Consider the following 52,770-nt stretch of genomic DNA (forward strand, 5'->3'; position numbering starts at 1 on the left):
GAATCTCCGATGATCGATAAGTTGCATTGCTGGATTGGCTGAGCCGGCAGATCCCGCATGCTCATCAGCTCATCCAGAGCATCCTCACCGACGCGACCGCAACCGACACAGCCGCAGCCGCAGCCGTGGAAGAGACTCCGTGACCAAGGACGTCATCGCCCTCACCCCGAAGATGCCCGATCTGCCCACGCTGCTGGCCGGTCTGTACGCGGGTGGCCCTGGCCTCGGGGTCGACAGCCTGGCCGACGGAGCGGTCGTCCGGCTCTGCGCCCCCGACGGGCGACCCCTCGTCTCCGTCGAGGCGCCGATCCTGGTCCAGGTCCCCGGTGAGACGGCCCGTCTGCTCGGCGCCGGCGCGGGCCACGACGGGCCGGTGTGGTGGACCGAGGCACGGGCCTCCACGGCGGTCGCGGAGGCGGGGCGGCTCGCCGGCTCCTTCGCGGGACGGCTGGCCACCGTGCTCGACGGCACGGTGTGGCCGCCGGAGGCAGGGACCACCGAGGTCGTGCCGCTGACCACGGACGTCTCCGCCGTCCCGGCCCCCGCCACCGCGACGCCCGCTGTCGACGTCCTCACCCCGAGCACCGCCGTGGTGATCCAGGACCGCCCCCTGGTCGCCATGACCAGCTGGCTCTCCGACGCCCTGCGCGCGGCGGCCGACGGCGAGAGGGCCCTGCAGATCGTGACGCCGCCCGCCGCCCGCCTCACCCTGGCCACCCGCAGCGTGCTGCGCGGCCTGCCCAACCGCTGGGTCGTCCAGGACCCCGAACACGGCTACTACGACGGTCTGTCCGGTGCCGTCCTCCAGTGGAGGGGCGGCACCTTCACACCGGTGCGCGACGAGCAGGGCGGGGCCCGGCTCGCGGAAGCCTTCGCGGCCCCCAACGGCACCGGTGACCGCCAGCTGCTGCTCACCCTGCGCACCCACCACGCCCCCGACGAGGACCTCGTCCTGGGCCGGGCCCTGGAAGCGGCTTTCCGACGGCTGACCGGTGCCCCTCCGGCCGGCTGGAGCACGGCCGAACCGGTCAACCTGCCCTGGTCGACTCGGCAACTGACCGACCTGGCGCGCGCCCGCGCGCCCCGGCCCACCTGGCTGATCGCCGTCGGACGTCCCGCCCGTCCCGCACTCGCCACGGTCCGAGTGCTGCGCACCCCGGCGGGTGTCGAGGAGGACATCACCCTGTCCCTCGGATACGGCGAGGGCGAGGCGCCGCCCCTGGATGCCGTCGAGGGGCTGGCCACCGAACTGGACGCCGAGCACGGCCTGGTCACCCTGTTCACGGCGCTCCGGTCCGCACGCCGGGATCTCACCGTCCCCGCCCACGTGGAACCCCCGCCGGTACCGGTGGCGTTCACCCTCGGCCGACGGGAGGCCGAGCGCGTCGGCCGGGCACGCGCGGAGCGTCCGCCCACCGGGCCCCCGCCGATGCTGCTCGGCCGCACCGCAGAGTCCGCACTGCACTACCGGCTGGGCGACGGGACAGACGCCGAAGCGTGGGGTCTGTTCCGCGCACTCTTGCGGCATCTGAGCCCGGTGGAGGGGGAGGAAGGCCTCGCGAAGCCGTGACCGCCCGGCCCGCAGCCCCGCCCCGTCACGGCATCTCGGGCGGTGGGGTGGGGGCCCCCGGGAGGCGGATCGTGGCGGTGGTGCCGCCGCCGGCCGCGCGGGTCAGGGTGACCTCGCCGCCCGCCTGCTGGACCGTGCGGGCCACGATGGACAGGCCGAGGCCCGAGCCGGGGAGGGCGCGGGCGGTGGGGGAGCGCCAGAAGCGGTCGAAGACGTGGGGGAGTTCGTCGGCGGCGATGCCGGGACCGTGGTCGCGGACGGTGAGGACGCCGTCGGCCAGGCGGACGTCGACGGTGGCGCCCTCCGGGCTGAACTTCACCGCGTTGTCCAGGACGTTGACCATGGCCCGCTCCAGCGCGGAGGGCTCCGCGCGCACGTACCAGGGCCGGACGTCCGCCGCGATGGTCAGCTCCGGGCCGCGCAGCCGGGCCCGGCGCAGCGCCGACTCCACGACCTCCTGCCAGGCGACGATCTGCGCACGGCCCTCGTGCTGGCCGGTGTCCGGCCGGGACAGCTCCTGAAGGTCGCCGATGAGCGCCGCCAGTTCCGTCATCTGTGCCTTGACCGAGGTGAGCAGGGCCTTGCGGTCCTCGGCGGGCAGGGGACGTCCGGTCTCCTCGCTGCGGGTGAGGAGTTCGATGTTGGTGCGCAGCGAGGTGAGCGGGGTGCGCAGCTCGTGGCCGGCGTCCGCGATGAGCTGCTGCTGCAGGTCGCGGGAGCTGGCCAGGGCGGAGGTCATCGAGTTGAAGGAGCGGGAGAGGCGGGCGACCTCGTCCTCGGAGTCGTGCTCCACGGGGATGCGGACGCCCAGGTCCTCGGTGCGGGCCACGTGCTCCACGGCCTCGGTGAGCTTGTCGACGGGACGCAGACCGGCGCGGGCGACCGCGAGACCGGCGGCGGCCGCGCCGAGCACTCCGACGCCGGAGACGAGGAGCAGGATCAGCGCGAGGTCGCCCAGCGTCGACTCGGTGCCCTTGAGGGGCACGGCGACGAGGACGGCGGCCTTCGAACTGGTCAGCGTGCTCGGGTTGTTGATCACCAGCGGCAGCGTCAGGACGCGCACCTCGGCGCCGTCCTGGTCGGTGCCGTCGCGGTAGAGGCCCGTCGAGCCGTCCCCCGCGCTCGCGATGACGTCCCGGTCGGACCCGGTGACCTTGATCCTGCCCGCCGAGCTGGGGAACAGGCACACGGTCCCGTCCTCCCTGACCACCTGGGAGAAGGTCTGTCCGAAGCCTCCGTCCATGCTGTCCCGGGGGGTGTCCGTGCAGTTGTTGAGGGCGCTGCGGATCTCGCCCCGCTGCTGCGGGTCCTGCAGCACCGTCGCCTTCTTCAGGTCGTTGTCGACCTGCTCGTACAGCTTCCCCTGCACGATGAACCAGCACGTGACCGACACCGCCGCGACCGCGAACGCCACCGCCGCCGCCACCAGCAGCGACAGCCGCGCCCGGATGGGCAGCGCGCGGAACCGGCGGACCAGTGCCGTCACTCCGTGCCGTCCTGCCGCAGGGCGTAGCCGACGCCCCGCACCGTGTGCACCAGGCGCGGCTCGCCGCCCGCCTCGGTCTTGCGGCGCAGATACATGACGTACACGTCGAGGGAGTTCGACGACGGCTCGAAGTCGAAGCCCCAGACCGCCTTCAGGATCTGCTCCCGCGTGAGCACCTGGCGCGGGTGCGCCAGGAACATCTCCAGCAGGGTGAACTCCGTACGGGTCAGCTCCACCCGCCGCGCGCCCCGGGTCACCTCGCGGGTCGCCAGGTCCATGCGCAGGTCGGCGAAGGCCAGGACGTCGTTCTCCTCCGCGGCGCCGGCCACGGCCGCCGCGTACGAGCTGCGGCGCAGCAGCGCGCGGATCCGGGCGAACAGCTCGTCCAGCTCGAACGGCTTGACCAGGTAGTCGTCCGCCCCGGCGTCCAGCCCGGTCACCCGGTCGCCGACCGTGTCCCGGGCGGTCAGCATCAGGATGGGTGTGGTGTCGCCGGCGGCCCGGATGCGGCGGGCGGCGGTCAGGCCGTCCATCCGGGGCATCTGGATGTCGAGGACGACCAGGTCGGGCCGGTGGGCCGCCGCCTTCTCCAGGGCGTCCGCGCCGTCGACGGCGACCTCGGTGCCGTATCCCTCGAAGGCCAGGCTGCGCTGGAGCGCTTCGCGCACCGCCGGCTCGTCGTCGACGATCAGGATGCGCTGGGGGTCGCGGTCACGGTCGCCGTCTGCGGGGCTCATGGGGTCGGGAATCCTCTGGTCTGCTGGTCCGGGAGGGGAGCGTGCGGCCGGGAGCGGCCGGGGCTCTCGGGGTCCCAGGCTCGCACGAGCCCGGGTCCGGCGTACCGGCGCGTACCGCGCGGGGCGGCGGTTCACGACGGCGCCGGTGCGCGGCGCCTCAGTTCATGGTGCCGGACCGCAGGGCCGGGAGGTCCGCCTTGACCGTGTCGATCGGGATGGCGAAGCCCAGGCCCACGCTGCCGGCGTCGGACGAGGAGGAGCCGCTGCCGCTCGACGAGTACATCGCGGAGTTGATGCCGATGATGTCGCCGTTCATGTCGATCAGCGCGCCGCCGGAGTTGCCGGGGTTCAGGGAGGCGTCGGTCTGGATCGCCTTGTACGTCGTCGTGGACCCGCCGGTGTCGCCGTTGAACTGCTGCCCGCCGAACCCGAAGGGCCAGGCGCCGCCCGGCTGCCCCTGCTGGCGCTGCCCCTGGCTCTCGTCCGTGGAGACGGTCACGTCGCGGTCGAGCGCCGAGACGATGCCGCTGGTGACGGTGCCGGTCAGGCCCTCGGGGGAGCCGATCGCCACGACCTGGTCGCCGACCTGCACGCCGTCGGAGTCGCCGAGGGTGGCCGGAGTCAGGCCCGAGGCGTCGTTCAGCTTGATCAGCGCGAGGTCCTTCGAGCTCTCCGTGCCGAGGACGTCCGCGGTGTACGTCGTGCCGTCGCTGGTCCGCACCTCGACCGAGGAGGCGCCGGCGATGACGTGGTTGTTGGTGATGATCTCGCCGTCCTCGGTGATGATCACACCGGAGCCGGTGGACGATCCGGCGCTGGAGGTGGCGCTGATCTCGACGATGCTCGGGCTGACCGCCTTGGCGACGCCGGACACCGTGCCCTTCTGGCCGGTCGGCACCACAGGGGTGCTGTTCGCGCTCGACGAGGCGACGGTGCCGTTGCCGGTCAGCTCCTGGATGCCGTAGGCGGTGCCGCCGCCCACGGCCGCCGCCACGATCGCCACGGCGGCGAGCAGGGCGGCCGGGCCCCGGCTCCGCTTCCGGCGCGGGCCGGCGGTGGCGGCGGCGCCGGTGGTCTCGGCGGCTTCGGCGGTGACCGGATGCCCCGGCGCGAACGCCGGAGGGGGCGGCCACTCGGGGTTCACCGGGGAGGAGGGGTGCTGCGGGCCGCCCGCGCGGGGGCTCTCGTGCTCGTCGCTGCGGTGAAAGGATGCGGTCATGTGGACGAGCCTCCCGCCCGACCATGAGAACACCCTGAGTGCCCGCTGAGAAGCCCGGCAGAACCTCGTATGCCCGATATAAAGGCACCCCTCGGCGGCCCGGCCGGCGGTCCGACCGCTACGGGCAGCCGCAGGAGCGGCGGATCACGAGTTCGGACGGGAAGACCTTCAGCCGCTCGCGCTGCGAGCCGGCCACCCGCACCCCGTCGTCGAGGACGAGGTCGACCGCCGCGCGGGCCATCGCCGAACGGTCGGAGGCGACCGTGGTCATCGGCGGATCGGTGAGCGCCGCCTCCTTGATGTCGTCGAACCCGACGACCGCGAGCTCGCCCGGCACGTCGATGCGCAGCTCGCGCGCCGCGCGCAGCACGCCGACCGCCTGGTCGTCGGTGGAGCAGAAGATCGCGGGCGGGCGGTCCGGCCCGGAGAGGATGTCGAGCCCGACGCGATAGGCGTCGTAGCGGTTGTACGGGGCTTCGAAGAGGCGGCCCTCGGTCGGGATGCCGGCCTCCTTCATCGCCTGCCGCCAGCCCTCGACGTGGTCGGAGACCGGGTCGCCGACGGAGGGGGTCTCCGCGGTGCCGCCGACACAGGCCACGTACGCGTTGCCGTGCTCCAGCAGGTGGCGGACGGCGAGCTGGGCGCCACCGAGGTCGTCGGTGACGACGGCGACGTCGTCCATGGCCTCGGGACGCTCGTGCAGCAGGACAACCCTGGCGTCCCAGGCGTCGATCTCCGCGGCGGCCAGGTCGTTGAGCGCGTGGCTGACCAGGATCAGCCCGGAGACGCGCATCCCCAGGAACGCCCGCAGATAGTGGACCTCGCGCTCGCCGATGTAGTCGGAGTTCCCGACGAGCACCATCTTCCCGCGCTCGGCCGCGGCCTGCTCGACCGCGTGCGCCATCTCCCCGAAGAAGGGCTGGCGCGCGTCCGGGACGATCAGGCCTATCAGGTCCGTGCGCCGCGACGCCATCGCCTGGGCGACCCGGTCGGGCCGGTACCCCAGCTCCTTGATCGCGGCGAGTACGCGTTCGCGCGTGGCCGGGGCGACCGGCCGGGGTCCGTTGTTGATGACATAGCTGACGACGGCGGTGGAGGTACCCGCCAGTCGCGCCACATCATCCCTTGTCACCTTGGCCACGCGCGGAGTCTACGCGGATATAACCGGTACCGGCAGAGTGAGAAGGATCCTGCGACCGGAGGGAAGCATCGAGAAGCAGAGGGAAACAGAGGGAAACCGAGGGAGGCAGAGGGAAACCGAGGGAGGCAGAGGGAAACCGAGGGAGGCAGAGGGAAAAGGACGCGCGTCCGCGAACGCGCGCGAAATCTCACGCCTGCGTCCGTGTCTCCGTGGCCCCCCGGGCGGCCTTCTCGTCCGTGTCCGACGCCTTTTGCCGGTCGGCGGCCTCGCCCTTCTCCGGCGTAACGAATCGATAACCCACGTTCCGGACGGTGCCGATCAGCGACTCGTGCTCGGGTCCGAGCTTGGCCCGCAGTCTCCGTACGTGGACGTCGACCGTGCGGGTGCCGCCGAAGTAGTCGTAGCCCCAGACCTCCTGCAGCAGCTGGGCACGGGTGAACACCCGGCCGGGATGCTGGGCGAGGTACTTCAGCAGCTCGAACTCCTTGAAGGTGAGATCGAGGACGCGCCCCTTCAGCTTGGCGCTGTAGGTCGCCTCGTCGACCGACAGATCGCCGCTGCGGATCTCCATGGGGGAGTCGTCGCCGGCGATCTGCAGCCGGCCCATGGCGAGCCGCAGCCGGGCCTCCACCTCCGCCGGTCCGGCGGTGTCGAGGAGGACGTCGTCGATGCCCCAGTCCGCGGTGACGGCGGCGAGTCCGCCCTCGGTCACCACGAGGACGAGGGGGCAGCCGGGGCCGGTGGAGCGCAGCAGCTGGCAGAGGCTGCGGACCTGCGGGAGGTCACGCCGGCCGTCGACGAGGATGACGTCGGCGCCGGGGGTGTCCACCAGGGCGGGGCCCTGTGCCGGGGCCACCCGCACGGTGTGGAGCAGCAGGCCGAGGGCGGGGAGCACCTCCGCCGACGGCTGGAGGGCGTTGGTCAGCAGGAGCAGTGAACTCATCGCACCCCTCCCTCGAGATCTCGGCGCCGGGAGCCGAGCTCGCGGAACCGGCTGTCGGGTTCCCGGTCCGGCGCGGGCGCTGCCCACTTCCGGATCGTCGTACGGTCGTGCACGGTTCGCTCGCCCATGACGTCTGGTTCCTCCTCGGTCCCTGCGACGGGGTACCTCCCACGCCATCGGGGCGGTGGGGGAGTCCGCGGCTTGCCTCGTGCGTTCGACGGCCCGTACACCGGCGGTTTCCCGCGTCGTATACAACGCTTCCGAAAGCACAAAAGGACCCGGGGGCTTCGCTGCCCGAGTCCTCTCCCCCGCAGAATAGCCGACATGGGTACCGGTCCGGCAGGTCATGCGGCACGTTCCGCCATTCGTCCGAATTCCGAGACGCATGGCGCGACGGGTGGTGGTACGTCTTTGCGGACGTTTCTGCGTACCTCGGACGGCGTACGGATCGATTCCGTGTACGAGCCGGCGGCCGTGTCGGCGGCGGCCGGGAACGACGGATTCCGGCCGCCTTCCGGCGATCCGGTGTTCGTGATCGCGCACGGGTTCACGGGGCACGCGGACCGGCCGCACGTCCGCAGGGTGGCGCGGGCTTTCGCACGGCACGGGGCGGTCGTGACGTTCTCCTTCCGCGGGCACGGCGCCTCGGGCGGGCGGTCCACGGTGGGGGACCGCGAGGTGCTGGACCTGGCGGCGGCGGTGTCGTGGGCGCGTGAACTGGGGCACGCGCGGGTGGCGACGGTCGGGTTCTCGATGGGCGGCTCGGTGGTGCTGCGGCACGCGGCGCTCGGCGCGGGGGGCGTGGAGGGCGGGGAGGGCGCCGGTGGTCCGGATGCCGTGGTGTCCGTCAGCGGGCCCGCCCGGTGGTTCTACCGGGGGACGGCTCCCATGCGACGGCTGCACTGGCTGGTGACCCGGCCCTCGGGACGGGTGGTGAGCCGGTACGGGCTGCGGACGCGGATCCACCGCAAAAACTGGGACCCCGTCCCGCTGTCCCCCGTCGAGGCGGTGCCGCGCATCGCGCCGACGCCGCTGCTGGTCGTGCACGGCGACCGGGACGGCTACTTCCCGCTCGACCATCCGCGCATGCTGGCGGCCGCGGCCGGCGAGCACGGGGAACTGTGGGTGGAGCAGGGCATGGGGCACGCGGAGAACGCGGCGTCCGAGGCGCTGTTGCACCGGATCGGGGACTGGGTGGTGGCCCGGTCGGGCTAGCCTGACCGTGTTCACCGTCAACCCGATTGAGGAACCAGCAGATGGCAAAGGTCACGGTGCGGTACTGGGCCGCCGCAAAGGCCGCGGCCGGGGTGGCCGAGGAGGCGTTCGAGGCGGTCACGCTCGCCGAGGCTCTCGACGCGGCACGCGAGCGGCACCCCGGCGAACTCACGCGCGTCCTGCAGCGGTGCTCCTTCCTCGTCGACGGTGATCCCGTGGGCACCCGCGAACATGAGACGGTACGGCTGGCCGACGGCGGCACGGTCGAGGTGCTCCCGCCGTTCGCAGGAGGGTGAGCGATGACCAACCAGCCGTATCAGGGTTACGACGGGCACGAGGGACAGCGGGGCCACGACCCCCGCGGGCGGTCCCAGCCCCAGCAGAACCAGCAGTATCAGCAGGACCAGCAGTATCAGCACCCCGGGCCGCAGGCGTGGCCCGGGGGACAGCCGGGGCACGAGGATCCGCGCGCCGCCATGCAGTACACGCAGCAGTGGCAGGGGCAGACGTGGGAGACGCAGATGCAGCCGCCGGTCCCGGCGGCCGCCTCGGCGGAGGAGACCTCGTACCTGCCGCAGACCCCCCCGCCCCCGCAGGGACACGGCGGTCCCGCGGCGTACGCCGGGTACGGCGCGGCCCCGGCGGGCGCCGCACCCACGCCCACGCCCCCGCCCGCACCCTCCGCACCCTCCGCACCCGCTGACGGTCCCGGGTACGGGCCCGCCACCCTCGCCGGGAACACCCGGGTCACGGACGCGCAGCGGGCCCGTGCGGAGGGGCGTTCGCCGATCATCGAGCCCGGCATGCAGCCGGCGGTGCTCACCGCGCTGCTGGGGCTGCTGCTCGCCGGCGGGGCCGCGCTGGGCACGTACGCCCTGCTCGTACCGCTGGTGGTCCTCCAGGGGCTCACCGCCGCGGGCTGGTTCCGGCTGAACGGGATGTGGCCCGCGCGGCAGGGCATCGCGCTGGGCTTCCTCGGGGCGCTGGTCGCCGACGTGGCGCTGCTGGCGTCCGACCGCTCACCGGCGGCCGTCCTCGGCACGCTGGGGGTGTGGGTGGTGCTGTCGCTGGTGCTGCAGCTGCGCTCGCACGCCGACCCCGACGAGCGGATGTACGGCCTGACGGCGACGGTCGCCGCGTCGGCGCTGGCGATCGTGGCGAGCGGATACCTGGCGGCCGACGCCGACGCGGTGACGGTCGGCGGGGTCGCGCTGGCGGCGGCGGTCGTGGCGCGTGCGCTGCCGTTGCCGACGCCGGCGTCCGTCGTGGTCGCGCTGCTCGTGGCGGCGGGTGTGGGCGCGGCGGTCGGCGGGATGACGGGGTTCGGTGCCTCGGGTGCGCTAATCGGTGCGGGCGCGGCGGTGTGCGCCCTGATCGGGCACCGGGTCGCGAGCTACGACTACCCGTCCCGGTTCGTCCACTTCACGGCCGGGGTGGCCCTGCCGCTGGCCGCGGCGGCACCGGCGCTGTACGTCCTGGGGCGCTTCGTCGGCTGACGGCACGGGCAGCACGGGCAGCACAGGCAGCACGGACGGCCTGGGTGACCGGCGGGCATGCGGCCCCTGTCACAGGTGATCGACAATCTCGGGGTTTCCCCGGTCGTGCGGGTTACCCTCGCGCAGGACGGCTGCCGGCCGTCCGTGGGGGACTGCCGTCGAAAGCACCTAGGTGGGGGAACCAACCGCATGCGCGCACTGCGAATACTGCTGGTCATCGTCGTGATTCTGGGCGGCATCTTCGCGATCGTGGACCGGGTCGCGGTCAACTTCGCGGAGGGCGAGGTGGCCGACCGGCTCAAGTCGGCGGAGAACCTCGCCACCACTCCCGACGTGTCCATCAACGGTTTCCCCTTCCTCACCCAGGTCGTCGGCGGCACCCTCGACGAGGTGCAGATCGGCATCGAGGGCTACGAGGCCGCCACCGGCGACGGCGGGAAGAGCATCCGCATCGCCGATCTGCGTGCCGACATGGAGGACGTCGAGTTCTCCAGCGACTTCAGCTCCGCCACCGCCGCCGCCGCGACGGGCACCGCGACCATCGCCTACGACGATCTGCTCAAGGCCGCCAAGTCCGATTCCACGCAGGTGGCCCCCGGTGTCACCGCCGCCGTCGTCGCCCTCTCCGACGGCGGCAACGGGAAGATCAAGATGACGGTGGAGGCCACCGTTCTCGGCACCAAGCTGCCCGAGCCGGTCTCCGTGCTCAGCTCCGTGACGGTCGTGGACGGCAACACCGTGCGGGTGCGGGCGGACGGGCTGCCGAAGTTCGGCGGCGTCGAGCTCGCCGAGACGCGGGTGCGGGCGATCACCGACTTCGAGCAGAAGATCAACGGTCTGCCCGGCGGCATCGAGCTGGACAAGGTCGAGGCGGCGGGAAGCGGCGTCCACATCACCGTCAAGGGTTCCGACGTCCGCCTGGCCGGGTAGACAGCGAACGGCGGGCCCCGGGGCGACCCCGGGGCTCCCCGAGGAACCCCTGACGGACCCCCGACGGACCCCCGACGGACCTCAGGCGTCCGACAGGCGAGACGAGGGCGTCCGCAGAGCAGATGCGGCGGCGCGCACGGTTCTGCCCGGGGTGCGCGGGGGTGGGCCCGGCAGTACAGTCATCTCGTACACCGGACAATCCTGTATCAGCATGTGAAACATCGGTGACACGCCCGCCCTGCTCTCCCTACGATCGACGGCATGCAGTGTCAGACGAGCGTCCTCCGAGCGCGAGGACAAGCGGATCTCACGAAGCGGCGGGCAGTCGACCTGTGCCGCGTCGCCGCCATGCTCTGTCGGCCTTTCTGAGCGGCCGCACCGCCGTCCGCGTTCCCCGGTTCCCCGGTTCCTCGGTTTCAGCTTTCCCGCCCCCACGAGGGGCGACCATGCGCCGGCCCCGCAGGGGCGCGCATCCTCTCTACTCACACGCCCCGCCGTAACTGCCCCGGAGGAGACAGAACATGAGCCGCAACGACGTACTGGTCGACGCCGACTGGGTCCAGGAGCACCTGGACGACCCGACGATCGCCATCGTCGAGGTGGACGAGGACACCACCGCCTACGAGAAGAACCACATCAAGAACGCCATCCGGATCGACTGGACCAAGGACCTCCAGGACCCGGTCCGCCGTGACTTCGTCGACCAGGCGGGCTTCGAGAAGCTCCTGTCGGAGAAGGGCATCTCCAACGACCACACGGTCGTCCTCTACGGCGGCAACAACAACTGGTTCGCCGCGTACGCCTACTGGTACTTCAAGCTGTACGGCCACGAGAACGTCAAGCTCCTCGACGGCGGCCGCAAGAAGTGGGAGCTGGACGCCCGCGAGCTGGTCCCCGGCGACGAGGTGCCGGAGCGGGCGAAGACCGAGTACCGGGCCAAGCCGCAGGACCTGTCCATCCGCGCCTTCCGCGACGAGGTCGTGGACGCCATCGGTGTGCAGAACATCGTCGACGTGCGCTCGCCCGACGAGTTCAGCGGCAAGCTGCTCGCGCCGGCCCACCTGCCGCAGGAGCAGTCGCAGCGCCCCGGCCACGTGCCGAGCTCCCGCAACATCCCGTGGTCCAAGAACGCCAACGACGACGGCACCTTCAAGTCCGACGAGGAGCTCAAGAAGCTCTACGAGGACGAGCAGATCGACCTGTCGAAGGACACCATCGCCCTGTGCCGCATCGGTGAGCGCTCCGCGCTGTCCTGGTTCGTGCTGCACGAGCTGCTGGGCGTGGAGAACGTCAAGAACTACGACGGCTCCTGGACCGAGTACGGCTCCCTCGTCGGCGTGCCGATCGAGCTCGGCGACGGCAAGTAGACCCGGCCGCCCCTTCCAGACCACTAGACCACTTCAGGAGTACGCCATGTGCGGTGCGAAGGCCGGTGGCCCGGACGCTTCGACGATCAAGCCCGGTGAGACCACCATCCAGGGTCAGGTGACCCGTGACGGCGAGCCGGTGACGGGCTACGTCCGTCTGCTGGACTCGACCGGCGAGTTCACGGCCGAGGTCCCGACCTCCGCCACCGGACAGTTCCGCTTCTACGCGGCCGAGGGCACCTGGACCGTCCGGGCCCTGGTGCCCGGCGGCAGCGCCGACCGCACGGTCGTCGCCCAGCAGGGCGGGCTGGCCGAGGTCGCCATCGCGGTGTGAGGGCCCCGGTCCCGCGGATCCGTCCGCGGGACCGGCGACGGCCGAAGGGCCGCGTCCCCGGATCGGACGTCGGGACGCGGCCCTTCGCGCTGTTCGGTTCTACGCTGGAGACATGTACGCGCGCAGGCGTCATGTCTACTTCGCCATGATGGGGACGTGCATCGTGCTGTTCGTCCTGGCCTGGGGCGTCGTGCGGCTGTGGTCGATGCCGGTGGCCGTGGGCATGTGCGTGGTGGCCATGGTCATCCCGCCGGTGGCCGCGATGATCGCCAACCGGCGCGGCCCCGAGGACCGCTGGTGGGACGACCCCTCCGGCGACCCCCAGTCCGACGAATGGTGGGACGAACTGGACGGCAAGAAGGGCCCGCGCCCGCCCCGGTGAGAGGCGGGCGGCGGATCCTCAGTACACGAGTGCCTGGGTGTCGTCCGCCAGCGCCTCCTGCACGAACACCTGCGCGCCCGCGATCCGCACGCCCTCGATGACGTCCTTCTCCGTGATGTCCCGGCGGGCCGCGCACTGCGTGCACAGGGTGAGACGCCCACCCGCGACGATCGAGTCCAGCAGGTCGGGCAGCGGGGCCGCGTGCGGCAGCTCGAACTCCGCGGCACGGCCCGGCAGCGCGAACCACGCGGACTCGCCGGTGAGCCACAGGGAGACGTCGACCCCGCTCGCCACGGCCACCGCCGCCACCGTGAACGCCTGCGAGCAGCGTTCGGGCGCGTCGGCCCCCGCGGTCACCTTGATCACAAGCTTCTTCGCCATGCCTGAATCGTAATCCTGTTGCTTACAACTACTCATGTGACCCGTGGGTCCCCTGGGAGAGCGCGAAACGGAACGCGCTCTTCTTCGTTCCGATTCGTTCCGATTCGTTCCGAGGGGACATCGTGGAAGATCCAGAAAGACCGGAGAGCCCCAAGGCTGCCGAGGAGGTCGGGACACCGGAACCTGATGTGGCGGGTGCGGGCGGAGGGCCTGCCGGGACCGACGCGGCGGCCCGTCCCCGCCCTCGTCCCCGCGGCCGTACGACGCTGCTGATCGCCGCCGCCGCCGTACTGGGCGTCGTCGCCGGCACCTGTACCGGTTATCTCGTCCAGGCCGACCGCGAGCCCACCGCACTGCCGTCGCTGTCGCAGCCGGTGCTGACCCAGAAGACCCAGCAGACCCAGCAGAAGGGGCAGGAGCCCGCGCCGTTGTCGGCGGCGCGGGACCGCCGGGTGAAGACCGACGGCGACCTCCGCAAGCTGTTGCTGAAGAAGCCGCGCGGCGCCAAGGACAACGAGTTCCTCCTGGGCGACGACGGCTGGATGAGGCTGGCCGACTACGCGTCCGTGTTCGAGGATTCCGACGAGGTCTTCGGCGGGCTGGTCGCCGACGAGTTCCGACGCGTGGCCGTGACCGGCTGGCGCAAGGGGGACGCCTTCGTGGAGATCCGGCTGGTGCAGTACCGCCAGGAAGAGGCCGCCGTCGCCGCCGACTACGCCGCGGGCGCCCAGCAGTGGAGCGAGTCTGAGGACGACGTGGACAGCTGGGACATACCCGGTACCGGTGACGGGATGGCGTACGTCCGCACCCGGCCCGACTCCGAACCCGGCTATCTGCCCGTGTACACCGCGGACGCCCATGCCTGGCGCGGTGACATCCACATGGAGATATGGATCACGGACACCAAGCGGATCTCCAAGAAGGAGATCCTCGACCTGGCCGAGCGTCAGATGGAGCGGCTGTGAGCGACGACCCCACCCCGGCGGACGCCTCCTCGGACGAACCGAGCCCGACGGACGGGGGCGCGGCAGACCCGGCCCCCGCCCCCGCACCCGCCCCCGCCCCCGCCCCCGCCCCCGAGACCGTGCCCGAACCGGACGCCGTGCCCGGCCCCGCAGCCGAACCCGCAACCGAACCCGCGCCGACGAAGAAGCGCCTGCGGCGCGGTCGGATCGCCGCCGTGGCCGGGAGCGTGCTGCTGGCCGCCGCCGTCCTCGGTGGGGCCGGTCACACCGTCGTCACCGTCGAGAACGCCGACCGTGACCCGGGCGCCCCCACCTGGGACATCGACGAGGCCGAGGCGGCGGAGGAGAAGAAGGCCGCTCCGACCGGTCTCGCCGCCATGCTCGTGCCCTACGGGGCCAAGGGGTACGAGCGCGGCCCCGACCTCGGGACGTTCGGCGCCGATGCCGTGCTCAGCGGGGAACAGGCCACGGCCCTGCGCAAGGAGCGGCTGCAGGGAATACCGCGTACCCAGCGCAAGCAGCTGGAGAAGGCGATCGACCGGCAGCGCATCGCGGGCCTGGCGATGCGCAGTTACGTCCCCGGTGACACCGTGCGCTGGGGGCTTCCGGAAGACGTCTTCACCATGAGCGTCGAGCTCGCACAGATGGAGAACCGCTCTGCCGTCCGGGAGGCGGCACGGTTCCAGAGCGAGTTCCTGGACGCCGTGGACGTCTTCCGCGACGGCCCGAAGATCAAGGGCCACAAGAACGCCCACTGCTTCCTGCCGCCGAAGGACGACGAGGTGGCGCTGGACACCATGTACTGCGTCGCCCACGTCGGCAATGTGCTGGTCACCGCGATCGCCGACGGCGCCGCCCCACTCAAGACCAAGGAGGCCGCGATGCTGCTCCGCGAGCAGCTCGACCGGATCACCGAGCCGGGGGAGTCGGTATGACCGAACAGAACCTCTCCGCACCTCGTGCCCCGGAGCCCCCGGTCCCTCCGGTTCCCCCGGTCCCTCCGGGTCCTTCGGCTCCCGAAGAACCCCAGGCCGGGCCCGCCGCGAAGGACCGCCGCGTGCTGCGCGCCGTGCTGCGCTGGACCGCCGCCGTCGCCGTCTTCGCCGCCGTCGGCACGTCCACCGCGTACGGCATCACGCACATGGAGCGCACCGACGTACCGGGGCTCGCGACCGAGTCGGACGGGCGCTGGGACTACCCCACGCTCACCCGGCCGCCGCTGCCCTCCGGCAGCCCCGGACCGCTCGCCGGGTCGAACAGGGCGGGCACCCACCACATCGACCTGCGCGAACTCGTGCTCCCCGCGCCCGACGGCGCGAAGGACGACGCGAAGCTGCGGGGCGAGGGCGGCTGGCTGGACACCGAGGTCTTCCTGTCGGAGTACGCGGTCGAGGAGGACCGGGACGAGTTCCGGCAGGAGCTCGTCGACCGCGGTCTGCGGCACATCGCGGCCCGCGGCTGGACCATGGAGGACGGCACCAGGACCCGGATCTACCTGCTGCGATTCGACACCGCTACCGTCGTCGACGGGTTGTTCCAGGACGGTCTGGCCCCGAACAGCAGCCCCAAGTACCGGTTGCGCGGTACCGAGGAGTCCCGGTTCGACGAGGACTACCCGAAGCAGGCACGGGTCGACGGGGTCCACCGGCTCGCCTACGTCGAGACGGATCCCTCCGGCGCCGAACAGGTCCGGCACGCCTACCTCGGCTCCGGTGACACCGTGGCTCTCGTCGTCCAGTCCCGCAAGGGCGGCGCCCGGGCCGTGCCCTTCCAGCAGACGGTGGTCCTGCAGAGCCGGCTGCTGAGCTGACCTGGCAAGGGGCGTGAAGGCGCACCTCACACGGAGGGCCGGGCCCCGGCCGCGTAAGCTGGGGGCCGGCCCTGTGTACACGAAACGCACCGCACCCGCTCAAGGAGCACCCCGTGGAGATCTTCTTCTCATTGCTGCTGGTCCTGGTCGCCGTCGGCGTCCTCGCCTTCGCCGGGCTGGCCGTGAAGAAGCTGTACCAGGGTCAGCGCTGACCGCCCACGTCCAGGAACTGCCACTGATGATCGAGATTCCGTCCGACCTCCACAAGGACCTTGTGCCGCTCGCCTTCCTGCTCGGCGACTGGGCGGGCGCCGGGGTGCACGACTTCCCCGGCGCCGAGAAGTGCAACTTCGGGCAGGAGGTCTCCTTCACCCACGACGGCCGGGACTTCCTGGAGTACAGCTCCCGCACCTGGGTGCTCGACGGGGACGGCAAGAAGGTCCGGCCCCTGGAGTCCGAGCACGGCTTCTGGAGGATCGACGCCGCCCGCAAGGTCGAGGTGACGATGACCCGCGACGACGGCGTCATCGAGATCTGGTACGGCGAGCTGGCCGACCAGAAGCCGCAGATCGACCTGGTGACGGACGCGGTGGCGCGCACCGCCACTGCTGATCCCTACAGCGGCGGCAAGCGGCTGTACGGCTACGTCAAGAGCGATCTGATGTGGGTCGGCGAGAAGCAGACCCCCGAGGTCGAGCTGCGCCCCTACATGTCGGCGCACCTGAAGAAGGTCGTCACCCCGGAGGACGTCGAGCGCTGGGCCAAGGCCCTCCCCGACGACCTGCCGGACGACGGGATCGCCTTCTTCAAGTGAGCCCCCGGCTCCTCCACATGAGCTCCCGGGCCGCCGCACGGCCCCGGGTTCCGGGCTCCACGTCCTAGACTCGAGGTGTGGTGAGCACCGACTGGAAGAGCGACCTCAGGCAGCGCGGCTACCGGCTGACGCCGCAGCGCCAACTCGTGCTCGAAGCCGTCGACGCGCTGGAGCACGCGACCCCCGACGACATTCTCGTGGAAGTGCGCAAGACGGCGTCGGGGGTCAACATCTCCACCGTCTACCGCACGCTGGAGCTCCTGGAGGAGCTGGGGCTGGTCAGCCACGCCCACCTCGGGCACGGCGCCCCCACCTACCACCTCGCCGACCGGCACCACCACATCCACCTCGTCTGCCGTGACTGCTCCGACGTCATCGAGGCGGACGTGGAGGTGGCCGCCGAGTTCACGGCGAAGCTGCGCGACATGTTCGGTTTCGACACGGACATGAAGCACTTCGCGATCTTCGGCCGCTGCGAGGACTGCTCCCTGAAGCGTTCAACTACCGAGTCGTAGGCTAGGGGTATGAAGAGCCCTCTGCTGACCCTGTCCGGCGCCGTCCCCGCCGAGGGCGTGGACGAAGGCGTGGCCGCGCACTACGGCGACCTGTTCCGCGAGCAGCGGGCCCTCGCCGACGGCACCGGCTTCGTCGACCTGTCCCACCGCGGGATCGTCACCGTCTCCGGGGCGGAACGGCTGAGCTGGCTGCACCTGCTGCTCACCCAGCACGTCAGCGACCTCCCGCCGCACCAGGCCACCGAGGCGCTGATCCTCTCCGCGAACGGCCACATCGAGCACGCGCTCTACCTGGTCGACGACGGTGAGACGGTCTGGGCCCATGTCGAGCCCGGCACCCAGGACGCGCTGATCGCCTACCTGGAGTCGATGAAGTTCTTCTACCGGGTCGAGGTCGCCGACCGCACCGCCGACTTCGCGGTGGTGCACCTGCCGGCCGGTTCCATAGCGGAGGTGCCCGAGGGCGTCGTCGTCCGGGAGACGCCGTACGGCCGTGACCTGTTCCTGCCCCGCGCCGACCTGGAGTCGTTCGCGGCGAAGGCGGGGCCGCCCGCCGGCATCCTCGCCCACGAGGCGCTGCGGGTCGAGCAGCACCGCCCGCGGCTCGGCTTCGAGACCGACCACCGCACCATCCCGCACGAGCTGGGCTGGATCGGCGGCGCGGTGCACCTGCAGAAGGGCTGCTACCGGGGCCAGGAGACGGTCGCCCGGGTCCAGAACCTGGGCAAGCCGCCGCGCAGGCTGGTCTTCCTGCACCTGGACGGCAGCGAGGTCCACCTGCCGCCGGCCGGGACCGACATCCGGCTCGCCGACGCGGGCCCGGACGGGCGCAAGATCGGCTTCGTCACCACGTCCGTACGCCACCACGAGCTGGGCCCGGTCGCCCTCGCGCTGATCAAGCGGAACGTCCCCGTCGACGCCCGCCTGATGGCCGGGGACACGGCGGCGGCGCAGGAGACCGTGGTCGAGCCCTGAGGACCCGCGGGCCCGCGGGTCCTCGGACCTCGAGGATCAGACCTCCAGCAGGACGGTGAACGGGCCGTCGTTGGTCAGCGACACCCGCATCTGCGCGCCGAAGCGGCCCGTCGCCACCGTCGCACCCAGGGACCGCAGCTGAGCCACCACCTCGTCGACGAGCGGTTCGGCGACGTCCCCGGGTGCCGCGGCGCTCCAGGTGGGGCGACGGCCCTTGCGCGCGTCGCCGTAAAGAGTGAACTGGCTGATCACCAGGAGCGGCGCGTCGATGTCGCTGCACGACTTCTCGTCCTGGAGGATCCGGACCGACCAGAGCTTGCGGGCCAGCTGGGCCGCCTTCTCCTTGGTGTCCTCATGGGTGACGCCGACGAGGACACACAGCCCCTCGCCCTCGATCGCCCCCACCGTCTCGCCGTCCACGACGACGCTCGCGCCGTCCACCCTCTGCACCACCGCACGCATACGTCCATCATGCCGGTCGGCGAACGGATGACTGACGGCGGTCCGGGGCAGGACCCCGGTCGGGCTATTTTTACTCCTTACCCCCCATCTGGGGCTGATCAGGGGCACTCGGTCACATAGCGGCCACCAGGGGTGGCACGATGCTGGCACACACCGGTCGAGGGGACGGTTGAGGCACATGAGCACACCAGGAACCGGGCAGCCGCCCGGCCCTGTCCGGTCGGCGGCCTTGTCGGCGCCGGCCGGAGTGGGGGTCGGGGAACAGGAGTTCCACCGTCCGCCCGCCCAGCGCACGGACAGTCCGGCGCTGGAGCACGATCCGCCACCGGAGCCCGGGCTGAGCGCACGCAGCCTGCCCGACCTGCGCGCGCTGCGCCGCGACGCGCAGCGCGACGAGGCCGACCTCAGCTATGTGCGGCGGCTGCTCCAGGGGCGCATCGACATCCTGCGGGCGGAGCTGGCCCGGCGTACGCCGGTGGACGGGGCGGCGGGTGTCGGCGCGGGCGCGTCCGGCACGGGTACGTCCGGCGGGGGCACGGTCCCGGTCGTCGCACCGGTGGAGGCTTCCGTGGTGGAGGCGTCCGTGGTGGAGCGGCTTCCGGAGATCCTGCGGGACACCCCGGCCCGCCACCGTTCCTCCGCCCGCCACGTCACCCTGGGCACCCCGCGCAGCGAGGAGTCCCGGCGGCTGGCGGCAGAGATGCTCGCCGAGGTCGAGCTCTCGGACCTGGGAGCGCGTACGGACGGTGAACTGCGCGCCGCGATGGGCCGGCTCGTGCGGTACGAGGAGCAGGTCTCCCGGCGGCGGCAGGGCCTGCAGCGCACCGCGGACGACTGCGGCGCGGAGATCGCGCGCCGGTACCGCGAGGGGGAGGCTCAGGTCGACGACCTGCTCGAGTGAGGCGGGGACGCCGGAACAGGCGGACGGAACAGGCGGTCGGACTGTCGGAAAAGTGCGCGACACCCTGCCCGGGCGCGACCTACCGTGAACGCATGACCTCCAGCGCCGCCACCCCCCGTACCGCCACCCCCCGTACCGACATCGACGTACGCCCGATCACCGAGGCCGAGTTCGAGGACTGGAGCCGGGCGTTGAACGTCGGGTTCCTGCGCGAGCCCACCCCCGCCCGGGAGGAGCTCGACGTGCGGCGCGCGGAGTTCCGGCCGGGCCGGTCGCTGGGGGCCTTCGACGGCGGCCGGTGCGTCGCGACGCTCCGCTCCTTCGCCCAGGAGCTCACCGCCGTCGGCGGCGCCACCGTGCCCGCCGACGCCATATCGAACGTCACCGTCAGCCCCACCCACCGCCGGCGCGGCCTGCTGAGCCGCATGATGACCCAGGACCTCGCCGCCGCGAGGGAGCGCGGGGACGTCGTGGCCACGCTCATCGCCGCCGAGTACCCGATCTACGGCCGGTACGGCTTCGGCCCCGCCACCTGGATGACCGAGTGGACCGTCGACGTCCCGCGCAGCGGCCTCGACCCGCGCTGGGCGGGCCCCGAGGACGGTGGGCGCGTCGACCTCGTGGACGCCGAGGACGTACGCAAGCTCGGCCCGGAGCTGCACGAGCGGCTGCGCGCGGCCCAGCCGGGTGCCGTCAGCCGTACCGAGCAGTGGTGGAAGTTCGCCACCGGCGCCCTGAGCCACCGCCCGGCCTGGACCGAGCCCTACTTCGCCGTGTACCGCTCGGCGGACGGCGAGGTCGAGGGCATGGTCTCCTACAAGGCGGACGACAACTGGGACGACTCCATGCAGCCGCAGAACACGGCGAGTGTGAACTGGCTGCTCGCGGTGAGCCCGGCCGCGGAGCGCGCGCTGTGGCACTACCTGTGCTCGATCGACTGGATCGTGAAGGTGAGGAGCGGCTGGCGGGCCCCCGACGACCTGCTCCCGTCCTTCCTGCCGGACCCGCGCGCGGCGACCGTGAAGATCCAGACGGACTGGCTGTGGGTGCGTGTCCTGGACGTCGTACGGGCGCTGGAGGCCCGGACGTACGGCGCGGCGGGGACGCTGGTGCTGGAGGTGGTGGACGGCTCGGGGCCGGCCGGTGGCCGCTACCGGCTGGAGGCGTCGGCGGACGGGGCCGGAACCTGCGCGGCGACCACGGAGAACGCCGATCTCACGCTGGACGTCGCCGAGTTGGCGTCGCTGTGGCTGGGCGACGGGTCGGCGGTGCGGCTGGCGGCGCTGGGCCGGGTGCGGGAAGAACGAGCGGGCGCCGCCCGTCAGGCCGACGCCCTGCTGCGTACGTCCAGGCGCCCGTGGTGCCCGGACCTCTTCTGAGCACTTCTGCTGCCGCTCCCTTCTCTTCCCTTCTCTTCTCTTCCTCCTCCTTCTGCGGCGGGTGTCCGACCGTCATCCGTAGCTGTGTGCTGTTCGGGCAGCTCGATCCGCCGGCCGGGGGGAGCGGGGCTTCCACCGCCGGCTGAAGGACCGACGGGTCGCCCCGGTGGCCGAACTGCCCGGTGAATCACAGTTGCTGACACGGCATCCGGGGCTGCCGGACGCCGACCGCCTTCGGCAGATCCTCTCCCGGCACGAGGTGAGCCACCGCAGGCCGTCCCTGCTGCACGGCGATCTCGACCCGTGGACCCCGGTCCGCAGGGGCGACGCCTTCGCACTGACCTTCATCCACCGGGAGGCGGCCCTGGTCGGTGACCCGCTCCACGGCCTGGTGCGGCACATGCACCTGACGCCCACCCATCCGGAGGTCCGCGAGCGGGTGTTCCGCCGCTGGGGACGCGGGCTGCCGTCCGAGTGCACCCGTGACGGGCGGAAGGGCCGGCAGGTGCACCGCCGGCTGGAGCTCGTGCGCTCCGCCCGGGTCGACCCCGACCGCATCGTGACCGGCCTGAGCCTGGACGCACCCGACGTCCGGCGCGCCCTGGTGCAGTCGGGTGCGGTGCGGTGCGGGGCTGTGCGTCCCGGGCCGGGAGCGGGAGCCGAGGCTGATTGTCAGTGGTGGGTGAGACGGTAGGAGCATCGAGTCGGAAGGCCGTAAAGCCGGAAAGAGGGGGATCTGTCGTGTCCGGAACCCAGAACTACATCAACCACGTCGCCCTTGTCCTGGACGCCAGTTCGTCGATGTCGCACCTGAGCGGCAAGGTCGTCGAAGTCGCCGACCAGCAGATCGCGTACCTCGCCCGCCGGTCCAGGGAACTGGACCAGGAGACCCGCGTCACGGTGTACGTCTTCGCCGACGAGGTGGAGTGCGTCATCTACGACAAGGACGTGCTGCGGATGCCGTCGCTGAAGCAGATGTACCGGGTCGGGGGGATGACGGCTCTGCTGGCGGCCGCACTGAAGTCCCAGCGGGAGCTGGCGCAGACGGCTCAACTGTACGGCGACCACAGCTTCCTGACGTTCGTCCTCACCGACGGACAGGAGAACGCGAGCCACCGCTGCCCGGACGCCCCCGCCAGGAGCCAGCGTGAACTCATAGGGGCGGTGGCCGAGATGTTCCAGACGCAGGAGGACAACTGGACGCTGGCCGTCCTGGTGCCGGACCAGATGGGCAAGCGCGAGGCCATGCAGTGCGGTTTCCCGAAGGACAACATCGCCATCTGGGACGCCACGAGCACACAGGGGCTGGAGGAGGCCGGGCAGGTCATCCAGCAGGCCACCGAGAAGTTCATGGTGGGCCGCTCCCAGGGCATCCGGGGCTCGCGGGCGGTGTTCTCCACGGGCGCGGACGCGGTCAACAAGGACACCATCAAGGCGGCCGGCCTCACCCCGGTGGATCCGTCGAAGTACCAGCTGATCCCGGTGGCCCGGGACGCGGGGATCCGGGAGTGGGTCCTCGAATGCGGGCACGCCTACCGTACCGGTGGCGCGTTCTACCAGCTGAGCAAGTCGGAGAAGGTCCAGGCGCAGAAGCAGATAGCGGTGCTGGAGAAGAAGACGGACCGGGTGTACACGGGGCCCGAGGCCCGCGCTCTGCTCGGCCTGCCGGACGTGGAGGTCCGCGTCAAGCCGGACCACAACGACGACTTCACGATCTTCGTGCAGAGCACCAGCGTGAACCGGAAGCTCGTGGCGCACACCCGGCTGCTGCTCATGCTCTGAGAAGGCGGGAAAGGTCGCGCCGCCGGGACGGGAAAGCAAAAGGCAGGGAGGCTCGCCCACTTCCTGCCACTCTCAACCTATAGCGCACCGGGGGGCTTGCGGCAAGGCCCGGGTCGTGGCGCAGAATCGTCGCCCGAGGCCGGGACCTGGGGAGATCGGGTGTTCGCGTGGCTCGTGCGCTTTTGTCGCCGTGCGGGGCTCGCGGCGCGACGTGGAGAGCCGGCCGGTAATCGACATCGTGCATGGGGGTTTCCGTGGTGAACGCCAGTGACGTCATCGACGTGATCGTGGTCGGCGGTGGGCCGACCGGCCTGATGCTGGCGGGGGAGTTGCGGCTGCACGGCGTGCGGGTGGTCGTACTGGAGCGGCTGACCGAGCCGACCGAGCAGTCACGCGGTCGAGGCCTGCACGCGCGCAGCGTCGAGATGCTGGACCAGCGCGGCCTGCTGGACCGCTTTCTCGAGGTCAGCGAGAAGTTCCAGGTCGGCGGTCTCTTCGGCGGCATCGTGAAGCCGTGGCCGGACCTTCTGGACACGGCCCACCCGTACGGCCTCTCCACCCTGCAACCGGTCACCGAGCGGCTGCTGGGCGAGCGTGCCCTCGAGCTCGGTGCCGAGATCCGGCGCGGCTGCGAAGTGGTCGGCCTGAGCCAGGACGAGGACGGGGTGTCCGTCGAGCTGGCCGACGGGGGCGTGGCCGCCGGGGGAGGGGGAGGAGCACGGCTGCGCGCCCGCTACCTCGTCGGCTGCGACGGGGGCCGCAGCGTGGTGCGCAAGCGGCTCGGCGTCGGTTTCCCCGGCGAGCCCGCCACGGTCGAGACGCTGCTGGGCGACATGGAGATGACCGAGGACCCGGAGACGGTCGCCGCCGTCGTCGCGGAGGTCCGCAAGACCCAGCTGCGGTTCGGCGTCATCCCCAACGACGACGGGAAGGAGGGCGTCTTCCGCGTCATCGTGCCCGCCGACGGTGTGGCCGAGGACGGTGCGACCGCGCCGACCCTCGAGGAGTTCAGACAGCAGCTGAGGGCCTGCGCGGGCACCGACTTCGGCGTGCACTCCCCGCGTTGGCTGTCCCGGTTCGGCGACGCCACCCGGCAGGCCGAGCGCTACCGGGTCGGCCGGGTGCTGCTGGCCGGCGACGCGGCGCACATCCACCCGCCGACCGGTGGGCAGGGGCTCAACCTCGGCATCCAGGACGCCTTCAACCTCGGCTGGAAGCTGGCCGCCGCGGTGGCCGGCTGGGCACCGGAAGGACTGCTGGACAGCTACCACGCCGAACGGCATCCGGTCGGCGCGGCCGTACTGGACAACACCCGCGCGCAGATCGCGCTGCTGGGCACCGATCCGGGCGCGACCGCGCTGCGGGAACTGCTCTCGAAGCTGATGGACTTCGAGGAGGTGAACCGGTACGTCACCGAGATGATCACCGCGACCGGAGTCCGCTACGACTTCGGCGAGGGACACGAACTGCTCGGCCGCCGGATGCGGGACGTCCGGCTGAAGCGAGGCCGCCTCTACGAGCTGATGCGCGGCGGCCGCGGACTGCTGCTCGACCGGACCGGCCGGCTCTCGGCGGCGGGCTGGGCCGACCGCGTCGACCACGTCGTCGACACCACCGACACCACCGACACCACCGACACCGGCGAGGAACCGGACGTCCCCGCGGTGCTGCTCCGGCCGGACGGTCACGTGGCCTGGGTCGGCGACGACCAGCAGGACCTCCTCACCCACCTGCCCCGGTGGTTCGGCGCCCCCACCACCTGAACCACCGGACCTTCCCGGCGTGTTGCGCGAGCCGGTACGAGTCGGCTTCACGGATGAGTTCCCGGGAGCGGATCCGGTACAACTCGAGGTGCACGCCGCTCGCCGCTCACTGCTGGAGCGCCACGACATCGGCGACCAGGCAACTGACGTTGTCGGGGCCGCCGGAGTCGTTGGCCAGGGCGATGAGTTCGCGGACCGCCCGCTCGGGCTCCCCGGTCCCGGAGAGCACCCGGTGGATCTCCTCGGCCGGCACGACGGCCGGCAGACCGTCGGAGCAGAGCAGGTACCGGTCTCCCCGCCGGGCATCGTGCAGGCGCATGTCGGGGGTGGCGTCGGCTCCCCGGCCCAGGGCTCGTACCAGCAGCGACCGCTGGGGGTGGGAGGCGGCCTCTTCCGGGCTGAGGCGTCCTTCGTCGACCATCGACTGCACCACGGTGTGGTCGTGGGTGATCCGGGACAGCTCCCCGTCGCGCAGGAGGTACGCCCGGGAGTCGCCGATGTGGACGAGGGCCAGCCGGGAGCCGGTCCAGAGCATCGCGGTGAGTGTGGTGCCGGTCGCTTCGGGCGAGGGGCCGTCCCCGGCGGCGCCGTGCACCGCGTGCTCGGCCCGGTCGATCGCGTCCTCGAGGACGTTGAGGAGATGGCCCGCCGGGATGCCGTCGGTCTCGAGAGGCTTGAGCGCGTCGACGGCGGCCGCGCTCGCCACGGCTCCCCGGCTGCCGTAGCCGTCGGCGACGGCGAGCAGACGGGAACCGGCGTAGGCGGTGTCCTGGTTGCTCTCGCGGACCAGACCCGTGTCGGACAGTGCGGCGTAACGGATTCCCAGGGGCTCGGCGGTCGGGGGCATGGCGGGGTCCTTTCCGGACAGGTGGTCGACGAGGAAGGCGGCCAGGTCCAGCCGGGCGGCGGTGTCGGCTTCGAGCCGGGCCCGGAACACGCGTATCTCCCGGGCCGCCCGGCCCGCTTCCAGCGTGCAGACGTGCCGGATGCGGGCGAGGGGCATCCCCAGGCGCCGGAGCCAGGCGACCAGCCGGGCCCGGTCCAGTTGTTCCGGCGCGTAGTAGCGGTAGCCGGTCACCGGGTCGACCCGGGCGGGGGTCAGCAGACCGAGTTCGTCGTACAGGCGCAGTGCCTTCGGCGACAGCCGGGACACCTTCGCGAACGCCCCGATGGTCAGCAGCCCCATGCTCGCTCCTCCTCGTACCGGGCGCCTCGCCCGGCCCCACCGATGCTGTGGCCTCCCCCAGGGTGAAGGTCAACCAAGGCTGTTCGCTTCGCCTTCGGCGGCGTTCCGTGAGGGCGGGGCCATCGAACGGTGCGGGGTGTGCGGGAAGGGGGAGCCCCGGCAGGAGAGATCGCTCGTTGACGCAGTGACGCACCGGCGGCGTATCGCACCGCGGCCACAGACCCACGGGGTGGGGGCTCTCGGCCCGCACGGGCCGAGAGCCCCCACCCCGTCCGCGCTGCGCGTGCCGTCAGTGGATGGTGTACTCGCACAGGTGCTTGCCGTCGACGCCGCCCGGTTCCTCGACGACCTTCTTCCCGTCGACGGTGATCGAGCAGGGAGCCGCGCCGAGCCGGCCGTCGGACAGCTTCACCGGCCCCGGCACGACGGACACGATGGTCCCGACCTTGCGTTGGGTGCTGTTCAAGGTGAGTTTGTCTGACTTCTTCCACGGCAGCGTGACCTGCTCGGAGCGATTCGTGTCGAGGTTGTAGTAGACGCTGGACTCGCCCTCGCCGCCGACTTCGAGGGTGACCTCGTACGTCTTGGCCTGGCTCTCGGAGGCCGGCTCGGACGACGAGGTGGCCGTGCTCTTGCCCGCGTTCTCCTTCTCGGCTCCGCCGCCGCCGTTACCGCTGCCGCTGCCGCACGCGGTCATCAGCCCGACTGCCGCGATGAGCGCCGTCATGGTCATGGCCCTGCGCATGTGTGTTCCCCCGTGGTGTGGATGTGACCCGGTGTGAGGAATGGGTTGCACGAAGCATCGTAGGTGTGCGGCCCCTGACGTCGGCGGGCGGGCCGATCGTCCGTTCCCCGTCGACCCGAACGGGGACGAGCCTGTTCGCGCACGAGCTGCGGCAAGCGGTTCCCCGGGCCGTCGAACGGGTCATTTCGCCGAGCAGAGCCGACGGGAAGCCCTCACGGGTACGGGGCACGGAGCGGCGCCACTCCTGTGGCGCACTATTGCAAGCAGGTGCTTGCAATAGTTAGCGAGCTGGGGCAGGGTGGGGGTATGGCGTCACTCAATGTCGGCAATCTCGGTGAGTACCTCCGTGAGCAGCGGCGCAACGCGCAGTTGTCGCTGCGGCAGCTCGCCGATGCCGCCGGGGTGTCCAATCCGTATCTGAGCCAGATCGAGCGCGGGCTGCGCAAGCCGAGCGCGGAGGTGTTGCAGCAGGTCGCCAAGGCGCTGCGGATCTCCGCCGAGACGCTGTACGTGCGCGCCGGCATCCTCGACGCCGAGCGGGACCGGGAGGAAGTGGAGACGCGGGCCGTCATCCTCGCCGATCCCACGCTGAGTGAGCGTCAGAAGCAGGTGCTGCTCCAGATCTACGAGTCCTTCCGCAAGGAGAACGGGTTTGGGGGCGCCGAGGACGGTGAGGCGACCGGGACCGCCGGTGTCGCTGACGCTGTCGAGGCGGCTCGGGGGGCGGGGACCTCGGAGGTGGCCGGAGGCGCCGACGGGAGCGACGGCTCCGATGGTGGTTCCGCGATACGTCGGGGCGGCCGCAAGGCCGGTGGCGGTGGTACGGATGCCGGGCGCCGGGGCCTCTCCGACGACACCAGCAGCACCAGCAGCACCAGCAGTACCAGCAGCACCGGCAGTGACAACAGCACCAGCAGTGGTATCGATCCGCAGCGGACGGACGGCTGAAGCCGGACCAGGGCGCCGGCCGCCGCCGCGGATCACACAGACCCTCAGCCGAAAACGAATCCGGGAGGACCATCACCATGGCCATCACCGAGGACCTGCGCAAGACCTTCCGCAACCCGACCCCGCTCTACTTCGCCGCCGGCACCGCCGACCTCGCCCTGCAGCAGGCCAGGAAGGTTCCGGGCCTGGTCGAGCAGATCCGCGCCGAGGCGCCCTCGCGCATCGAGGCCGTCCGCAACACCGACCCCAAGGCCGTCCAGGAGAAGGCGACCATCCGGGTCCGGGAGACGCAGGAGACCGTCCAGAACAAGGTCAGCGAGTTCTTCGGCTCGCTCGACACCGACCTGAAGAAGTTCGGTGAGACCGCCCAGGACCTGGCCCTGCGCGGGGTCGGCGTCGCCGCCGAGTACGCGGTCAAGGCCCGCGAGACCTACGAGAAGGTCGCCGAGCACGGCGAGCAGGCCGTGAAGACCTGGCGCGGCGAGGCCGCCGAGAGCATCGAGGACGTGGCCGTCGCCGTCGAGGACGTCGCCGTGGCCGTCGAGCCGAAGCCCGAGGCCGAGCCCGTGACCAGGCCGAAGCTCGAGTCGGTCGAGACCAAGGAGGGTGACCTCGGCGAGGCGGCCAAGCCCGCGGCCAGGAAGGCCTCGACGCGCAAGCCCACGACGGCCAAGAAGCCGACGCCGCCCGCCAAGTAGGACCGAGCGGCAGCGGTACCGGCGGGTGACAGCGGTACGGGCCGGGCACTCTCGCGGTGTCCGGCCCGTTCTACCGGGTAGCCGGCCGGCGGTTGCGGGTACGGTGACCGCGTAAGGACGAGCCGAGTCGGGTGGTGGACGTTGTGCTGATGCAGGGCTTCGGCGGATTCATGTGGCTGCTGGAAACGGCCTTGACCGTTTTCACTGGATTCGCGTTGATCGACGCAGCCATCCGCCGCGAGGACGCCTACCGCGCGGCGGACAAGAAGACCAAGCCGTTCTGGCTGATCATCCTCGGGCTCGCTTTTGTTGTGAGCCTGATCTTCAGGATCCTGTCGTTCCTGCCGATCATCGGACTGATCGCGACCATCGTGTACATGGTCGACGTCCGTCCCGCCCTGCGCGGCCTCCCCGGCGGCGGGCGCAGCCACCGGGGCTCCAGCAGCGACGGCCCCTACGGCCCGTACAACGGCGGACGGTAGGGAGGGCGGAGTCCCCTCACCATCACGGCCGCTGCGGTGGCACCCGGTCCAGGAGCAGTACCGCCACGTCGTCCGTCAGCTCCCCGCCGTTGAGGTCGCGGACCTCGTTGACGGCCGCCCGCAGCAGTTCCTCGCCCCGCAGGCCGTCCGTGAGCTGGCGGTGGACCATGCCGACCATGCCGTCCTGGCCGAGCCGTTCCCCGCTGTCGCCGACCCGGCCCTCGATCAGGCCGTCCGTGTAGAGCATCAGGCTCCACTCCGTGCCCAGCTCCACCTCCGTACGCGGCCAGCGGGCGCCGGGCAGCAGCCCGAGCGCCGGGCCGTTGTTGTCGTACGGCAGCAGCTGCGCCGGCCGGCCCGGCCGGGCGAGGAGCGGTGAGGGGTGGCCGGCCAGGCACAGGCCCGCTCGGCGGCCGTCGGGGGAGATGTCCACCGCGCAGAGGGTCGCGAAGATCTCGTCGTCCGCGCGCTCGTGCTCCAGCACCTGCTGCAGCGTGCCCAGGAGCTCGTCCCCGCACAGGCCCGCCAGGGTCAGCGCGCGCCAGGCGATGCGCAGCTCCACGCCGAGGGCGGCCTCGTCCGGGCCGTGGCCGCAGACGTCGCCGATCATGGCGTGCACCGTGCCGTCCGGGGTGCGGACGACGTCGTAGAAGTCACCGCCGAGCAGGGCGCGGGAACGGCCCGGACGGTAGCGGGCGGCGAAGTGGAGCGGGGAGCCGTCCAGGAGCGGGGTCGGCAGCAGGCCGCGTTCCAGGCGGGCGTTCTCCTGGGCGCGCAGCCTGCCCTCGGCGAGCCGCCGCTCGGCGGTGTCGGAACGCTTCCGTTCCACCGCGTACCGGATCGCCCTGCTCAGCAGCCGGCCGTCCAGCTCGTCGCGGAAGAGGTAGTCCTGGGCGCCCACGCGCACCGCCTCCGCGCCGCGCTCGGCGTCGCCCGACGCGGTCAGCGCGAGGACGGCGTGCCGGGGCGCGAGCTCCAGCACGTGCTTGAGCGCGGCGAGCTCGTCGTCACCGGCGCCGCCGTTGTCGCTGTTGTCGTTGTTGCCGCCACCGCTGCCCGTCCGGCTGCCGGGTGCGGGCAGCGCGAGGTCCAGCAGGATGCAGTGGACGTCGTCGGTGAGCAGCCGCTCGGCCTCGGTGAGGTTGCGGGCGGTGCGCACGCGGATCGGCTTGCCGGTCTGGTCGAGCAGGTCCGGCACGATCGGCAGGCCCGCCGGGTCGTCCTCGATCAGCAGCAGGGTGAGGTGGGTGGGGGCGGTCGAGGTCGTCTCGTTCCTGGTGTCGTCGTCCTCGGTGTGCCCCGCCGTGCGCGGGACCGTCGCTCCGGCCTCCGAGGTGTCCTCGGCGGAGCCACCGTTGGGTGGTGCGGCGTGCGCCTGACCGCTTTCCGCGGCCGGGAGCGTTCTCTGCCGCGGTACGGGTGCGGTCATTCTTCCGGGTTCCTTCCCTCCCCCCGAGGGCGTGGCGGGGGCGCGGGCTCTCGGCCCGTGCACCCCGTGCTCTCCGCTTCGGACGAGCCGGGGGCGCCCCTTCCAGCGGGGACGATAGCGGGTGTCGGCGCCGCAGCGGAATGGCGTGGAGCACGCCGCTCGGCCATCAGCCGGTGTCATATGCCTCGTTATGGGCAGCAGTTGGACACCTCGGCGATGCGGCCGGGATGACGAACGTCACGCGTGCGGGGGGTGCGATCGCGCCCCCGGCGTGGACCGGGTCACATGGCGCAGGTCACGGGGCGCTCAGTTCGCGCCCGCCTTCCGGCCGCGCTCGCCGGTTATGTCGCTTTTGTCGCCCTTCTTTCCGTTGCCGGCCTCATCGGCCGCGTCGGCGTCCGGGTCCGGGCGGACCACTCCGAGGATCGGCATCGAGCCGGCTCCCGCGATCGTGATCGTCCGTCCCGGGCGCGGGGCGTGGACGATGGCTCCGTCTCCGACGTACATGCCGACATGGCTGGCGTCCTCGAAGTAGATGACGAGGTCGCCGGGCCGCATCTCCGCCACGGCGACGCGTGTCAGCCGCTTCCACTGTTCCTGCGAGGTGCGCGGGATGCCCTGCCCGCCCGCTCTCCACGCCTCGGAGGTCAGGCCCGAGCAGTCGTACGTCTTCGGGCCCTCGGCGCCCCACTCGTACGGCTTGCCGATCTGCGCGGTGGCGTACGCGACGGCCTTCCTGCCCTGCTCGCTCGCCTCCGCCCCGACGCCCTCGAGGGCGCCGGAGTCCAGCCAGGCGGACTGGGCCTTCTCGGCGGCCCGCCGCTCCAGCTCGGCCAGCCGCTCCTTCTCCTCCTGCTCCAGCTCGGACTCGATCTTCTCGGCCGCCGCGATCTGCTTCTCGATCTTCTTCTGCGCCCTGGCCTTGGCCCGGCGGCCCGCTTCCAGCTTCCGCCACTGGGCGTCGGCGTCCTGCGCGTACTGCTCCAAGTCCTCCTGGGCGCGCCTCATCTCGCCGAGCAGGCCCCTGGTCGCGTGCTGGCCCTGGCGGATCCGGCCCGCGCCGACGAGGAACTCCTGCGGATCGTCGCTCAGCATCAGATGGGCCTCGGGCGGGAGCCCGCCACCGCGGTACTGGGAGGCGGCCGCGGCGCCCGCGCGGTCCTTCAGCCCGTCCAGCCTCTCCCTGCCCTCGGCGATCTTCTTGGCCAGCCGGGCGATCTCGGTGGACTGCTGCTCCGCCTTCTCCTCGGCGGCGTTGTACTCCTCGGTGGCCACCGCCGCGGCGCGGTAGAGCCCGTCGAGCTTCTCGCGTACGGCTTCGAGGTCCTCGGACGGCACGACGTCGGCACTCACGCTCGCACTCGCACTCGCGCTCGGGGCGGGGGCAGGGGGCGGCGGGGGAGCGGGGGCCGCGAACGCCGTGCCCGGCGCCGCCAGCACGGTGATAGCGCAGACCACGGCCACTGCCGTCGTGGTCAGCATGCGCCTGCCCGTCTTCATGCCCCGCCTCCGAACTGATCGGCCGTCAGCACCATTCCTCACCAGGGGATGTTGTCATGCCGATGCCCGAAGTGACAGAGGTGACAGCGCGGACGGCGGCGACAGAAGCGACAGAGACGACAGAGGCGACGCTCCCCGGCTCCCCCGCCCCCGTCATGACCCTCGCCCCGTCGATGTGACGAACGGCTCACGCGGATCGTTCCCGGAGTTCACCCCCGCGGCGCCAAGGCCTCCCACCGCACCGTGACTTCGCCCTGCCGCCACCGGGCCGGCCCGTCCGTCACCGGCCAGTCGGCGGTCAGGTCCCGCACCGTGCGGATCCAGCGCTGGCGGGCGCCGTAGGAGGCGTAGGGCGCGGCGGCGGCCCAGGCGCGGTCGAAGTCGCGCAGGAAGGCGTGCACCGGTTCGCCGGGGACGTTGCGGTGGATGAGCGCCTTCGGCAGGCGTTCCGCCAGGTCCGAGGGGCGTTCCAGGGAGCCGAGCCGGGTCGCGAAGGTGACCGTGCGCGGCCCCTCCGGGCCGAGGGCGACCCAGACGTGCCGCCGCCCGATCTCGTCGCAGGTCCCCTCGACCAGCAGCCCGCCGCGCGAGCCGCTCGCCGGTTCGGCCGGGGCGAGCCGTGCGCACAGCCGCTGCCAGGCGGCGGCGACCTCGGCCTCGTCGTACTGGCGCAGGACGTTCGCCGCGCGGATCAGCGTCGGCCGTCCGGGGAGCGGGACCTCGAAGCCGCCGTGCCGGAAGGCCAGCCCCTCACGCTCGTACGGGCGGGCCGCCGCGACCCGGGCCGGTTCGATCTCGACGCCGACCACATGCGTGCGGGGGGCCACGGTGCGCAGGCGGTGCAGCAGCTCGACCGCCGTCCAGGGGGCGGCGCCGTAGCCCAGGTCGACGGCGACGGGGTGGTCGGCGCGGCGGAGCGCGGTGCCGTGCGTGGCCGCGATCCAGCGGTCCATGCGGCGCAGGCGGTTGGGGTTGGTGGTGCCGCGCGTCACCGCGCCCACGACGGGGGGCCTCCGGGAGCGGGGGAGGGCGGCGGCGCGGGCGGTCATGCGTACGAGGGTATGCGGGCGGCCGGGTGAGGATCCCCGGACCCACGCACCCGGCACTCGAACGGTTGAGCGACGATCGGTAATGATTCGGCAAAGACCCGATCCGGGGAGGCCGCCCGGAAATGGGAGCGGGCCCCTCCGGTGTTGGGGAGCTGGAGGGCCCGCACGCCCCCGAGAGCCATGTCCGAAAGCACGCCGGAAAAGTCAGGCCCGCAACGAGGAGGAACGCCACGTGAGCCAGTACATCGCCAGGCTCGGGCGGCGCTCCCCCGCCGCACCCCCGAGGCTGCGGCTGCACCGCAGGCCCCGCCGCGTGGCGATGCTCTCCGTGCACACGTCCCCGCTGCACCAGCCGGGGACCGGTGACGCCGGCGGCATGAACGTCTACATCGTGGAGCTCGCGCAGCGCCTCGCCGCGATCAACATCGAGGTCGAGATCTTCACGCGCGCGACCACCGCCGCCCTCCCGCCCTCCGTCGAACTCGCGCCCGGCGTCCTCGTCCGGCACGTCGACGCCGGCCCCTACGAGGGCCTGGCCAAGGAGGAGCTGCCCGCCCAGCTGTGCGCCTTCACCCACGGTGTGATGCAGGCGTGGGCCGGCCACCGCCCCGGGTACTACGACCTGGTCCACTCCCACTACTGGCTCTCCGGCCACGTCGGCTGGCTCGCCGCGCAGCGTTGGGGCGTCCCCCTGGTGCACGCCATGCACACCATGGCCAAGGTCAAGAACGCCAACCTCGCCGCCGGCGATACCCCCGAGCCGGCCGCCCGGGTCATCGGCGAGACCCAGATAGTGGCCGCCGCGGACCGGCTGATCGCCAACACCGCCGGAGAGGCCGAGGAACTCGTACAGCACTACGCGGCCGACCCGGACAAGGTCGCCGTCGTCCACCCCGGCGTCAATCTGTCCCGCTTCCGCCCGTCCGACGGACGGGCCGCCGCCCGCGCCCGCCTCGGCCTGCCCCAGGACGCCCTGATCCCGCTCTTCGCGGGCCGCATACAGCCGCTCAAAGCCCCCGACGTGCTGCTCCGCGCGGTCGCCGCGCTGCTCGCCGAACGCCCCGAACTGCGCTCCCGGCTCTGCGTCCCCGTGGTCGGCGGCCCCAGCGGCAGCGGCCTCGCCAAACCCGAGGGACTGCAGAAACTCGCCGCCCGCCTGGGCATCACCGACGTCGTGCGGTTCTGCCCGCCGGTCGGGCAGGAACAGCTCGCGGACTGGTTCCGGGCCGCGTCCGTCCTCGTCATGCCCTCCTACAGCGAGTCCTTCGGCCTGGTCGCCATAGAGGCGCAGGCCGCCGGCACCCCGGTGCTCGCCGCCTCGGTCGGCGGACTGCCGGTGGCCGTACGGGACGGACACACCGGCTTCCTCGTTCAGGGGCACGACCCCGAGGCCTACGCGCGCGTCCTGCTCGAGTTCGCCGACCGGCCCGACCTCGCCGACCGGATGGGCGAGGCCGCCGCCCGGCACGCGCAGGCCTTCGGCTGGGACAGGTCGGCCGCCGCCACGGCCGACGTCTACACGGCCGCGACGCAGGCCCACCGCCGTCACGTACGCTCCCAGCATGGCTGAAGCGGAACAGCAGCAGGCGGTGGCACAGGTCGTCGAGGGCGTCCTCGAGGACGCCGGACTCGACTGGGAGAGCCCCACGGCCGGCACCTACGTGGTGAAGCTCCCCGGCACCCGCAAACTCTCCACCACGGTCTCCCTCATCGTCGGCCGGCACTCGCTCTCCCTCAACGCCTTCGTCATCCGGCACCCCGACGAGAACGAGGCAGCCGTCCACCGCTGGCTCCTGGAGCGCAACCTCAAGCTGTACGGCGTGGGTTACGCCGTGGACCCGCTCGGCGACATCTACGTCACCGGCCGCTTCCCGCTGCCCGCCGTGACCCCGGACGAGGTCGACCGGCTGCTCGGCCAGGTCCTGGAGGCCGCCGACGGCAGCTTCAACACCCTGCTGGAGCTGGGTTTCGCCACCGCGATCCGCAAGGAGCACGCCTGGCGGGTGTCGCGCGGGGAGTCGACGCGCAACCTGGACGCGTTCACCCGGCTCATCGAGCGCCCCTCGGACGGAATCGAGCGCCCCTCGGACGGGTAGGAACCGCGCAGCTCGCCGTGGGGGTTACCGGTTTCCCGCCCGGTAACGGCCCGGTGTGACCCCGACCAGCTTCCGGAAGTGCCGGGTGAGATGGGCCTGGTCGTAGAAACCGGCGGCCACCGCGACCTCGCTCGGCGGCTCTCCGTCGAGCAGCAGCCGACGGGCCCGGCCCACCCGGCGGGACATCAGGTACTGGTGCGGCGCGATGCCGTAGGCGCCGCTGAACGCCCGTACCAGGTGCGCGGGATGAACGGACAGCAGCCCCGCGGCCTCCGCCAGGCCGAGCCCCTCCACGACCCGCGCGTCGAGCAACTCCCGCAGCCGGCGCGCGAGTGCGGGATCCCGCCGGGGCGCCCGCGCCGCATCGTCCCGGGACCGCAGATGGGCCCGCAGCCGCTCCCCTACGAGCGTCAGCCTGCTCTCCGCCTCCAGCTCCTCGCCGGGCCCCACGAGCGCCGCGTGCACCTGCCCGACCCGCCGCCGCAGCAGGGGATCACGCAGGTCGGGCCGGTCGACGGCGGCCCCGATCAGATCGTCCCCGAGGTGGGTGCCGTCGAGGTAGAGCACCCGCTTGCGGAAGCCGTCCGGGGTGGCGGCGGCGCCGTTGTGCGGGACGTGCGGCGGCAGCAGGGACACGGTGTCGTGCGGGGTGCCGTGCTCGTGCCGGTCCAGGTCGTACCGCACGGCGCCGTCGTCGACGATCAGCAGCGTCCAGGCGTCGTGGACGTGCATCGGGTAGGCGTACTCGGTGAAACGTGCGTGGAAGACCTCCACGACACCAGGGACACCGGGCCGCCAGGCGGAGACGGTCCGCTCGGGACGCCCGGCGTGCTCTGCGGCCATGCAAACAACGTACAAGACACCGCCATGCCTTGATCGGCAGTCTCGAGGCATGAGCACACGCTTCGACACGAAGATCGCCGTCCTGCTGCGCGAGGACCTGGAGACCTGGCAACGCCTGAACGTCACCGCCTTCCTGGTCAGCGGCCTGGGCACCCGGGTACCCGACCTGATCGGCGAGCCCTACGAGGACGCGGACGGCGTGCCCTACCTGCCGATGTTCCGCCAGCCGGTGCTGGTCTTCGAGGGCACCAAGGAGACCCTGAAGGCGGCGCACACCCGCGCCCTCTCCCGCGCCCTGCCGTGCGCGCTGTTCACCTCGGACCTCTTCTCCACGGGCCACGACGAGGCCAACCGCGCGGCGGTCCGCGCCGTCGGTACTTCCGACCTGGACCTGGTCGGCCTGGCGGTCCACGGCCCGAGGAACGCGGTGGACAAGGCCCTGAAGGGCGCCCGGATGCACCCGTGAGCGGTGCGGACGGGTCACACCTTCTTGACGACGACCGTGTCCGGGACCAGCTTCTCCACGTCGTCCACGTCCGATGTGAAGACCGTGACCTGCCCCTTCTGTTGACGCGCGACCACCGCGAGTACCGCGTCGATCGCGTACTTGTGGCCGTGCAGCCGCGCGTCGGCCAGGAGCCGACGGGCCTGTCGTGCCTCGTCCCTGCCGATCTCCACGACCTCGAGCCGCGAGAGCACCCAGTCCCAGCGCTGCTCGGTCGTTCTGCCGTCGTACGCCTCGATCAGCGTCATCGGGGAGGTCACCACCTCCGCTTCGCCTTGGGCCGCGAGGTCGAGCCGGGCGATCATCCCCCGATCGCCCCGTACGGCCAGGGACAGGGCCTCGCAGTCGAGCACGAAGACCCGGAGCGGCCGCCCGCGCCCACTGCTCCCCTTCCTCACGCGGCCTCTCCCGCGTGAGAGCTGTGGACCCTGCGACGCCGCTCGTGCTCGGCGTCGAGGTCCTCCAGTTCCGCGAGCGCGGCCGCGTGCTCCTCGTCCGTGACCGGGCCGTGCTCCTCCTGGAGCCAGTCGGCCAGTTCCCGGAGCCGGTCACGGTCCTGCTTGAGGCGCAGCGCATCGGCGATGTACGCGGACAGTCCGCGCTCGGCGGCTTCCCCGCGGATCTCCTCCAGGAGGTCCTCGGGGATCGTCACGGTCACTTTCTTGGTAGCCATACAGGAGACCATACTCGTGGTGTCGGTGTGCTTACCAGGCTGTGGCGGCCGGACGCGGGTCGCCCTGGAAGACCTGGGTGAGGTGCCAGGCGCGGTGCGGTGCCGCGACGGGGGCGGTCCCCGGCTGCGGGCCGACGAGGGGCCGTCCGGAGAGTTCGGTGACCTGCGCGCGGGCCGCGCCGCCGTGCCCGACGAAACGCTGCGAGACCAGGATGCGGTGGCCCTCGCCGACCCCGAGGACACCCTTGTCGAAGAGCTTGTGGTGCAGCGCGCACAGGCACAGCCCGTTGTCGACGTCGTCCGGACCGTCGAACGCCCACCAGCGGACATGCGCCGCCTCCAGCCCCACGGGCACGCTCCCGATCCGGCCGTCGTAACCGCAGAAGGCGCACCTGTGCTCGTACGCGGTCAGCACCAGCTCCCGCATCCGGCGGTCCCGCTGCCGCCGGGCGGCCGTGAGGCGGGTCGCCTCCGCGGGCTCCAGCTCCAGGCCGACGGCCTCGCACAGTTCGCCGTGCAGCGAGGGCGGGAAGTTCGCGTCGAGCAGCACCCGTGCCATCCGGCCGAGCAGCGACGGCTCCCGCCGCAACGCCACCCGCAACTCCGGCACGAGCCGCCCGGCGGCATGCGTCGCCCGCAACTCCCGAACCCCGGTACCGGGACTACCGGCCCCGCGATCGCTCCGCACCTCCCACACCCCGTCACCGACCAGGTGGTGGAACGGGTAGGCGGGCGTGGTCGGACGGGGCGGCCCGTACTCGGCCAGCAGCCGCTTCAGGTCCTCCTCGACCGCGCTGTAGGCCAACTCGCCGTCGGCGTCCTCCTGGAACCGGCCGAGGGCGTACAGCAGGAGCAACGGCTTGTGCGGGGCCCGGACCCCGCCCCTGCTCCACTGCCTCAACTCCGCTGCACGCTCTGCCCAGTCCATGGGCCGTGATCGTAACGGCGGTCCGGCGGTCCGGCGGTCCGGCGGCCCGGCATACGGTCGGACCGTATGCCGAGCACGTCCGGCGCCCAGGTGCTCCGGCCGGCCACGCGGGCGAACGGAACGTCCTCGCCCGGCCGGGCTCAGTGGTTTCGGTCGCCGGTCCGTGTGCGGATGCGGCACGTCAGGGTGAAGACGACCAGGGCCGCCGTCGCGCCGAGTCCGGTCGCCAGTGCGTCACCGACGTACCGGCCCCAGTCCGGGCGCAGGAGGTCGACGGCCCCGAACAGGACGACGAACCCGGTGAGGCCCGCCGCGACCGCGGCCGGCCAGACACGGTGACGCGCCCAGAACCACTGGACCAGGAACAGGACCAGGAAGGGCGCGACCGTGAGGCCCGGCTCGTCCAGGGCGGCGAACACGGCGTACCCCAGGCCGCTGACCACCCAGCAGACCAGGGCCACGAGCAGGGCCTCGCCCCAGGAGACGCGCCGGTTCACACCCGCCGCCCCTCGCTCGCCACCCGGCCGACGCGGCGCTCCCGCCACCGCCGGACCGCCCCGGCCACCAGGGAGAAGACCAGCAGCGGACCGGTGATCCACCGGATCAGGATCAACGACCAGAACGGGTCCTCGCCGCCTGCCCGGCTCGCCTCTTGCGTGAAGAGACCCACCCCCAGCACCAGATAGCCGAGGCCCCAGGTGCGGACGAGCCACCCGGGCCCCTGCACGCTCACCGGAGCCTCCCGGGGCCGACGCAGGTACGTCCATCCCAGATGTATGCAACCCGTCGCCACGACCAGCATCAACACGCTCACGGCCGTCTCCGCCGGCTCTGCCATGGGTTCGATCATCTGCTCCACCGCCTCACGCGCACCCGGTCAGGGCCGTGACCGACGTGACCGACAGCCCGGTCGGAATGATCATCCGTCATGATGACCGCTCGCTCGGGCCCACGTACCTGTCCGGTACGGCAAAGAGACCACGCCGTGGCCTTCCGGCCCCGGCAGCGCCGACCACCCCTCGCCTCCGGCGGATGACCACCTGCTCAAGAGCCGTCCCACATCCCCAGACGCCTGAGCCGACGCTGCCGGAGCCCTTCGAGGAAGGCGAAGAGACCGAACAAGGACCCCATGAACAGGCCGCCGACCACGGCGAACAGACCGCCGGACTCCTCTTCGGGTCCGATCATCGTGAAGAAGAGCGCGAAGGGAACGCTCATGCAGAGACCGAACATGACCGGGTGACGGGCCACCCATTGATGCACCCGGGTCGGCCGCTGATGCCCGCCCAGGGCCCGGTCCAGAGCCCAGAAAGCATTCCCCAGTGATCTCCATATTTTCTTCACGCCGAAAGAATAGGGCAACTGATCGACGGCGTTCCCGGATGCCGGTCCGGAACTGTCTTGGCTTTTCTGGCTGTCCTGATCCCTTCGGCCGGACAGCACCGCACTGCACCGGACTGACATGATCCGGCGAATGAAGCCTTCGGTCACCGAGTCCTGGATACGTATCGAGACGTGGCTCGCCGGGCACGCACCGAGTACGTTCGCCGCGCTCGCACCCCCCGCGGAGCGCTCGGCCGTCGCCGCGACCGGGCGGGCCATCGGCCGGTCCCTTCCCGAGCCGTTGGCGGAGTCCCTGCTGCGGCACGACGGAACGGGTTACCGCGATCTGCTGCCGCCGTTCTGGAATCTGCTCGACGCGAAAGGCATCGCCGAAGCCTGGAGCCTGCGCATGAGGATCTACGGCGACGGGCTCGACGATGCGGAAGAGGGTGCCCCGGACGGGGAGTACGGACCGTGGTGGCACCCCCTGTGGGTTCCCTTCGCCGCAGACGGTGCCGGTGACTACCTCGTCATCGACCAACGGGAGTACCGCCGCAGCGGACGGATCGGCGACGCCGACCACGAAACGGGGTGTCTGTTCAGTCCGCACCCCATGTGGTCCTTGCTCCCGACCCTTCTGGACGCGACGGCCATCGCCCTGGAAACCGGCGAGGTCGTGGACCATTACCGTCGTGTGGTGGTCGACGAGACCGAACTGGACTGGGAGATCGTCTGAGCCCCCGGCGACGCGCTCTCCACGAACACGCGACCCGCGACGAGCAGGCAACTCGTGCTCGGCAGCGCCCTCACGCCGGTGATTCGGAGCATTTGTCCAGAGGCCCCCGGCGATGACCGGGCATCTTCCGCACCACCGGTGGACATCCGCTCCCGTCAGGGGGAAGCCTTCCCTGGAACACGGCGGTACGACCGACGGAAGCGGGGTCTCCTGGAGGCGGTGATTACGCCAGACCCAGGATCACGCGCACGCACTCCTCCACACGCCGCATCTCGCTCGGGGCCAGCAGGCCCAGGCGCCGCCGCAGCCTCGGCTTGTCCACGGTGTGCAGATCGGTGCAGTTCACGTACGACTCGTCGTACTTGGTCACCCCGCAGTCGGAACCGACCGGGACGTGGGTGGAGGCGGGGCCGGGCGTTCCGGTGATCACGGCGACGGTCAGCGCCGACAACGGTTCGGCGATCCGGTTCACCGTGAGGACGACCACGGGGTGCGGGCCGATGGGACCGGGGAGGGCGCACCCCCATACTTCGCCCCGCAGGGCGGAGCCGGTGTTCACCACTCGGTCTCGTCCGCTGCCGCCAGTTCGTCCGGCGTGGCGGGCGCGACGCCCTCGGGGATCGGGGCCTGGGTGCCGTGGTAGAAGTCGCGGATCTCCTGAGCGGCGGCGACCTCGGTCGCCTCGCGGGAGAGCAGCCGAAGCCCTTCGCGCAGGGCGTCGGAGAGCGAGTGCAGCTGGAGGGTCTGCATCACCTGCTGCAGGTCCGCCATCTCGTCCGGGCGCAGCCGCACCTGGGCCACGCTGGTCGCGCCGCTGTCGCCCTGCTTCCGGCGCGTCTGGGGGGCCCGTGCCGCGGTCGAGGTGCGCTTTTTGGCCGTGGCGCCCGCGGTGTGGCTCTGCTGCCCGGTCTTCGAGGTCATTCCTGCCTCCCTCCGTGTATGACAAATGTAGTACACCCAGTCTCCTCCTCGTGTCCGAGCTGGTCAAGCGCCCCTGAGCCGTCGGCTCAGGCTGCGTCGGGGAGAGCCTTCGCGCGTCGTCGGCAGTCCCGGCAGTGTCCGGGCTGTGCTGCGCGGAAGGCGCGTTCGCAGCCGTCGCAGGTCTGGAAGGGCAGGACGGCCGGGCGGTCGGGGATCGGTGGGAGCGGGGCCGGGGGCGGTGCGGGCAGGGGGGTTTCGCGGAGGCGGAAGGCGAGGATGCCCGCCGGGCGGGTCAGGAAGTGGTCGGGGAGCCGTGTCGTGAGGTGTGCGGTGATCTGGGAGGGGGCGACCCCGGCCGCCAGCCACGCGGTGACGGCCGGCGCCAGGCGTACGGCCTCCCGTTCGGACAGGACCAGGCGCGGATCGACGCGGCGGAGGGAGGCGAGGACGGCGACCGCCTTCGGGTCGGCGTCGGCGAGTGCGGGGGCCGGGCTCTCGGTCGCCTCGCGGCTGGGGGCGGACGCCCCCTCTTGCGGGACCGGGACCGGGGCCGGTGCAAGGGGCGTGGCCTGTGGGACGGCAGGCTGCTTGCGAGGCCGGGGCGGCTCGGGTGGGCTGTCCGGGTCCGGCTGCGGTGTGCCGCCGGGGACGTCGTGGAAGTAGGTGCGGGTGCGGATCTGGCCGGTGGGCAGGCGTTCGCGGCGGCGTTCCAGGTACCCGGCGGCTTCCAGCTCGCGGAGGGCGCGCGAGATGAGGATCTCGCCCTCGGTGAAGTGCGCGCACAGGGCGGCGATGCTGACGGGGGTGCCGGTGGGCAGGGAGAGGATGTAGACCGCGACGCCGACGGTGACGGCGCTGCCGCGCCGTTGGGCGAGGGCGTTGGAGATCACGGTGAAGTCGGCGGTGAGCCGGGTGCGTACGTGGATCACGCCGGAGGTCGGAGCTCCGGCATCGGCGCGCAGGCGCGCATTAGACTGCGGGTCAGCCATCGGGAAGTCGCTTCTTCCTGATCGGTCAGGCCCTCGTTCCGGGATGCCACTCCCGGCCGGGGGCCGTTCTGTTTGCGGTTGGTAGCGCGAACGTAACCGCCCGTGACCTGCGCCTGCAAGCCGGTCACCCGGACGGGTGACGCGGGCTTTCCGCCGGGGAGGGTGGGTGGGCGGGGAGTTCTTTCCCCCGGTTCTTTCAGGAGGTCAGTGGCCCACCGGACCCTCGCGGACGAGGAACCGGCGGGCCGGGAAGAGGCGATGTGACCGGTACCCGACCGCCTCAGATCCGGTGCCGGTCGGCCTTCAACTCCCCTATGAACGCCGCCCAGGAGGCGTCTGCGAAGCGGAGAGCGGGACCGTGAGGGGCCTTGCTGTCACGGACGGGGACGGCGCCGGGGAATCCGTCCGCCACCTCCACGCAGTCGCCGCCTTCCTGATTGCTGTAGCTGCTCTTGCGCCAGACGGCGCCGTTCTGATCGGGACGGGACCTTCGCTTCACGGTGGTTGTCCTCCATCACGGATCGGATCATGCCGAGCGACATGAGCGGGGGCAGGGCTGCCGCCCGCAGCCGATCGTAGGTCAGGGAGAACTTCCTCACCTCGTCCGGATCCTCGATGAGTTGGCCGTAGTGCGCCCCTTCCGTGTAGGCGGTCTCCGAGCCGTCCGGGAGCGTGAGAACCGTCAGCGAGCCGCCCATCGCATCGTGCTCTCCCTGCTCGAAGGGCAGCACCTGGACGGTGATGTGACGCTCCGCCGCGGCATCGAGCAGTCGCGCCAACTGCTCGCGCATCACGATGCGTCCACCGACCGGGCGCCGTAGTACCGCCTCATCGAGGACGACCCAGAGAACCGGTCTGTCGTCCGAGGAGAGCCGTTCCTGTCGCCCCATACGAGCGGAGACCCTCTCCTCCAACTGCTCTTCGCTGTTGAGCGTGAGGCCGACACTCAGCACGGCCCGTGCGTACTCCTCCGTCTGCAGCAGACCGGGCACCACGTGGGCTGCGTACTGTCCGATCGACACTGCTCGCTCCGAGTGCGCCATGAACTTCCGCGACCAGTCCGGGAACGCCTCCCGGTACACGTACGGCCACAGGTCGACCAGCAGGTTGTCGGCGCCGAGAGCGGCGTCGAGGGCGCGTGCCAGTTCCAGTGTGGGCTTCGCTCCCGAGGTGCGTTCGATCTGGGTGATCCGGGATCCCACCACGTGGGTTCTCGCGCCGAGCTCGGCCTGGGTCAGTCCGGCCGCCGTGCGGAGCTTGCGCACCCGGGAGCCGAACAGGGCAGCCATGGAGGTGCTGGGGTCGATTCCGTTGGCCAAGGCGTCACTTCCGTCCCTTACGAACCGAAAGGTAATGCTGCGTCACCTTCCGAGCGTAGGGCGATTCCGCGACCCTTGAGCACGGAACGTGACGACTCGTGCGCATCGCGGGACGTCTCAAGGCTCGACAGGCAAGGACGGGCACGCCGTGCTGACAGGAACGACCACCGCGGGTGACGGGTCCGGAAGGGACACCGGCGTCACTCAACCTCAGGAGAAAGCCGCTCAGTTCGCCTCCACACCCCACGGCGCGCGGCTCGCCCGGCGTCTCGCCGTGCGGTGTCTGGAGGAGTGGGGGCACCCGCCGGCCTCGGACGTGTCGGGCACGGTCGCCCTGGTCGTCGGCGAGCTCGTCGCGAACGCGGTGCGGCACGGCCGCGTCCCGGGGCACGACTTCCGTCTCCGGCTCCGCCTCGACGAGGTGGCGGGCCTGGTGCGGATCGAGGTCGCCGACGCCGCCGCCGGGAGACGGCCGCCGACGGCTCTGCCCTCCTCGTGCCCCGACGGCGAGTCCGGCCGGGGCCTGCTCCTGGTGGACGCGCTGGCCGAGCGCTGGGGATGGGAGCCGCGTGAGCCCGTGGGCAAGACGGTCTGGGCGGAGGTGCCGGTCTCAGCGCCCGGGGGAGGGATGGCGGAGCCTGCCGATGACGGCTCCGGCCCCCAGCCGTGAGCGGCTGGGGGCCTCTGCGCCGGTGGGCGCGGACGGTCTCGAACCGCCGATATCCGCCGTGTGGCTCACCAGTGGCCAAGAGCGGACCAGGTGCATGGAGCCATTCACGTCCCTGAGGCGATCACGTTCGTCCCAGCGCAGGAGGTGGGACGCTGTCCGTTCACGGTTCCGGCGTGGCTCCGGGCGTCGGCGCCTCGCGCTCCACCCACGTACCGCAGCCGGTGATCACCGAGCCCGTGCGATCGCAGGTGATGGTGTGCACGGTCCCGGACGTGGTGATCACGTCGATGACGATGTCACTGCCCTGACCGGTGGGGCCGACGTCGATGGACACCCCGCAGGCCCCGTTGGGTACGGCTCCTCCCTCATCGGAGAGGTCGTCCCAGTCGATGGATCCGAGAGGGCTGAGCTCGTCGCCTACATAGGCGATTCCACCGCTTGTCGCCGCGTAGAAGGCTCCGCCGCCACCGCCTTCCTGGCGGACGGTGTCGATTTCGAAGCAACCGTCACCGTCACCGGGGCCGGGCCTGTCCTTGTCCTTTTCCTTGCCGGGCTCAGGGCTCGTCGTGGGGCGGGGGCTCGACTCGGTGGACACAGAGGTCGCGGCAGGTTCGTCGCTCAGGCCCTGAGCTGATGTCGGTACGGCACCCAGCGTCCCCAACAGCGCTATTGCGGCCAGCGAGGTGCCCGCGAATATCCCACGCCGCGAACGGCGAAAAGGCGATATGGATCTGTCTTGAACATGCATGGAACGACTCCCTGGTCGATCGGGTCCGGAGTTTTCCGGGGTACCGTTCCATTCTTTGCGGCTGACTGATCCCCACCACTTCTATTGAGCTGGCCGAATGACTTCCGTTGAATTCCGCGGAGCGTCTCGGCTTCCTCGCAGCAGCCGGAGTGACGGCCCGGAGGGCGCCGCCCGCCCGTGACGGAAGCGGTCACACGACCGGTTCGCCGATGCCCAGCAGGTTCCCCTCGCTGTCGCGGAACCAGACGGCGCGTTCGCCGCGGGCGCCCCTGCTCGGGTAGTTGCCCTCGATCTCGGCGATCCCGTCCTCCGCCGTCCGGAACCCCGGCAGGTCGACCACCTCGAACACCACGCCGCGCCGCCTCAGCTCCGCCACGACCGCCTCGATGTCGTCGACCTGCCATCCCATCTGCGTGAAGGCACCGGACGAGGCCCCCGCCGACCGGAACACGGCGAACTCCGTGCCGCCGCACCGGTACAGCAGCCCGCCCGGCCGCTCGTCCACGGGCTCCAGGCCGAGCTTCTCGGAGTAGAAACGCCGCGCCCGCTCCAGGTCCCGGGCCGGCAGCCTGGTCGCCACGCGGCCCTTCGCCAGAAGGTTCCCGCCGTCAGCCTCCATGCCTTCACTCTGCCGTGACCGGCGGATGATCCGCACCTTGACGGGGGCTACGCCCTGAAGGCGTCCGCGTGCTCCGCGGCCCACCGGGCGAAGGTACGGGCCGGGCGGCCGGTGACCTTCTCGACGGTGTCGACGACCGTACGGCCCACCTCGGGGGTGTTGCCGTACACCTCGAGCAGGAAACCGATCACCTCCTCGGGCCGGCCCGCCGCCCGCCACTGCGCGACGGCCTGTTCCTCGGTCAGTTCCACCAGGGCGATGTCCCGGCCGCGGGCGGCGGCGATCGCCGCCACCTTGTCGCCGACGGTCAGTGCCTCGGGTCCGGTGATCACGTACTCCCGGCCGCCGTGGCCCTCCTCGGTGAGCGCGACCGCGGCGACGGCGCCGATGTCGCCCTCGTGGACCATGGCGCTCAGCCGGGAGACGAACGGTTCGCGGACCTCGTCCGCCGCCGTGATCCCGTCCGCCCACTCCAGGGCGTTGGCCATGAACTCGACCGGCATCAGCACCGTCCGGTCCACCCCGTCCGCGGCCCGCACGGCGTCCTCCAGCGGGGTCGGCCCGCCGCCGTTCAGCACGGTGACCCGGCGTACGCCGGCCGCTCGGGCCCGGTCCAGGATGCGCGGGCCGGTCTCCAGCGGGGCGAAGAGGGCCCCGTCGAAGGTGATCAGGTGGAGGCCGGTGACGCCCTCCAGGGCCGGGACCAGGCTGTCGGGTTCGGTCAGATCGCCCCGGACGACTTCGACGTCCGCGGGGAAGGAGGCCCGTGCCGGATCCCGGGTGAGGGCGCGCACCACGTGACCGCGGGCGAGCAGCTCGGCGACGACCTGACGGCCGACGGTGCCGGTGGCGCCGGTGACGAGGACCTTCTGCGCCTTCTGCGCCTGCTGCGCCTGCTGTGTCTTCTGTGTCCGCTGTGTCTGTGTCATGGCACGACCGTAGGAAGCGTTGCGGTCGGATGCTGTCCGCATGGGTGCCGGAGGGGTGCGTCAGGCGGGCAGTGCGGTGAGCCAGTCGGTCAGGAGCCGGTTGACCTCGGCGGGGCGTTCCTGCTGGATCCAGTGGCCGCAGCCGTCGAGGAGGTGGGAGGAGACCAGGCCCGGCAGTGTGACCGGATACGCCTCGATCGCTTTGGCCGACCAGGTGGTGGAGGCGTCGAGAGCGCCGCCGATGAACAGGGACGGCTGGGTGACGGGGGCGCCGTGGAAGGCGGCGAGGTCCTCCCAGTCGCGGTCCATGTTCCGGTAGCGGTTGAGCGCTCCGGTGAAGCCGGTGCGTTCGAACTCCCCGGCGTAGAAGTCGAGATCGCTCTCGCCGAGCCAGGCGGGCCGCCGGCCGACGGGGAACCGGTCGCGCATCGTCCCGCCCTTGCTGACGAAGTGCGGGTCGGGGGCTCCGGGCGCGGGCATGGTGTCGGGGGACAGGGCCGCGTACAAGCCCGCGAGCCAGCCGCGTACATCGGGTTCGATCTCGGCCTCGGCGCGGCCCGGCTCCTGGAAGTACGAGACGTAGAACTCCTCGTCCCCGCCCATCCGGGCGAAGACCTCGCTGGGGCGGGTGCCGCCGCGCGGGGTGTAGGGAACGCTCAGCAGTCCCACCGCGCGGAAGACGTCCGGCCTGAGCAGGGCGGAGTTCGCGGCGATGGGCGCGCCCCAGTCGTGGCCCACGACCACCGCCGACTCCTCGCCCAGGGCGTGCACCACCGTGACGTTGTCCTCCACCAGGGCGAGCATCCGGTACGCGTCCGGCGCGGCGGGCTTGGAGGAGCGGCCGTAGCCGCGGACGTCGAGGGCGACCGCGCGGTACCCCGCCGCCGCGAGCACCGGCAGCTGGTGGCGCCAGGAGTACCAGGACTCGGGGAAGCCGTGCACGAGCAGTACCAGCGGCCCGGTTCCCTGCTCCGCGAGGTGGATCCGGCCTCCGGGCGAGGCGATCGATCGGTGGGTGATCTCCGCGGCGTTCTGGTCCATGCGTCCTCCTCCAGGGCCGGTGGTCTCCTCCGGAGCCGATCACGCGAAAGGGCCGGCCGAGAGGACGAGCCCGTTCGCCGACCCGACAGACCCGGACCACGCCCGCTGGAACCTGCCCCCCTGCCGGTCGAGGAAACCCGGCCACGCTTGCCCGGGGCCCACCCGAGCCCGATCGGTTCCGCAGAGGAGACGGTCGACTCGGTCGAGCCGTGACCGCACCGGTGGACGAGATCCTCGCAGGAGCCCGCAGCCATCCGCGGGAGGGATGCCCCGGGCTCGTTCGCCGGTCGTACTGGTGTCTGGATACGCTCGCAAGATGATGGAGAACCTTCCCCCCTGTCCGAAATGCTCATGCGAGTACACCTACGAGATGAATTCCCTTGTCGTGTGCCCGGAGTGCGCGCACGAATGGGACCCCGAGAGCGGCGCGGAGGGCGAGGGCGCCGCCGCGGAGCGCGTCGTGAAGGACGCCGTCGGAAACGTGCTGCAGGACGGCGACACCGTGGTCGTCGTCAAGACGCTCAAGGTCAAGGGGAGCCCGACGGGCATCAAGGCCGGCACCAAGGTGCGCAACATCCGGCTGATCGACGGGGTCGACGGCCACGACATCGACTGCAAGATCGAGGGCTTCGGGGCGATGCAGCTCAAGTCCGGTGTCGTGAAGAAGGGCTGACCGAGGGCGACCGTCGGAGGGTGTCGAGCACCGCTGATTCCTCGTCCTCCGGCGGGCCCACCCGGCGGCCGAGAAAGCTCGCCGTGTGCGGTGCCGGGAGGGGTGCTCGCGCCCACGGGCATGACGCGCCTGTCCCGCGGCGTGAGCACTTCGGCCGCCGCTGTCCGGATTCCGCTCGTTCGAGCGCCTGTGTGGCGCTTTCCCGCCGACTGCTCACGCTTTTCATGCTTTCCCGGAAGGGGTCGGCGTCCGGCCGCCCCGCAGTACCGGGACCGCCGGGCAGTCCTTCCATTCGGTCCGTTCGGTCCGTTCGCGGCTGTCCGACGGGTGGTCGCTGTCGGTGTGCGTCGTGCCGCCGGTCGAGCCGATGGCGCTGTTGCCGCGAGCGGCATGCTGCTGGGTCGCGTGAGTGGTCCGGCGGTCGCTGCGGCCCGTGGGAGCGCAGGCGCAGCGCAGTGCTGCACGGCGAGGCGCCCTCTGTCCGCTTTTCCCATTCCGTCAGGTTTGCTCGCTGTTTTACTTGACGGTCGAATTGGTTGTCGAAAGCGCCTTTGGGGCGGGTGGATGACCTTTTGAATCCCGCATCGTTTCTCTTCACCCGTCACGTTTCGCCGATGGCGTGGGAGGGGTCTTCTGCTGTCCCCTCAAGGGGAATTGAATGGCAGTTGAGTGATCGTTTTCGTGGTAGAGTTTCATTGAATTCGCAGGACGCCGCAGAAAAAAGGGGAATGGCGTGAACACCGAGAAGGTCACGGCTCGACGTCTTACGGCCGAAGAGGTTTCGGAGCTGAGTCTCCAGGACGGAATCTTCGTCTCGGCAGGGATGGACGACCTCCCTCTCGACTGCTATGCCCCGGCTTCCCTCACGGAGCCGGGCGGGAATTTCGAGGGAGGATCCTTCACCGCGAGGACGATATTCGGTCAGGAGATCAGCATTCTCCCGGACAATGCCGAAGAGCCTGGGATCTGGGTTGCCGACGAGGCAGGGGAAGAGATCGAGGTTCTTCAGAATGCGGGCGTCCTCCTGAATCTCGCCCTCTTCGTGCCCAACGGGAACAAGGAATCCCTGCAGGCGCTCTACGCCGCCGCCCGGGAAGCCTTCGGCGCGGGGATCGTCCAGCGCTGGAGCGAGGAAGTCGTCACGGTGCCGGATGTCAAGGTCGACTTGTTCGAGGAGCCGGCCCGGGGGCGGAAGGGCGCGAACAACCAGAACCGTGACCGCCGCGCCCTGGACATCTACCCGACCCGAGTGCGCTTCATGGAGCCCAGCGACGGCTGGAAGTTCATTGTCGAACTGCACAAGGAGATCGTCGACGAGACGCCGACGATCTGACCCGGTGGCAGATTAGCCTCGGTCTTTCGCGGGAGCCCGTCAGCTTGCTGGCGGGCTCTTCTGCGTCTTTCGGGGTCAGTGCGTCGATGTCGTTCACTCGAGCAGGCTGGTGAGCGACCCGGAGCTGTTCGTGCCGGTGCCGGTGCCGGTGCCGGTGCTGGGCGAAGGGGTCAACGGCATGTTGAGGAAGCGCGTGTCACGCTGTTTCCAGGGCTTCCCCGAACTCGCGCAGCACTTTGCCGTGGCGGCTGCGGGCGAGTTCGTGCCCGACGCCTATGGCGAGCGCGATGGGCCACTCGATGAGTTCGAATGCCGCGAGGAATCCGAGGCCCGCGAGGAAGGCGAGCTGGTCCACGGGAGGAAGCTCGAGCCGACGGTCGCCCACGAGGACGGTCATCGTATTGCTCGAGACGGCGTGTTCGGCTGCGGCGCGGGGTCCGCTGGGCTTCGTGATCGGAACCGGCGCACCGGAGGGCGCGGTGCCGGGGCCTGTCCTGCTTGCTTGCGCGGTCATGTCATGTTCCGTTTCATCGGCCGGTGCCGGGCATCCGCTCGATGTCCTTCTTCCACGCTAGCTCCGTACGGTCCGGTGCCCCGGGTCCCACCCGAGCCGGGCTGGTTCCGATCCGGCACGGCCGTGCGCCGGGAACGGCGCCGCCGGTGTCCCCGCCCAGGAGGTGGCACTCCATCCGAAAGCCGTGAGCACTTCGGCCGTTACTGTCCGGATACTGCTCATTTGAGCGCCTACCTGACAATCAGCCGCCGACTGCTCACGTTTTCGGCAAGGGGGCCCACCCCCGACCGCTCCGCAGCTCGGTGCCGGGCCACACGGCACCCTCTGAAAGACTGCCGTCATGACGGGGCCGTGAGCGCCGATCAGTTCACGCACCGCGGTGGCGACTCGTGCACCGGAGCCGAACGAGCCGTCCGACCCGCCGGTGGACCGGTCCGAGGCGCCCAAGACCTACACGTGGACGTTCGAGCTGGAGCGCGACGACAGGGAAGCGCTCCGGCTCTACTTCTTCTTCGGTGACCCGGACTCGCGCAGCACGTACATCCTGGAGAGACAAGGGCCGTAGTCCGTCGCGTCACCGTCCGCCAAGGGACACCGCCTCGCGGCGGTGTCAGGTCATGCGCAACGGCCTCGTCCTCCGTCAGGTCGATCACGGCGGTTCTGTGGTCCTGCACCACTGGCTCAGGGGCGTCGTCACCAGGCTGTCGAGATTCCCTGGTCGGCACTCAGGGATGCCGGCACTTGGGCTTGCGTCAGTGGATCCGGCCCGGGCCGCCGGCGCAGGCAGGCAGCCGACGACGCTGTGTTCGTTGGTCAGTGACCGTGCCTCAGTCGGTTGATCCAGCGACCGAGCCCTCGTCCTGAACGGCGAGGACGCGGCTGAAGGGAGCGACGCCCCGCTGCCTCGGCCCGGCCGGCTTCGCCAGGGCTTCGTCCCCAGTGGTCGTCGGGCGACAGGATCGGCGCTCTGCGTTCTGCTTGCGCCCGGATCTCGACGTGAGCCTCGTGAGCCGTGATGCGGAACGCCTCTTCGTAGGAGGCCATGGCCGCGCTCATGGCCCCGCCTGCGAGGCCCCGGCGACGGATACGCGCTGCCAGCCACGCGAAGAAGCCCAGGACTGCGGCAAGGCTCCCGGCCAGGATCAGGAAGGGCATGAGCGCGTCCATGGACATGACCCTACTGCGCTGATCCCCGGCACCCTCCTGACGCCGACCACCACCGGGTGCTGCCCGGGCTCGGTGACAGGTGATGTCGTGTGGAGGGGAGGCAAGGCGACGGCTGAGAGTCCAAGGGCAGCCTCAGGACAGCGAAGAACCCCCTGCCGGTGGGAGAACCGTCGGCAGGGGGCTCACGCGTGTGGGCTTGCTTCTTCGAGCTTGGGAAGCTGCGATCATCCGTGCCTGGTTCGGCCGCTGACCTTGGTGAAAGCCCGCGGTGCGGCCACCGCGGAAATCCTCACCCAGTGGTCCCGCATCGGTGAACTCATCGGAGAGGTGAGGGACTTGCAGGCCGAATGGGCCAAGGAGGCCATCCAGCGGATCACCACCGAGAACACCACCCTCAAGCAGCGGGTCCGCCGGCTCACTGCCGACCGCCGCCCCCTCGACGAGCGGCTCAAGGCCGCCCGCTCCGACCTCCGCTTCCAGGACCGGCGCGTCGCGGACCTGGAAGCCCGCATCGCAGATCCGGCTTCAACGGTCTGATCCCGTCCGGCTACGACCCGCAGATGTCAGTGGTGCGGGCCATGCTCGTGCTGCGGTGCCGCCCGGGTACCGCAGCACGAGGGGAGCGACATGGCTGAGGTGCTGGTTTTCCACCACGGGTACGGGCTGACCGTCGGCGTTTGTGAGTTCGCCGAGCAGCTGCGACGGGCCGGACACACCGTCCACGTTCCGGACCTGTTCGAGGGGCAGGTATTCGACAGTCTCGAGGAGGGAATGGGTTACGTTCAGGAAGCCGGGTTCGGCACGGTCATCGCGCGCGGAACCGCCGCCGCCGAGGGGCTGCCTACGGAACTCGTCTACCTCGGGTTCTCGCTCGGCGTCCTGCCGGCGCAGAAGCTGTCCCAGACCCGCCCCGGCGCAAAGGGGGCGTTGCTGCTGGAGGCATGCGTCCCGGTCGCGGAGTTCGGCGGCGCCTGGCCCGACGATGTCCCGGTCCAGGTCCACGGCATGGACGCGGATCCGTTCTTCTCCAGGGAAGGCGATGTGGACGCGGCTCGCGCGCTCGTCGAGACAGCGGCAGATGCCGAGCTGTTCTCCTATCCCGGCGACAGGCACCTGTTCACCGACAGCAGCCTGCCGACCTACGACGAGCAGGCCGCCGCGCAGGTCTCTCATCGAGTGCTGGACTTCCTCGACCGCATCAAATAGCCCGGCACTTCGGCGAGGACCACCAAGGCCAAAGGCTGCCCGCTCCGACCTCCGCTTCCAAGACCGCCGCGTCGCCGTCCTCGAATCCGGGAGGACTCCTTCCCTGAGGTTCAAGCCCCAGGAGGGCGGCGAGCTCTTGGTGTCCGTGCACGACGGGCCGTCGACGGGGATCACGGTCACTCTCCCGTTGTTCGTGCTACCGCCGACGTGGGTCGCCGAGCAGCGCGGCCTTCTTGCCCGGGTGCGTGAGGTCTATCCCCGTGAGGTGGTCGAGACGTCACCCGGTGCGTACGAGTGGCGGGGCGACCGCCACTCCTGACGGTCCAGAGACGGCCCCGGGACAGCGACAAGCCCCCTACTCGCGAGGAAGTCGCAGGTAGGGGGCTCGAAGCGTTCGGGCTACTTCTTCTTGCCCTGGTTCTTGACCGCCTCGATGGCGGCCGCGGCGGCGTCCGGGTCGAGGTAGGTGCCGCCGGGGTTGACCGGCTTGAAGTCGGCGTCGAGTTCGTAGGAGAGGGGGATGCCCGTCGGGATGTTCAGGCCCGCGATGTCGGCGTCGGAGACGCCGTCGAGGTGCTTGACCAGGGCGCGCAGGCTGTTGCCGTGGGCGGCGACCAGGACCGTGCGGCCGGTCAGGAGGTCGGGGACGATCGAGTCGAACCAGTACGGGAGCATCCGGACGACGACGTCCTTCAGGCACTCCGTGCGCGGGCGCAGCTCCGGCGGGAGGGTCGCGTAGCGCGGGTCGTCGAACTGGGAGTACTCGGCGTCGGTGTCCAGCGGGGGCGGCGGGGTGTCGTAGGAGCGGCGCCACAGCATGAACTGCTCCTCGCCGAACTCCGCGAGGGTCTGCGCCTTGTCCTTGCCCTGGAGGGCGCCGTAGTGGCGCTCGTTCAGGCGCCAGCTGCGGCTGACCGGGATCCAGAGGCGGTC

66 protein-coding genes (2 of these 66 cut by a window edge) are annotated in these 52,770 nt (G+C 71.4%); 35 read left to right on the plus strand and 31 right to left on the minus strand.

Features of this window, described 5'->3' with window-relative positions:
* Positions 1–20, plus strand: the 3' portion of a protein-coding gene (locus ACWEQO_RS22120) for a hypothetical protein (protein ID WP_452984919.1). The gene continues 445 nt to the left of window position 1, outside the view; 20 of the gene's 465 nt are visible here — the last part of the coding sequence; the start codon falls outside the window, past its left edge; the stop codon is at positions 18–20.
* Between the two features lie 119 nt (positions 21–139).
* A complete protein-coding gene (locus tag ACWEQO_RS22125) occupies positions 140–1,570 on the plus strand; it encodes a DUF6177 family protein (RefSeq protein ID WP_452984920.1) in 1,431 nt (476 codons plus the stop codon).
* A 25-nt stretch (positions 1,571–1,595) separates the two neighbouring features.
* Here the strand turns inward: ACWEQO_RS22125 and ACWEQO_RS22130 are convergent, their stop codons facing one another.
* The 5 genes from ACWEQO_RS22130 to ACWEQO_RS22150 all read right to left on the minus strand — a co-directional run bounded on the left by ACWEQO_RS22130 (position 1,596) and on the right by ACWEQO_RS22150 (position 7,096).
* On the minus strand, positions 1,596–3,056 hold the full coding sequence (locus tag ACWEQO_RS22130; protein ID WP_452984921.1) for a sensor histidine kinase: 1,461 nt from the start codon (positions 3,054–3,056) through the stop codon (positions 1,596–1,598).
* Entirely contained in the window at positions 3,053–3,793 is a 741-nt protein-coding gene (locus ACWEQO_RS22135) for a response regulator transcription factor (RefSeq protein ID WP_452984922.1), read from the minus strand. The genes ACWEQO_RS22130 and ACWEQO_RS22135 overlap by 4 nt, the downstream gene beginning before the upstream one ends.
* A 157-nt stretch (positions 3,794–3,950) precedes the next feature.
* Complete coding sequence (locus tag ACWEQO_RS22140; RefSeq protein WP_452984923.1) at positions 3,951–5,012, minus strand: S1C family serine protease; 1,062 nt, start codon at positions 5,010–5,012, stop codon at positions 3,951–3,953.
* 118 nt (positions 5,013–5,130) lie between these two features.
* Positions 5,131–6,153 (minus strand): LacI family DNA-binding transcriptional regulator, encoded by a 1,023-nt coding sequence (locus tag ACWEQO_RS22145; RefSeq protein WP_452984924.1) that lies wholly within the window; start codon positions 6,151–6,153, stop codon positions 5,131–5,133.
* 187 nt (positions 6,154–6,340) lie between these two features.
* A complete protein-coding gene (locus tag ACWEQO_RS22150) occupies positions 6,341–7,096 on the minus strand; it encodes a winged helix-turn-helix transcriptional regulator (RefSeq protein WP_452984925.1) in 756 nt (251 codons plus the stop codon).
* Between the two features lie 324 nt (positions 7,097–7,420).
* On the opposite strand from ACWEQO_RS22150, the gene ACWEQO_RS22155 reads away from it, so the two are divergent.
* From ACWEQO_RS22155 to ACWEQO_RS22190, 8 genes are all read left to right on the plus strand, one after another.
* Positions 7,421–8,311 (plus strand): alpha/beta hydrolase, encoded by an 891-nt coding sequence (locus tag ACWEQO_RS22155; RefSeq protein WP_452984926.1) that lies wholly within the window; start codon positions 7,421–7,423, stop codon positions 8,309–8,311.
* Between the two features lie 41 nt (positions 8,312–8,352).
* Positions 8,353–8,607: a MoaD/ThiS family protein gene (locus ACWEQO_RS22160; RefSeq protein ID WP_361460204.1), complete on the plus strand. Its 255-nt coding sequence runs from the start codon at positions 8,353–8,355 to the stop codon at positions 8,605–8,607.
* Positions 8,608–8,610: 3 nt separating this feature from the next.
* A complete protein-coding gene (locus ACWEQO_RS22165; RefSeq protein ID WP_452984927.1) occupies positions 8,611–9,807 on the plus strand; it encodes a hypothetical protein in 1,197 nt (398 codons plus the stop codon).
* 189 nt (positions 9,808–9,996) lie between these two features.
* A complete protein-coding gene (locus ACWEQO_RS22170) occupies positions 9,997–10,737 on the plus strand; it encodes an LmeA family phospholipid-binding protein (protein WP_361460207.1) in 741 nt (246 codons plus the stop codon).
* Between the two features lie 261 nt (positions 10,738–10,998).
* Entirely contained in the window at positions 10,999–11,106 is a 108-nt protein-coding gene (locus tag ACWEQO_RS22175; RefSeq protein WP_350849312.1) for an Ms5788A family Cys-rich leader peptide, read from the plus strand.
* A gap of 152 nt (positions 11,107–11,258) precedes the next feature.
* Entirely contained in the window at positions 11,259–12,104 is an 846-nt protein-coding gene (locus tag ACWEQO_RS22180) for a sulfurtransferase (protein WP_361460209.1), read from the plus strand.
* Between the two features lie 46 nt (positions 12,105–12,150).
* The gene (locus tag ACWEQO_RS22185; protein ID WP_006139129.1) at positions 12,151–12,438 is read left to right on the plus strand and encodes a DUF1416 domain-containing protein; all 288 of its coding nucleotides are present in this window, start codon (positions 12,151–12,153) and stop codon (positions 12,436–12,438) included.
* Positions 12,439–12,550: 112 nt separating this feature from the next.
* Complete coding sequence (locus ACWEQO_RS22190) at positions 12,551–12,820, plus strand: DUF3099 domain-containing protein (RefSeq protein WP_361460211.1); 270 nt, start codon at positions 12,551–12,553, stop codon at positions 12,818–12,820.
* A gap of 18 nt (positions 12,821–12,838) precedes the next feature.
* Here ACWEQO_RS22190 and ACWEQO_RS22195 read toward each other — a convergent pair whose 3' ends face one another.
* Entirely contained in the window at positions 12,839–13,201 is a 363-nt protein-coding gene (locus ACWEQO_RS22195; RefSeq protein ID WP_042174837.1) for a DsrE family protein, read from the minus strand.
* Between the two features lie 122 nt (positions 13,202–13,323).
* Here ACWEQO_RS22195 and ACWEQO_RS22200 point away from each other — a divergent pair, with 122 nt between their 5' ends.
* From ACWEQO_RS22200 to ygfZ, 6 genes are all read left to right on the plus strand, one after another.
* On the plus strand, positions 13,324–14,166 hold the full coding sequence (locus ACWEQO_RS22200) for a hypothetical protein (RefSeq protein WP_452984928.1): 843 nt from the start codon (positions 13,324–13,326) through the stop codon (positions 14,164–14,166).
* Positions 14,163–15,101, plus strand: coding sequence for a hypothetical protein (locus ACWEQO_RS22205; RefSeq protein ID WP_452984929.1), 939 nt, complete (start codon positions 14,163–14,165; stop codon positions 15,099–15,101). The genes ACWEQO_RS22200 and ACWEQO_RS22205 overlap by 4 nt, the downstream gene beginning before the upstream one ends.
* A complete protein-coding gene (locus ACWEQO_RS22210; protein ID WP_452984930.1) occupies positions 15,098–15,976 on the plus strand; it encodes a hypothetical protein in 879 nt (292 codons plus the stop codon). Before ACWEQO_RS22205 ends, ACWEQO_RS22210 begins: the two co-directional genes overlap by 4 nt.
* A gap of 238 nt (positions 15,977–16,214) precedes the next feature.
* Complete coding sequence (locus tag ACWEQO_RS22215; RefSeq protein ID WP_452984931.1) at positions 16,215–16,790, plus strand: FABP family protein; 576 nt, start codon at positions 16,215–16,217, stop codon at positions 16,788–16,790.
* Positions 16,791–16,867: 77 nt separating this feature from the next.
* Positions 16,868–17,305 (plus strand): Fur family transcriptional regulator, encoded by a 438-nt coding sequence (locus tag ACWEQO_RS22220; protein ID WP_452984932.1) that lies wholly within the window; start codon positions 16,868–16,870, stop codon positions 17,303–17,305.
* Positions 17,306–17,314: 9 nt separating this feature from the next.
* Entirely contained in the window at positions 17,315–18,280 is a 966-nt protein-coding gene (gene ygfZ / locus ACWEQO_RS22225) for a CAF17-like 4Fe-4S cluster assembly/insertion protein YgfZ (protein ID WP_361460221.1), read from the plus strand.
* Positions 18,281–18,316: 36 nt separating this feature from the next.
* On the opposite strand, the gene dtd is transcribed toward ygfZ, so the two are convergent.
* Complete coding sequence (gene dtd / locus ACWEQO_RS22230; RefSeq protein WP_361460222.1) at positions 18,317–18,742, minus strand: D-aminoacyl-tRNA deacylase; 426 nt, start codon at positions 18,740–18,742, stop codon at positions 18,317–18,319.
* A 178-nt stretch (positions 18,743–18,920) separates the two neighbouring features.
* Between dtd and ACWEQO_RS22235 the strand changes: the two genes are divergently transcribed.
* From ACWEQO_RS22235 to rox, 5 genes are all read left to right on the plus strand, one after another.
* Entirely contained in the window at positions 18,921–19,643 is a 723-nt protein-coding gene (locus ACWEQO_RS22235) for an RsiG family protein (protein WP_452984933.1), read from the plus strand.
* Between the two features lie 92 nt (positions 19,644–19,735).
* Positions 19,736–21,022: a GNAT family N-acetyltransferase gene (locus ACWEQO_RS22240; RefSeq protein WP_452984934.1), complete on the plus strand. Its 1,287-nt coding sequence runs from the start codon at positions 19,736–19,738 to the stop codon at positions 21,020–21,022.
* Between the two features lie 166 nt (positions 21,023–21,188).
* Positions 21,189–21,716, plus strand: coding sequence for a hypothetical protein (locus ACWEQO_RS22245; RefSeq protein ID WP_452984935.1), 528 nt, complete (start codon positions 21,189–21,191; stop codon positions 21,714–21,716).
* A 47-nt stretch (positions 21,717–21,763) separates the two neighbouring features.
* Entirely contained in the window at positions 21,764–22,804 is a 1,041-nt protein-coding gene (locus ACWEQO_RS22250; RefSeq protein WP_361460227.1) for a vWA domain-containing protein, read from the plus strand.
* A 254-nt stretch (positions 22,805–23,058) separates the two neighbouring features.
* Positions 23,059–24,567 (plus strand): rifampin monooxygenase, encoded by a 1,509-nt coding sequence (rox, locus tag ACWEQO_RS22255; protein WP_452984936.1) that lies wholly within the window; start codon positions 23,059–23,061, stop codon positions 24,565–24,567.
* A gap of 106 nt (positions 24,568–24,673) precedes the next feature.
* Here rox and ACWEQO_RS22260 read toward each other — a convergent pair whose 3' ends face one another.
* Positions 24,674–25,753 (minus strand): MerR family transcriptional regulator, encoded by a 1,080-nt coding sequence (locus ACWEQO_RS22260; RefSeq protein ID WP_452984937.1) that lies wholly within the window; start codon positions 25,751–25,753, stop codon positions 24,674–24,676.
* A 289-nt stretch (positions 25,754–26,042) separates the two neighbouring features.
* Entirely contained in the window at positions 26,043–26,498 is a 456-nt protein-coding gene (locus ACWEQO_RS22265; protein ID WP_452984938.1) for a hypothetical protein, read from the minus strand.
* Between the two features lie 306 nt (positions 26,499–26,804).
* On the opposite strand from ACWEQO_RS22265, the gene ACWEQO_RS22270 reads away from it, so the two are divergent.
* From ACWEQO_RS22270 to ACWEQO_RS22280, 3 genes are all read left to right on the plus strand, one after another.
* Positions 26,805–27,446 (plus strand): helix-turn-helix domain-containing protein, encoded by a 642-nt coding sequence (locus ACWEQO_RS22270; RefSeq protein WP_452984939.1) that lies wholly within the window; start codon positions 26,805–26,807, stop codon positions 27,444–27,446.
* 77 nt (positions 27,447–27,523) lie between these two features.
* Positions 27,524–28,144, plus strand: coding sequence for a hypothetical protein (locus tag ACWEQO_RS22275; RefSeq protein ID WP_452984940.1), 621 nt, complete (start codon positions 27,524–27,526; stop codon positions 28,142–28,144).
* A 149-nt stretch (positions 28,145–28,293) separates the two neighbouring features.
* Positions 28,294–28,626, plus strand: coding sequence for a DUF2516 family protein (locus ACWEQO_RS22280; RefSeq protein WP_361451382.1), 333 nt, complete (start codon positions 28,294–28,296; stop codon positions 28,624–28,626).
* A gap of 22 nt (positions 28,627–28,648) precedes the next feature.
* Here ACWEQO_RS22280 and ACWEQO_RS22285 read toward each other — a convergent pair whose 3' ends face one another.
* The 3 genes from ACWEQO_RS22285 to ACWEQO_RS22295 all read right to left on the minus strand — a co-directional run bounded on the left by ACWEQO_RS22285 (position 28,649) and on the right by ACWEQO_RS22295 (position 32,604).
* Entirely contained in the window at positions 28,649–30,055 is a 1,407-nt protein-coding gene (locus ACWEQO_RS22285; RefSeq protein WP_452984941.1) for a PP2C family protein-serine/threonine phosphatase, read from the minus strand.
* 306 nt (positions 30,056–30,361) lie between these two features.
* A complete protein-coding gene (locus ACWEQO_RS22290) occupies positions 30,362–31,555 on the minus strand; it encodes an NlpC/P60 family protein (protein WP_452984942.1) in 1,194 nt (397 codons plus the stop codon).
* A 209-nt stretch (positions 31,556–31,764) separates the two neighbouring features.
* Complete coding sequence (locus ACWEQO_RS22295; RefSeq protein ID WP_452984943.1) at positions 31,765–32,604, minus strand: class I SAM-dependent methyltransferase; 840 nt, start codon at positions 32,602–32,604, stop codon at positions 31,765–31,767.
* Between the two features lie 232 nt (positions 32,605–32,836).
* Between ACWEQO_RS22295 and mshA the strand changes: the two genes are divergently transcribed.
* Together mshA and ACWEQO_RS22305 are read left to right on the plus strand one after the other, a co-directional pair.
* A complete protein-coding gene (gene mshA / locus ACWEQO_RS22300; protein WP_452984944.1) occupies positions 32,837–34,174 on the plus strand; it encodes a D-inositol-3-phosphate glycosyltransferase in 1,338 nt (445 codons plus the stop codon).
* Entirely contained in the window at positions 34,167–34,700 is a 534-nt protein-coding gene (locus ACWEQO_RS22305) for a YbjN domain-containing protein (RefSeq protein WP_452984945.1), read from the plus strand. The genes mshA and ACWEQO_RS22305 overlap by 8 nt, the downstream gene beginning before the upstream one ends.
* A 24-nt stretch (positions 34,701–34,724) precedes the next feature.
* Here ACWEQO_RS22305 and ACWEQO_RS22310 read toward each other — a convergent pair whose 3' ends face one another.
* A complete protein-coding gene (locus ACWEQO_RS22310) occupies positions 34,725–35,543 on the minus strand; it encodes a helix-turn-helix domain-containing protein (RefSeq protein WP_452984946.1) in 819 nt (272 codons plus the stop codon).
* On the opposite strand from ACWEQO_RS22310, the gene ACWEQO_RS22315 reads away from it, so the two are divergent.
* Positions 35,542–36,009, plus strand: coding sequence for a DUF2000 family protein (locus ACWEQO_RS22315; RefSeq protein ID WP_452984947.1), 468 nt, complete (start codon positions 35,542–35,544; stop codon positions 36,007–36,009). The genes ACWEQO_RS22310 and ACWEQO_RS22315 overlap by 2 nt on opposite strands.
* A 14-nt stretch (positions 36,010–36,023) precedes the next feature.
* On the opposite strand, the gene ACWEQO_RS22320 is transcribed toward ACWEQO_RS22315, so the two are convergent.
* The 6 genes from ACWEQO_RS22320 to ACWEQO_RS22345 form a co-directional block, all read right to left on the minus strand.
* Positions 36,024–36,446, minus strand: a complete 423-nt coding sequence (locus ACWEQO_RS22320; protein ID WP_452984948.1) for a PIN domain-containing protein — start codon at positions 36,444–36,446, stop codon at positions 36,024–36,026.
* Positions 36,443–36,721: a ribbon-helix-helix domain-containing protein gene (locus tag ACWEQO_RS22325; protein WP_279335224.1), complete on the minus strand. Its 279-nt coding sequence runs from the start codon at positions 36,719–36,721 to the stop codon at positions 36,443–36,445. The genes ACWEQO_RS22320 and ACWEQO_RS22325 overlap by 4 nt, the downstream gene beginning before the upstream one ends.
* Before the next feature lie 31 nt (positions 36,722–36,752).
* Positions 36,753–37,649, minus strand: coding sequence for a phosphorothioated DNA-binding restriction endonuclease (locus ACWEQO_RS22330; RefSeq protein WP_452984949.1), 897 nt, complete (start codon positions 37,647–37,649; stop codon positions 36,753–36,755).
* 140 nt (positions 37,650–37,789) lie between these two features.
* Positions 37,790–38,146 carry a hypothetical protein gene (locus ACWEQO_RS22335; RefSeq protein ID WP_452984950.1) on the minus strand — a complete coding sequence of 119 codons (357 nt, stop codon included), beginning with the start codon at positions 38,144–38,146 and terminating at the stop codon, positions 37,790–37,792.
* Positions 38,143–38,487: a hypothetical protein gene (locus ACWEQO_RS22340; protein WP_452984951.1), complete on the minus strand. Its 345-nt coding sequence runs from the start codon at positions 38,485–38,487 to the stop codon at positions 38,143–38,145. The genes ACWEQO_RS22335 and ACWEQO_RS22340 overlap by 4 nt, the downstream gene beginning before the upstream one ends.
* A gap of 206 nt (positions 38,488–38,693) precedes the next feature.
* Complete coding sequence (locus ACWEQO_RS22345; RefSeq protein ID WP_361450943.1) at positions 38,694–39,140, minus strand: hypothetical protein; 447 nt, start codon at positions 39,138–39,140, stop codon at positions 38,694–38,696.
* Here ACWEQO_RS22345 and ACWEQO_RS22350 point away from each other — a divergent pair.
* The gene (locus ACWEQO_RS22350) at positions 39,124–39,708 is read left to right on the plus strand and encodes an SMI1/KNR4 family protein (protein ID WP_452984952.1); all 585 of its coding nucleotides are present in this window, start codon (positions 39,124–39,126) and stop codon (positions 39,706–39,708) included. The two genes, ACWEQO_RS22345 and ACWEQO_RS22350, sit on opposite strands and share 17 nt — an antisense overlap.
* A gap of 223 nt (positions 39,709–39,931) precedes the next feature.
* On the opposite strand, the gene ACWEQO_RS22355 is transcribed toward ACWEQO_RS22350, so the two are convergent.
* The 5 genes from ACWEQO_RS22355 to ACWEQO_RS22375 form a co-directional block, all read right to left on the minus strand.
* On the minus strand, positions 39,932–40,267 hold the full coding sequence (locus ACWEQO_RS22355; protein WP_452984953.1) for a type II toxin-antitoxin system PemK/MazF family toxin: 336 nt from the start codon (positions 40,265–40,267) through the stop codon (positions 39,932–39,934).
* Positions 40,264–40,629, minus strand: coding sequence for a hypothetical protein (locus ACWEQO_RS22360; RefSeq protein ID WP_361450951.1), 366 nt, complete (start codon positions 40,627–40,629; stop codon positions 40,264–40,266). Before ACWEQO_RS22360 ends, ACWEQO_RS22355 begins: the two co-directional genes overlap by 4 nt.
* A gap of 86 nt (positions 40,630–40,715) precedes the next feature.
* Positions 40,716–41,618, minus strand: coding sequence for a hypothetical protein (locus ACWEQO_RS22365; RefSeq protein WP_452984954.1), 903 nt, complete (start codon positions 41,616–41,618; stop codon positions 40,716–40,718).
* A 280-nt stretch (positions 41,619–41,898) separates the two neighbouring features.
* A complete protein-coding gene (locus ACWEQO_RS22370) occupies positions 41,899–42,036 on the minus strand; it encodes a DUF397 domain-containing protein (protein WP_361450957.1) in 138 nt (45 codons plus the stop codon).
* The gene (locus ACWEQO_RS22375; RefSeq protein ID WP_361451388.1) at positions 41,993–42,907 is read right to left on the minus strand and encodes a helix-turn-helix domain-containing protein; all 915 of its coding nucleotides are present in this window, start codon (positions 42,905–42,907) and stop codon (positions 41,993–41,995) included. Before ACWEQO_RS22375 ends, ACWEQO_RS22370 begins: the two co-directional genes overlap by 44 nt.
* Before the next feature lie 178 nt (positions 42,908–43,085).
* On the opposite strand from ACWEQO_RS22375, the gene ACWEQO_RS22380 reads away from it, so the two are divergent.
* Positions 43,086–43,607, plus strand: a complete 522-nt coding sequence (locus ACWEQO_RS22380; RefSeq protein ID WP_361450960.1) for an ATP-binding protein — start codon at positions 43,086–43,088, stop codon at positions 43,605–43,607.
* 160 nt (positions 43,608–43,767) lie between these two features.
* On the opposite strand, the gene ACWEQO_RS22385 is transcribed toward ACWEQO_RS22380, so the two are convergent.
* The 4 genes from ACWEQO_RS22385 to ACWEQO_RS22400 all read right to left on the minus strand — a co-directional run bounded on the left by ACWEQO_RS22385 (position 43,768) and on the right by ACWEQO_RS22400 (position 46,944).
* A complete protein-coding gene (locus tag ACWEQO_RS22385; protein WP_452984955.1) occupies positions 43,768–44,202 on the minus strand; it encodes a hypothetical protein in 435 nt (144 codons plus the stop codon).
* 343 nt (positions 44,203–44,545) lie between these two features.
* Positions 44,546–44,974: a VOC family protein gene (locus ACWEQO_RS22390; protein ID WP_361450965.1), complete on the minus strand. Its 429-nt coding sequence runs from the start codon at positions 44,972–44,974 to the stop codon at positions 44,546–44,548.
* A 47-nt stretch (positions 44,975–45,021) separates the two neighbouring features.
* Positions 45,022–45,903, minus strand: a complete 882-nt coding sequence (locus tag ACWEQO_RS22395) for an NmrA family NAD(P)-binding protein (RefSeq protein ID WP_452984956.1) — start codon at positions 45,901–45,903, stop codon at positions 45,022–45,024.
* Positions 45,904–45,963: 60 nt separating this feature from the next.
* Positions 45,964–46,944 carry an alpha/beta fold hydrolase gene (locus ACWEQO_RS22400; protein ID WP_452984957.1) on the minus strand — a complete coding sequence of 327 codons (981 nt, stop codon included), beginning with the start codon at positions 46,942–46,944 and terminating at the stop codon, positions 45,964–45,966.
* A gap of 316 nt (positions 46,945–47,260) precedes the next feature.
* Here ACWEQO_RS22400 and ACWEQO_RS22405 point away from each other — a divergent pair, with 316 nt between their 5' ends.
* Both ACWEQO_RS22405 and ACWEQO_RS22410 read left to right on the plus strand, forming a co-directional pair.
* The gene (locus tag ACWEQO_RS22405; protein ID WP_452984958.1) at positions 47,261–47,617 is read left to right on the plus strand and encodes a zinc ribbon domain-containing protein YjdM; all 357 of its coding nucleotides are present in this window, start codon (positions 47,261–47,263) and stop codon (positions 47,615–47,617) included.
* Positions 47,618–48,350: 733 nt separating this feature from the next.
* Positions 48,351–48,950, plus strand: coding sequence for a hypothetical protein (locus ACWEQO_RS22410; protein ID WP_452984959.1), 600 nt, complete (start codon positions 48,351–48,353; stop codon positions 48,948–48,950).
* A gap of 196 nt (positions 48,951–49,146) precedes the next feature.
* On the opposite strand, the gene ACWEQO_RS22415 is transcribed toward ACWEQO_RS22410, so the two are convergent.
* Complete coding sequence (locus ACWEQO_RS22415) at positions 49,147–49,347, minus strand: hypothetical protein (RefSeq protein ID WP_361450978.1); 201 nt, start codon at positions 49,345–49,347, stop codon at positions 49,147–49,149.
* Between the two features lie 496 nt (positions 49,348–49,843).
* Between ACWEQO_RS22415 and ACWEQO_RS22420 the strand changes: the two genes are divergently transcribed.
* Positions 49,844–50,029 carry a hypothetical protein gene (locus tag ACWEQO_RS22420; RefSeq protein WP_452984960.1) on the plus strand — a complete coding sequence of 62 codons (186 nt, stop codon included), beginning with the start codon at positions 49,844–49,846 and terminating at the stop codon, positions 50,027–50,029.
* Positions 50,030–50,277: 248 nt separating this feature from the next.
* On the opposite strand, the gene ACWEQO_RS22425 is transcribed toward ACWEQO_RS22420, so the two are convergent.
* Positions 50,278–50,631 carry a hypothetical protein gene (locus ACWEQO_RS22425; protein ID WP_452984961.1) on the minus strand — a complete coding sequence of 118 codons (354 nt, stop codon included), beginning with the start codon at positions 50,629–50,631 and terminating at the stop codon, positions 50,278–50,280.
* A 255-nt stretch (positions 50,632–50,886) separates the two neighbouring features.
* On the opposite strand from ACWEQO_RS22425, the gene ACWEQO_RS22430 reads away from it, so the two are divergent.
* The 3 genes from ACWEQO_RS22430 to ACWEQO_RS22440 all read left to right on the plus strand — a co-directional run bounded on the left by ACWEQO_RS22430 (position 50,887) and on the right by ACWEQO_RS22440 (position 52,156).
* The gene (locus ACWEQO_RS22430) at positions 50,887–51,168 is read left to right on the plus strand and encodes a hypothetical protein (RefSeq protein ID WP_452984962.1); all 282 of its coding nucleotides are present in this window, start codon (positions 50,887–50,889) and stop codon (positions 51,166–51,168) included.
* Positions 51,169–51,258: 90 nt separating this feature from the next.
* Positions 51,259–51,837, plus strand: coding sequence for a dienelactone hydrolase family protein (locus tag ACWEQO_RS22435; RefSeq protein ID WP_452984963.1), 579 nt, complete (start codon positions 51,259–51,261; stop codon positions 51,835–51,837).
* Positions 51,803–52,156 carry a DUF5959 family protein gene (locus ACWEQO_RS22440; RefSeq protein ID WP_452984967.1) on the plus strand — a complete coding sequence of 118 codons (354 nt, stop codon included), beginning with the start codon at positions 51,803–51,805 and terminating at the stop codon, positions 52,154–52,156. Before ACWEQO_RS22435 ends, ACWEQO_RS22440 begins: the two co-directional genes overlap by 35 nt.
* Positions 52,157–52,236: 80 nt before the next feature.
* On the opposite strand, the gene ACWEQO_RS22445 is transcribed toward ACWEQO_RS22440, so the two are convergent.
* Positions 52,237–52,770, minus strand: the 3' portion of a protein-coding gene (locus ACWEQO_RS22445; protein ID WP_361450990.1) for a phosphoglyceromutase. Its footprint extends 228 nt past the window's final position; 534 of the gene's 762 nt are visible here — the last part of the coding sequence; its start codon lies off the right edge, out of view — the gene reads right to left on this strand; it ends in the stop codon at positions 52,237–52,239.

The organism is Streptomyces sp. NPDC004051 (assembly GCF_053604275.1).

Excerpts from the sequence above, each read along its gene's own strand:
- ACWEQO_RS22135 (WP_452984922.1), bottom strand. The coding sequence starts at position 3,793 with ATGAGCCCCGCAGACGGCGACCGTGACCGCGACCCCCAGCGCATCCTG.
- ACWEQO_RS22140 (WP_452984923.1), bottom strand. The coding sequence starts at position 5,012 with ATGACCGCATCCTTTCACCGCAGCGACGAGCACGAGAGCCCCCGCGCG.
- ACWEQO_RS22150 (WP_452984925.1), bottom strand. The coding sequence starts at position 7,096 with ATGAGTTCACTGCTCCTGCTGACCAACGCCCTCCAGCCGTCGGCGGAG.
- ACWEQO_RS22155 (WP_452984926.1), top strand. The coding sequence starts at position 7,421 with ATGGGTACCGGTCCGGCAGGTCATGCGGCACGTTCCGCCATTCGTCCG.
- ACWEQO_RS22160 (WP_361460204.1), top strand. The coding sequence starts at position 8,353 with ATGGCAAAGGTCACGGTGCGGTACTGGGCCGCCGCAAAGGCCGCGGCC.
- ACWEQO_RS22165 (WP_452984927.1), top strand. The coding sequence starts at position 8,611 with ATGACCAACCAGCCGTATCAGGGTTACGACGGGCACGAGGGACAGCGG.
- ACWEQO_RS22170 (WP_361460207.1), top strand. The coding sequence starts at position 9,997 with ATGCGCGCACTGCGAATACTGCTGGTCATCGTCGTGATTCTGGGCGGC.
- ACWEQO_RS22175 (WP_350849312.1), top strand. The coding sequence starts at position 10,999 with ATGCAGTGTCAGACGAGCGTCCTCCGAGCGCGAGGACAAGCGGATCTC.
- ACWEQO_RS22180 (WP_361460209.1), top strand. The coding sequence starts at position 11,259 with ATGAGCCGCAACGACGTACTGGTCGACGCCGACTGGGTCCAGGAGCAC.
- ACWEQO_RS22185 (WP_006139129.1), top strand. The coding sequence starts at position 12,151 with ATGTGCGGTGCGAAGGCCGGTGGCCCGGACGCTTCGACGATCAAGCCC.
- ACWEQO_RS22190 (WP_361460211.1), top strand. The coding sequence starts at position 12,551 with ATGTACGCGCGCAGGCGTCATGTCTACTTCGCCATGATGGGGACGTGC.
- ACWEQO_RS22195 (WP_042174837.1), bottom strand. The coding sequence starts at position 13,201 with ATGGCGAAGAAGCTTGTGATCAAGGTGACCGCGGGGGCCGACGCGCCC.
- ACWEQO_RS22210 (WP_452984930.1), top strand. The coding sequence starts at position 15,098 with ATGACCGAACAGAACCTCTCCGCACCTCGTGCCCCGGAGCCCCCGGTC.
- ACWEQO_RS22215 (WP_452984931.1), top strand. The coding sequence starts at position 16,215 with ATGATCGAGATTCCGTCCGACCTCCACAAGGACCTTGTGCCGCTCGCC.
- ygfZ (WP_361460221.1), top strand. The coding sequence starts at position 17,315 with ATGAAGAGCCCTCTGCTGACCCTGTCCGGCGCCGTCCCCGCCGAGGGC.
- dtd (WP_361460222.1), bottom strand. The coding sequence starts at position 18,742 with ATGCGTGCGGTGGTGCAGAGGGTGGACGGCGCGAGCGTCGTCGTGGAC.
- ACWEQO_RS22235 (WP_452984933.1), top strand. The coding sequence starts at position 18,921 with ATGAGCACACCAGGAACCGGGCAGCCGCCCGGCCCTGTCCGGTCGGCG.
- ACWEQO_RS22240 (WP_452984934.1), top strand. The coding sequence starts at position 19,736 with ATGACCTCCAGCGCCGCCACCCCCCGTACCGCCACCCCCCGTACCGAC.
- ACWEQO_RS22260 (WP_452984937.1), bottom strand. The coding sequence starts at position 25,753 with ATGGGGCTGCTGACCATCGGGGCGTTCGCGAAGGTGTCCCGGCTGTCG.
- ACWEQO_RS22265 (WP_452984938.1), bottom strand. The coding sequence starts at position 26,498 with ATGCGCAGGGCCATGACCATGACGGCGCTCATCGCGGCAGTCGGGCTG.
- ACWEQO_RS22270 (WP_452984939.1), top strand. The coding sequence starts at position 26,805 with ATGGCGTCACTCAATGTCGGCAATCTCGGTGAGTACCTCCGTGAGCAG.
- ACWEQO_RS22275 (WP_452984940.1), top strand. The coding sequence starts at position 27,524 with ATGGCCATCACCGAGGACCTGCGCAAGACCTTCCGCAACCCGACCCCG.
- ACWEQO_RS22280 (WP_361451382.1), top strand. The coding sequence starts at position 28,294 with ATGCAGGGCTTCGGCGGATTCATGTGGCTGCTGGAAACGGCCTTGACC.
- ACWEQO_RS22285 (WP_452984941.1), bottom strand. The coding sequence starts at position 30,055 with ATGACCGCACCCGTACCGCGGCAGAGAACGCTCCCGGCCGCGGAAAGC.
- ACWEQO_RS22290 (WP_452984942.1), bottom strand. The coding sequence starts at position 31,555 with ATGAAGACGGGCAGGCGCATGCTGACCACGACGGCAGTGGCCGTGGTC.
- ACWEQO_RS22295 (WP_452984943.1), bottom strand. The coding sequence starts at position 32,604 with ATGACCGCCCGCGCCGCCGCCCTCCCCCGCTCCCGGAGGCCCCCCGTC.
- ACWEQO_RS22305 (WP_452984945.1), top strand. The coding sequence starts at position 34,167 with ATGGCTGAAGCGGAACAGCAGCAGGCGGTGGCACAGGTCGTCGAGGGC.
- ACWEQO_RS22315 (WP_452984947.1), top strand. The coding sequence starts at position 35,542 with ATGCAAACAACGTACAAGACACCGCCATGCCTTGATCGGCAGTCTCGA.
- ACWEQO_RS22310 (WP_452984946.1), bottom strand. The coding sequence starts at position 35,543 with ATGGCCGCAGAGCACGCCGGGCGTCCCGAGCGGACCGTCTCCGCCTGG.
- ACWEQO_RS22325 (WP_279335224.1), bottom strand. The coding sequence starts at position 36,721 with ATGGCTACCAAGAAAGTGACCGTGACGATCCCCGAGGACCTCCTGGAG.
- ACWEQO_RS22330 (WP_452984949.1), bottom strand. The coding sequence starts at position 37,649 with ATGGACTGGGCAGAGCGTGCAGCGGAGTTGAGGCAGTGGAGCAGGGGC.
- ACWEQO_RS22340 (WP_452984951.1), bottom strand. The coding sequence starts at position 38,487 with ATGGCAGAGCCGGCGGAGACGGCCGTGAGCGTGTTGATGCTGGTCGTG.
- ACWEQO_RS22350 (WP_452984952.1), top strand. The coding sequence starts at position 39,124 with ATGAAGCCTTCGGTCACCGAGTCCTGGATACGTATCGAGACGTGGCTC.
- ACWEQO_RS22360 (WP_361450951.1), bottom strand. The coding sequence starts at position 40,629 with ATGACCTCGAAGACCGGGCAGCAGAGCCACACCGCGGGCGCCACGGCC.
- ACWEQO_RS22365 (WP_452984954.1), bottom strand. The coding sequence starts at position 41,618 with ATGGCTGACCCGCAGTCTAATGCGCGCCTGCGCGCCGATGCCGGAGCT.
- ACWEQO_RS22375 (WP_361451388.1), bottom strand. The coding sequence starts at position 42,907 with ATGGCTGCCCTGTTCGGCTCCCGGGTGCGCAAGCTCCGCACGGCGGCC.
- ACWEQO_RS22390 (WP_361450965.1), bottom strand. The coding sequence starts at position 44,974 with ATGGAGGCTGACGGCGGGAACCTTCTGGCGAAGGGCCGCGTGGCGACC.
- ACWEQO_RS22395 (WP_452984956.1), bottom strand. The coding sequence starts at position 45,903 with ATGACACAGACACAGCGGACACAGAAGACACAGCAGGCGCAGCAGGCG.
- ACWEQO_RS22400 (WP_452984957.1), bottom strand. The coding sequence starts at position 46,944 with ATGGACCAGAACGCCGCGGAGATCACCCACCGATCGATCGCCTCGCCC.
- ACWEQO_RS22405 (WP_452984958.1), top strand. The coding sequence starts at position 47,261 with ATGATGGAGAACCTTCCCCCCTGTCCGAAATGCTCATGCGAGTACACC.
- ACWEQO_RS22415 (WP_361450978.1), bottom strand. The coding sequence starts at position 49,347 with ATGACCGTCCTCGTGGGCGACCGTCGGCTCGAGCTTCCTCCCGTGGAC.
- ACWEQO_RS22425 (WP_452984961.1), bottom strand. The coding sequence starts at position 50,631 with ATGGACGCGCTCATGCCCTTCCTGATCCTGGCCGGGAGCCTTGCCGCA.
- ACWEQO_RS22435 (WP_452984963.1), top strand. The coding sequence starts at position 51,259 with ATGGCTGAGGTGCTGGTTTTCCACCACGGGTACGGGCTGACCGTCGGC.